Origin of the sequence: Saccharopolyspora spinosa NRRL 18395 (assembly GCF_000194155.1) — a bacterium.
Taxonomy (GTDB): Bacteria; Actinomycetota; Actinomycetes; order Mycobacteriales; family Pseudonocardiaceae; genus Saccharopolyspora; species Saccharopolyspora spinosa.
The window spans coordinates 1433568-1491238 of record NZ_GL877879.1 but is presented as its reverse complement, the minus strand read 5'-3'; the positions used below and the strand labels follow the sequence as shown (position 1 = coordinate 1491238).

54 protein-coding genes (1 of these 54 only partly in view) are annotated in these 57671 nt (G+C 69.8%); 40 read left to right on the top strand and 14 right to left on the bottom strand.

The window, feature by feature from the left end:
• Together SSPN_RS0125955 and SSPN_RS0125950 are read right to left on the bottom strand one after the other, a co-directional pair.
• Positions 1-652, bottom strand: the 5' portion of a protein-coding gene (locus tag SSPN_RS0125955) for an MFS transporter (RefSeq protein ID WP_010310765.1). It extends 506 nt beyond the left edge of the window; 652 of the gene's 1158 nt are visible here — the first part of the coding sequence; the start codon lies at positions 650-652; its stop codon lies off the left edge, out of view.
• Positions 645-1400, bottom strand: a complete 756-nt coding sequence (locus SSPN_RS0125950) for a DeoR/GlpR family DNA-binding transcription regulator (protein ID WP_010310763.1) — start codon at positions 1398-1400, stop codon at positions 645-647. Before SSPN_RS0125950 ends, SSPN_RS0125955 begins: the two co-directional genes overlap by 8 nt.
• Positions 1401-1535: 135 nt before the next feature.
• On the opposite strand from SSPN_RS0125950, the gene SSPN_RS0125945 reads away from it, so the two are divergent.
• The 4 genes from SSPN_RS0125945 (at position 1536) to SSPN_RS0125930 (ending at position 6184) form a co-directional block, all read left to right on the top strand.
• Positions 1536-2558 (top strand): beta/alpha barrel domain-containing protein, encoded by a 1023-nt coding sequence (locus SSPN_RS0125945; protein ID WP_101376982.1) that lies wholly within the window; start codon positions 1536-1538, stop codon positions 2556-2558.
• Positions 2559-2691: 133 nt separating this feature from the next.
• Complete coding sequence (locus SSPN_RS0125940) at positions 2692-3507, top strand: hypothetical protein (RefSeq protein ID WP_143539731.1); 816 nt, start codon at positions 2692-2694, stop codon at positions 3505-3507.
• The gene (locus SSPN_RS0125935) at positions 3504-5012 is read left to right on the top strand and encodes a hypothetical protein (protein WP_010310757.1); all 1509 of its coding nucleotides are present in this window, start codon (positions 3504-3506) and stop codon (positions 5010-5012) included. The genes SSPN_RS0125940 and SSPN_RS0125935 overlap by 4 nt, the downstream gene beginning before the upstream one ends.
• Positions 5013-5104: 92 nt before the next feature.
• Complete coding sequence (locus SSPN_RS0125930; protein ID WP_010310754.1) at positions 5105-6184, top strand: glycoside hydrolase family 172 protein; 1080 nt, start codon at positions 5105-5107, stop codon at positions 6182-6184.
• Between the two features lie 169 nt (positions 6185-6353).
• Here SSPN_RS0125930 and SSPN_RS0125925 read toward each other — a convergent pair whose 3' ends face one another.
• Complete coding sequence (locus SSPN_RS0125925; protein WP_010310750.1) at positions 6354-7292, bottom strand: MBL fold metallo-hydrolase; 939 nt, start codon at positions 7290-7292, stop codon at positions 6354-6356.
• 1636 nt (positions 7293-8928) lie between these two features.
• On the opposite strand from SSPN_RS0125925, the gene uvrC reads away from it, so the two are divergent.
• From uvrC to SSPN_RS0125850, 15 genes are all read left to right on the top strand, one after another.
• Positions 8929-10971, top strand: a complete 2043-nt coding sequence (gene uvrC, locus SSPN_RS0125920) for an excinuclease ABC subunit UvrC (protein ID WP_010310749.1) — start codon at positions 8929-8931, stop codon at positions 10969-10971.
• A complete protein-coding gene (gene rapZ, locus SSPN_RS0125915) occupies positions 10964-11842 on the top strand; it encodes an RNase adapter RapZ (protein ID WP_010310747.1) in 879 nt (292 codons plus the stop codon). The genes uvrC and rapZ overlap by 8 nt, the downstream gene beginning before the upstream one ends.
• Positions 11843-11850: 8 nt before the next feature.
• On the top strand, positions 11851-12807 hold the full coding sequence (locus SSPN_RS0125910) for a gluconeogenesis factor YvcK family protein (RefSeq protein WP_044575623.1): 957 nt from the start codon (positions 11851-11853) through the stop codon (positions 12805-12807).
• Entirely contained in the window at positions 12798-13784 is a 987-nt protein-coding gene (gene whiA / locus SSPN_RS0125905; RefSeq protein ID WP_010310743.1) for a DNA-binding protein WhiA, read from the top strand. Before SSPN_RS0125910 ends, whiA begins: the two co-directional genes overlap by 10 nt.
• Before the next feature lie 269 nt (positions 13785-14053).
• A complete protein-coding gene (gap, locus tag SSPN_RS0125900; protein WP_010310741.1) occupies positions 14054-15064 on the top strand; it encodes a type I glyceraldehyde-3-phosphate dehydrogenase in 1011 nt (336 codons plus the stop codon).
• Between the two features lie 266 nt (positions 15065-15330).
• Positions 15331-16533, top strand: coding sequence for a phosphoglycerate kinase (locus SSPN_RS0125895; protein WP_010310739.1), 1203 nt, complete (start codon positions 15331-15333; stop codon positions 16531-16533).
• Positions 16534-16535: 2 nt separating this feature from the next.
• Entirely contained in the window at positions 16536-17321 is a 786-nt protein-coding gene (gene tpiA / locus SSPN_RS0125890; protein ID WP_010310737.1) for a triose-phosphate isomerase, read from the top strand.
• A gap of 206 nt (positions 17322-17527) precedes the next feature.
• On the top strand, positions 17528-17761 hold the full coding sequence (gene secG, locus SSPN_RS0125885) for a preprotein translocase subunit SecG (RefSeq protein WP_010310736.1): 234 nt from the start codon (positions 17528-17530) through the stop codon (positions 17759-17761).
• Between the two features lie 55 nt (positions 17762-17816).
• Complete coding sequence (locus SSPN_RS0125880) at positions 17817-18161, top strand: RNA polymerase-binding protein RbpA (RefSeq protein WP_010310734.1); 345 nt, start codon at positions 17817-17819, stop codon at positions 18159-18161.
• Positions 18162-18359: 198 nt separating this feature from the next.
• Complete coding sequence (locus tag SSPN_RS0125875; RefSeq protein ID WP_010310733.1) at positions 18360-18782, top strand: YciI family protein; 423 nt, start codon at positions 18360-18362, stop codon at positions 18780-18782.
• A 41-nt stretch (positions 18783-18823) separates the two neighbouring features.
• Positions 18824-20074: an RNA polymerase sigma factor gene (locus SSPN_RS0125870; protein WP_010310732.1), complete on the top strand. Its 1251-nt coding sequence runs from the start codon at positions 18824-18826 to the stop codon at positions 20072-20074.
• A 126-nt stretch (positions 20075-20200) separates the two neighbouring features.
• The gene (gene rraA / locus SSPN_RS0125865; RefSeq protein WP_010310731.1) at positions 20201-20674 is read left to right on the top strand and encodes a ribonuclease E activity regulator RraA; all 474 of its coding nucleotides are present in this window, start codon (positions 20201-20203) and stop codon (positions 20672-20674) included.
• A 484-nt stretch (positions 20675-21158) separates the two neighbouring features.
• The gene (locus SSPN_RS0125860; RefSeq protein WP_010310730.1) at positions 21159-22019 is read left to right on the top strand and encodes an isocitrate lyase/PEP mutase family protein; all 861 of its coding nucleotides are present in this window, start codon (positions 21159-21161) and stop codon (positions 22017-22019) included.
• Positions 22020-22109: 90 nt separating this feature from the next.
• On the top strand, positions 22110-23096 hold the full coding sequence (locus SSPN_RS0125855; RefSeq protein WP_010310728.1) for a bile acid:sodium symporter family protein: 987 nt from the start codon (positions 22110-22112) through the stop codon (positions 23094-23096).
• 39 nt (positions 23097-23135) lie between these two features.
• Positions 23136-23360: a hypothetical protein gene (locus SSPN_RS0125850; protein ID WP_010310726.1), complete on the top strand. Its 225-nt coding sequence runs from the start codon at positions 23136-23138 to the stop codon at positions 23358-23360.
• Positions 23361-23397: 37 nt separating this feature from the next.
• Here the strand turns inward: SSPN_RS0125850 and SSPN_RS0125845 are convergent, their stop codons facing one another.
• The 3 genes from SSPN_RS0125845 to tkt all read right to left on the bottom strand — a co-directional run bounded on the left by SSPN_RS0125845 (position 23398) and on the right by tkt (position 28709).
• Entirely contained in the window at positions 23398-24612 is a 1215-nt protein-coding gene (locus tag SSPN_RS0125845; RefSeq protein ID WP_044574943.1) for a glycoside hydrolase family 10-like protein, read from the bottom strand.
• Between the two features lie 879 nt (positions 24613-25491).
• Positions 25492-26598, bottom strand: coding sequence for a transaldolase (gene tal / locus SSPN_RS0125840; protein WP_010310722.1), 1107 nt, complete (start codon positions 26596-26598; stop codon positions 25492-25494).
• A gap of 14 nt (positions 26599-26612) precedes the next feature.
• Positions 26613-28709: a transketolase gene (gene tkt, locus SSPN_RS0125835; protein WP_010310720.1), complete on the bottom strand. Its 2097-nt coding sequence runs from the start codon at positions 28707-28709 to the stop codon at positions 26613-26615.
• 481 nt (positions 28710-29190) lie between these two features.
• Here tkt and SSPN_RS0125830 point away from each other — a divergent pair, with 481 nt between their 5' ends.
• Complete coding sequence (locus SSPN_RS0125830) at positions 29191-30126, top strand: heme o synthase (RefSeq protein WP_010310718.1); 936 nt, start codon at positions 29191-29193, stop codon at positions 30124-30126.
• Between the two features lie 93 nt (positions 30127-30219).
• Here the strand turns inward: SSPN_RS0125830 and SSPN_RS0125825 are convergent, their stop codons facing one another.
• Positions 30220-31188, bottom strand: coding sequence for a quinone oxidoreductase family protein (locus tag SSPN_RS0125825; protein WP_010310715.1), 969 nt, complete (start codon positions 31186-31188; stop codon positions 30220-30222).
• Positions 31189-31369: 181 nt separating this feature from the next.
• Here SSPN_RS0125825 and SSPN_RS0125820 point away from each other — a divergent pair, with 181 nt between their 5' ends.
• The 6 genes from SSPN_RS0125820 to SSPN_RS0125795 all read left to right on the top strand — a co-directional run bounded on the left by SSPN_RS0125820 (position 31370) and on the right by SSPN_RS0125795 (position 35911).
• The gene (locus SSPN_RS0125820; RefSeq protein WP_010310712.1) at positions 31370-31690 is read left to right on the top strand and encodes a hypothetical protein; all 321 of its coding nucleotides are present in this window, start codon (positions 31370-31372) and stop codon (positions 31688-31690) included.
• 112 nt (positions 31691-31802) lie between these two features.
• The gene (locus SSPN_RS0125815) at positions 31803-32297 is read left to right on the top strand and encodes a GbsR/MarR family transcriptional regulator (RefSeq protein WP_010310708.1); all 495 of its coding nucleotides are present in this window, start codon (positions 31803-31805) and stop codon (positions 32295-32297) included.
• A gap of 95 nt (positions 32298-32392) precedes the next feature.
• Positions 32393-33256, top strand: a complete 864-nt coding sequence (locus SSPN_RS0125810) for an ABC transporter ATP-binding protein (RefSeq protein ID WP_010310707.1) — start codon at positions 32393-32395, stop codon at positions 33254-33256.
• Between the two features lie 18 nt (positions 33257-33274).
• Positions 33275-34018, top strand: a complete 744-nt coding sequence (locus tag SSPN_RS0125805) for an ABC transporter permease (protein ID WP_010310705.1) — start codon at positions 33275-33277, stop codon at positions 34016-34018.
• A 32-nt stretch (positions 34019-34050) separates the two neighbouring features.
• On the top strand, positions 34051-35286 hold the full coding sequence (locus tag SSPN_RS0125800) for a sensor histidine kinase (protein ID WP_010310703.1): 1236 nt from the start codon (positions 34051-34053) through the stop codon (positions 35284-35286).
• The gene (locus tag SSPN_RS0125795; protein WP_029535721.1) at positions 35279-35911 is read left to right on the top strand and encodes a response regulator; all 633 of its coding nucleotides are present in this window, start codon (positions 35279-35281) and stop codon (positions 35909-35911) included. Before SSPN_RS0125800 ends, SSPN_RS0125795 begins: the two co-directional genes overlap by 8 nt.
• Before the next feature lie 12 nt (positions 35912-35923).
• Here the strand turns inward: SSPN_RS0125795 and SSPN_RS0125790 are convergent, their stop codons facing one another.
• From SSPN_RS0125790 to mptB, 4 genes are all read right to left on the bottom strand, one after another.
• Positions 35924-36886 carry a COX15/CtaA family protein gene (locus SSPN_RS0125790; RefSeq protein WP_187764683.1) on the bottom strand — a complete coding sequence of 321 codons (963 nt, stop codon included), beginning with the start codon at positions 36884-36886 and terminating at the stop codon, positions 35924-35926.
• A gap of 106 nt (positions 36887-36992) precedes the next feature.
• Positions 36993-37709: an ABC transporter permease gene (locus SSPN_RS0125785; RefSeq protein WP_083822204.1), complete on the bottom strand. Its 717-nt coding sequence runs from the start codon at positions 37707-37709 to the stop codon at positions 36993-36995.
• Positions 37710-37798: 89 nt separating this feature from the next.
• On the bottom strand, positions 37799-38734 hold the full coding sequence (locus SSPN_RS0125780; protein ID WP_010310695.1) for an ABC transporter ATP-binding protein: 936 nt from the start codon (positions 38732-38734) through the stop codon (positions 37799-37801).
• 11 nt (positions 38735-38745) lie between these two features.
• The gene (mptB, locus tag SSPN_RS0125775) at positions 38746-40314 is read right to left on the bottom strand and encodes a polyprenol phosphomannose-dependent alpha 1,6 mannosyltransferase MptB (protein ID WP_010310692.1); all 1569 of its coding nucleotides are present in this window, start codon (positions 40312-40314) and stop codon (positions 38746-38748) included.
• Between the two features lie 85 nt (positions 40315-40399).
• On the opposite strand from mptB, the gene SSPN_RS0125770 reads away from it, so the two are divergent.
• Genes SSPN_RS0125770 through SSPN_RS0125740 form a run of 7 tightly spaced genes read left to right on the top strand, consistent with a single transcriptional unit; the run spans position 40400 to position 46869 of the window.
• Entirely contained in the window at positions 40400-41221 is an 822-nt protein-coding gene (locus SSPN_RS0125770; protein WP_010310690.1) for a helix-turn-helix transcriptional regulator, read from the top strand.
• Positions 41218-42681: a Fe-S cluster assembly protein SufB gene (gene sufB / locus SSPN_RS0125765; RefSeq protein WP_010310688.1), complete on the top strand. Its 1464-nt coding sequence runs from the start codon at positions 41218-41220 to the stop codon at positions 42679-42681. Before SSPN_RS0125770 ends, sufB begins: the two co-directional genes overlap by 4 nt.
• 1 nt (position 42682) lies before the next feature.
• A complete protein-coding gene (sufD, locus tag SSPN_RS0125760; RefSeq protein ID WP_010310686.1) occupies positions 42683-43867 on the top strand; it encodes a Fe-S cluster assembly protein SufD in 1185 nt (394 codons plus the stop codon).
• Between the two features lie 38 nt (positions 43868-43905).
• Positions 43906-44679, top strand: coding sequence for a Fe-S cluster assembly ATPase SufC (gene sufC, locus SSPN_RS0125755; RefSeq protein WP_010310684.1), 774 nt, complete (start codon positions 43906-43908; stop codon positions 44677-44679).
• Positions 44676-45983 (top strand): cysteine desulfurase, encoded by a 1308-nt coding sequence (locus SSPN_RS0125750; RefSeq protein ID WP_010310681.1) that lies wholly within the window; start codon positions 44676-44678, stop codon positions 45981-45983. The genes sufC and SSPN_RS0125750 overlap by 4 nt, the downstream gene beginning before the upstream one ends.
• A gap of 23 nt (positions 45984-46006) precedes the next feature.
• On the top strand, positions 46007-46465 hold the full coding sequence (gene sufU, locus SSPN_RS0125745) for a Fe-S cluster assembly sulfur transfer protein SufU (RefSeq protein WP_010310678.1): 459 nt from the start codon (positions 46007-46009) through the stop codon (positions 46463-46465).
• A complete protein-coding gene (locus SSPN_RS0125740) occupies positions 46462-46869 on the top strand; it encodes a metal-sulfur cluster assembly factor (protein ID WP_010310676.1) in 408 nt (135 codons plus the stop codon). Before sufU ends, SSPN_RS0125740 begins: the two co-directional genes overlap by 4 nt.
• A 90-nt stretch (positions 46870-46959) precedes the next feature.
• Here the strand turns inward: SSPN_RS0125740 and SSPN_RS0125735 are convergent, their stop codons facing one another.
• Together SSPN_RS0125735 and SSPN_RS0125730 are read right to left on the bottom strand one after the other, a co-directional pair.
• Positions 46960-48714 carry a GGDEF domain-containing protein gene (locus SSPN_RS0125735; RefSeq protein WP_010310674.1) on the bottom strand — a complete coding sequence of 585 codons (1755 nt, stop codon included), beginning with the start codon at positions 48712-48714 and terminating at the stop codon, positions 46960-46962.
• A 184-nt stretch (positions 48715-48898) separates the two neighbouring features.
• A complete protein-coding gene (locus SSPN_RS0125730; RefSeq protein WP_029535719.1) occupies positions 48899-50083 on the bottom strand; it encodes a lycopene cyclase family protein in 1185 nt (394 codons plus the stop codon).
• Between the two features lie 207 nt (positions 50084-50290).
• Here SSPN_RS0125730 and SSPN_RS0125725 point away from each other — a divergent pair, with 207 nt between their 5' ends.
• From SSPN_RS0125725 to SSPN_RS0125705, 4 genes are all read left to right on the top strand, one after another.
• Complete coding sequence (locus tag SSPN_RS0125725) at positions 50291-51862, top strand: deoxyguanosinetriphosphate triphosphohydrolase family protein (RefSeq protein WP_010310670.1); 1572 nt, start codon at positions 50291-50293, stop codon at positions 51860-51862.
• 240 nt (positions 51863-52102) lie between these two features.
• On the top strand, positions 52103-53731 hold the full coding sequence (locus tag SSPN_RS0125715) for an ABC-F family ATP-binding cassette domain-containing protein (protein ID WP_010310665.1): 1629 nt from the start codon (positions 52103-52105) through the stop codon (positions 53729-53731).
• A 188-nt stretch (positions 53732-53919) separates the two neighbouring features.
• Positions 53920-54129, top strand: a complete 210-nt coding sequence (locus SSPN_RS0125710; protein ID WP_010310662.1) for a helix-turn-helix domain-containing protein — start codon at positions 53920-53922, stop codon at positions 54127-54129.
• Between the two features lie 65 nt (positions 54130-54194).
• Positions 54195-55016: an enoyl-CoA hydratase/isomerase family protein gene (locus SSPN_RS0125705; RefSeq protein ID WP_010310660.1), complete on the top strand. Its 822-nt coding sequence runs from the start codon at positions 54195-54197 to the stop codon at positions 55014-55016.
• Position 55017: 1 nt separating this feature from the next.
• On the opposite strand, the gene SSPN_RS0125700 is transcribed toward SSPN_RS0125705, so the two are convergent.
• Positions 55018-55752, bottom strand: coding sequence for a sugar isomerase domain-containing protein (locus tag SSPN_RS0125700; RefSeq protein WP_010310657.1), 735 nt, complete (start codon positions 55750-55752; stop codon positions 55018-55020).
• Between the two features lie 154 nt (positions 55753-55906).
• On the opposite strand from SSPN_RS0125700, the gene SSPN_RS0125695 reads away from it, so the two are divergent.
• The 3 genes from SSPN_RS0125695 to SSPN_RS62230 form a co-directional block, all read left to right on the top strand.
• Complete coding sequence (locus tag SSPN_RS0125695) at positions 55907-56533, top strand: TetR/AcrR family transcriptional regulator (RefSeq protein ID WP_010310655.1); 627 nt, start codon at positions 55907-55909, stop codon at positions 56531-56533.
• Positions 56534-56658: 125 nt separating this feature from the next.
• On the top strand, positions 56659-57372 hold the full coding sequence (locus SSPN_RS0125690) for an Imm1 family immunity protein (RefSeq protein ID WP_010310653.1): 714 nt from the start codon (positions 56659-56661) through the stop codon (positions 57370-57372).
• Positions 57373-57375: 3 nt separating this feature from the next.
• The coding region (locus tag SSPN_RS62230; RefSeq protein ID WP_192814551.1) for a benzoate/H(+) symporter BenE family transporter at positions 57376-57671 on the top strand (296 nt) is incomplete at its 3' end.

Here is a 57671-nt window from a genome sequence, read left to right as displayed (position 1 = left end):
ACGCCAGCACGCCCAGGAACACGATCCCCGGCAAAATCCCGCGTTGCCGCACCGAACTGCTGGGAACGCGCTCCTCCGGCGGCAGCAGGCCGCGCCGCGCGATCACCGACACCACGCCCAGCGCGGCCGCGACGAGCGCGAAATGCGCGCCCACACCGATTTCCGCGTGCGCCGCGAGCGCGCCGGCTCCGGCGCCGAGCAGGCCGCCGACGCTGAACATCGCGTGGAAGGTGCTCACGATCGGTCGCCCGTATCGCCGCTGGACCTGCAGCGAGTGGGTGTTCATGGCCACGTCGACGGTCCCGTGCCCGGCGCCGAACACCAGCAGCCCGATCACCAGCACCGGCAGGCTTCCCGCGAAGCCGGGCAGCAGCATGCTCGCCGCCATCGCGATCCCCGCCGGGCCCAGCACCCGCGCGCTGCCGAGGCGGTCGGCCAGGTGCCCGACGATCTGCATCGCCAGCACCGAACCCGCCGCGACCGCGAACAGCGCCAGGGTCACCTGCGCGTCGTCGAGACCCAGGTCCTGCTTGATCGCCGGGATCCGCGCGGTCCAGGTGCCCAGCGACGCTCCGGTGATCACGAAGTAGGCCGTGACGGCCCAGCGGGCCTGCCGTGGGACCGTGACGGTCTCCTCAGTGGCCTCAGACAACGCGCACCTCCACGCCCGCCGCGGCTAGTTCCGCGCGCGCGTCCGCCGGGGCGGACCGGTCGGTGACGACCACGTCGAGATCGGTGATGGGGCAGACGAATCCCAGGCCGGTGCGGGCGAACTTCGCGCCGTGGCAGACCGCGACGACGCGCTGGGCGCCGGATACCGCGGCTTGCTTCACCGGCACCTCTTCGAGGTCGTGCGCGGTCAGGCCGTGCTTCGCGGACAGGCCGCAGACGCCGAGGATCGCGGTGTCCACCCGCAATGCGCGCAGCGAGGCCTCGGCGAGGTGGCCGGTGAACGACAGCTCGCCCGGCTTCGCCCGCCCGCCCGGCATCAGCAGGTCGACCTGCGGCGCGTTGCTCAGCGCGTTCGCCGAGTGCAGGTCGAGCGGGATCGCGGTGATCCGGCGGTGAACGAGCCGTTTGGCGACCTCCAGCGTTGTCGTGCCGGAGTCGATGATCACCGACTCGCAGTCCGCGATCAGCTCCTCGACGGCGGCGGCCAGCCGCTGCTTGAGCTCCGCCTCGTCGCGCTCGCGGACCGGGAACGGCGCGGAGTGCCCGCGCAGGAAGCTCACCGCGCCGCCACGGACCCGGCGCAGAACCCCCTGTTCGGCGAGTTGGTCGAGGTCGCGGCGGATGGTCATCTCTGACGACATGGTCGCCTCGGCCAGCTCCGCGACGGTCACCCGCTCCGCCTGCCGTAGCCGTTCGATGATCATCAACGTGCGTTCCGAACCTTCCACGTGTTTCATCGAACAAGATTCATGTTCAAATGGCAACCCTTCGCGCGTTCTGAACGTGCGAGCCCGGGGCCGTGCACTGCTCCGGGTGAGGGACAATGGACTCGATGGCGTGGAGACGTCGGGTAGGAGGAGATCGTGAGCGTGGCCCAGGAGCGCAACCTTCGGTTGGTGCGAGACGTCCCGTCCGAGCTCGGCGTGCGGCTCGGCGACATCAGACTGCGCAACCGCCTGGTGACCTCGTCCAGCCTGCTCGGCTACGGCGTGGCCAACACCAAGCTGGTGCCCTACGGCATGAGCCCGATCTCGCAGTTCGTGTCGCTGGCCCGGTTCGGCGCGGTCACCACCCGCACGGTCACCGTCGAACCCCGCGAGGGGCACTTCACCACCCGCGACGTGTGGCCGCTGCACGAGCTGCCGTCGCTGATCAAGCGCTACGGGCAGGCGCTGCGGCAGGTCGACGGCGGCTGGCTCAACGCCTTCGGCTGGTGCAACGTCGGCATCGACGCCTACCTGCGCGACTACTACCCGCGCACCCGCGAGCAGAACACCATCATCTCCGTCGGCGGCTTCTCCGCCGAGGAGTTCGTCACGCTGATCGACAAGCTCAACGCCGCGGTGCCGGTGGGCGAGATCGCCGCGGTCGAGTTCAACGTCTCCTGCCACAACGTCAACTTCGACTTCAACCAGATCATCGAATCGGTGCTGGCCGAGGCGGTGCCGCGCAGCAACCACCCGGTGATCCTGAAGCTGTCGCCGGACTACGACTACCTGGGCCACGCCCGGCTGGCCGCCCGGCACGGGGTGTCGGCGCTGACCGCGATCAACACCGTCAAGGGCCTGCGGCTGGACCCGAACACCGGGCAGCCGCTGCTGAAGAACGGCTTCGGCGGGCTTTCCGGCCGCGCGATCAAGCCGATCGGCCTGCGCGTGGTCAAGGAACTGCGCGACGCCGAGGTGACGCTGCCGATCATCGCCACCGGCGGCATCCGCAGCTTCGACGACTGCCGCGAGTACTTCTGGGCCGGCGCCGATGCGGTCAGCCTGGGCAGCGCCAGCTGGTTCGCCAGCTACCCGGGCTACGCCCTGTCCCCGCTGTACGCGGCCCGGATCCGGAACCTGCTGCGCCGCATCGAGAACTACACGCCCCCGGAGCGCTGACCGCCGCGTTGCTCGCATCGGGCGACTTTCGCCGCTGCAGCAACGGTGATCGGACGAATCTAGCCACAGGTGTGCGCGTGCTCGGTACGCTCGGTGATCTCGCAGTTATTGGGCGTAGCCGGGGAGGCGGCGCTTGGTGGAGACGGAATCAGCAGCGGAGCCTGAGTCACCGGCCCCGCCACCGCGACGCAGGTGGTGGCAGCGCCTTCTGCGCGGCCCGGCGTTCGTGGTCGTTGGGCTCGTCGCCGCGCTGACCGGGGTCGCCGCGCCCGCGCTGTGGAACACCGCGCGGGATGCGTCCCGGCCGCCCGTGCTGGTGTGGGCGAGCTCGGACGGCGGCCAACTGGACGATCACAGCTACGCGCTGCCCGAGGTGGTCCCGCGGCAGCAGGCGGCGGAAATCGGGATCCCGGAGCAGTTCCTGTCCGACTCGCCGGCGCTGCGGCGCAGCGTGAAGGTCCGCGTGCACGGCACCACCGTGACCATCGAGGGCGCTCGCTCCCGCGACGTGGTGATCACGAACATGCACGCCAGGATCCTCAGCCGCGAGCCGAACATCGACGGGACTCTGTTCTGCATCCCGCCGCAGGGCGGTCTCCCGGCCGAGAAGATCGGGTTCGACCTGGACGAATTCCGCCCGTTAGCACGGGTTCTCGACGGCGGGAAGCTCGGCGGGCCGTATTTCGCCGACCAGGCCCAGCAGCTCGCGGACGGCGAAACGGTCGTGTTCCAGGTCGAATCGCGCGCCGCCCGGGGCCATTACCGCTGGGTGATCGACGTCGACCTGGTCATCGACGGGAAGCCGCAGACCTACACCGCAAAGCCCGCCGACGGCGAGTTCGAGATGAGCGGCGTCAGCGACCACTACGGGTCGGTGTTCAACTGGAGCGGCCGGGACAGCTGGACCTTCCCGGACCCGGCGCAGAATCCCGCGGGCAACTGCGGATGAACGGCGCGAGGTACGGACTGCGGGTGCTGGCCCTCGTCGGCATCGTCGTGCTCGGCGTGGCGGCGGGGATCTGGTGGAGCTGGCCGAAAGACACCTCACCGCAACGCCATCAGGCACCGGAGCTTTCGTCGCGGCAGCTGGCCGAGTTGTTGCCCGCCGCAGGCGTTGGCCGCTTCCGGTCGCGGGAGGACGCCTTGGACCGGAACAGCTTCCTCGCGGCGGTGCAGGATTGCGCGCCGGTACCGGCCATCCAGCAGTTCCGCACGACGAGCACCGCCGGTTTCGCGAGCTACGTTCTCGACAGGGATACGCCCGTGCAGGTGGCGGTCGTCCGGGTGGACCGGGAGCGCGTGGCGCAGGTGCAGGACGCGCTGAGCTCGGCAGGCAACTGCCACCACCCGGCCGACGGCGGCGAACAGGCCTGGACGAAGATCGCGCGCCCGTGGTTCGGCGATGTGTCGGCGCTGTTCACCACCACCGACGTAACACCGGGCGAGCAGGACGTGTACGCGATCGGCGGTCCAGTGTGGACGTTCACGATGTCGGACGAGTGGTTGGTGGCGGTCGGCGCTTACACGGCCCCGCTGGAGACGGTTGCCGAGATCTACCCGCCGCTGCTGGAGAGGTTCGATCGGGAGGTGGGCACGCACTTCCTGCGGCCGGGCGAGTCGCGCGGCGGTTGCCGGCCTGCGAATCTCGTCATCCACGACCTGCCGCCGGGCGCGCTCAGCGATCAGGCGGTCATGGCGCTGCAAGGCATGCACGACATGGCCTGTCAGGACCGGGCCGACGAGGTGCGGTCGTTGATGTCGACACCGCTGGTCGTCGACGACGGCAGCACCGACGACGGAACGTCGGTGGACATCGGTGATCCCGGCGAGATCGCGCGAATCCTGGAGACCCGCGGGGTCTACCGCAACGGCGCGGTGCAGTACCGGCTCGGCGACTCCGCGCTGGTGTTCTCGACGTTGTCCTCCCCAGGCGCCAAGTTCCTCACCTGGGACGCCTACGTGCGCGACTGCGCAACGGCGATGCCTTCCGCGGCGCGGATGTGCGGCCCGGATCCCTACGGTCCACTCGGCGGGGCTGACTGGCGGCAGGTGCTGGCCGAACGGGGCTGCGACCCGGACCCCGGACTGCCCAAGCCGGTCCAGCACGCCCAGTTCCAGGACTTTACCGGCGACGGCCGTCCCGACGCGGTGCTCGTGGTCAGCTGCTCCCTGACCGGCGATGCCCAGTTGAACGCGGTGCAGGTCTACGACGGCGGCTCCCCGCCGGAATCGCCGCGCCTGATCCAGGAACTGCTGGGCGGCGATCCCGGTCCGGAGGGACGGGGCCTGCTCCCGGTGGCCGTGATGCTGGGCGGCGACGATCTCACCGCCGAATCATGGAGCTGGCGGGAATCCGACGACTACTATCGCCCGAGCCTCTTCGTCATCGACCAATTCCGCTGGCAGGGAGGCACTTTCGCGCCGATGTCACGGGAAGTCCAAGAGGTGCCGTGAATCCGCGAGCGTATCGGTGAAAACGCCCGTCCTGCCGCCACTCCGTGATAGAACGTGATCAGAACCATATTCGCTAACACTGGGGAGGAAACGTGTCCGGATACGGGGAATTCGGCAGCAGCCTGCGGGATCTGCCCAGGCTGCGGCAAACTCGGCGCGGCCGGGTGTCCAGCTGGGACCGCACCGGCGGCAACACCGACAACATGCGCGTCGAGCCGGGCGAGTGCAGGGAGCTGGCCGACATCGCCGGGCCGGGCGTGATCACCCACATCTGGTGCACCGTCGCCGTCGACCACGTGGGCAAACCGGCCGAGCTGGAAGGCGACTACCTGCGCCGACTCGTCCTGAAGATCACCTGGGACGACTCGCGGCACCCGGCCGTGCTGGTGCCGCTGGGGGACTTCTTCGGCATGGGGCACGGCCGCAGCGGCAACTTCGCGTCCGCGCCGCTGCAGATGAGCCCGCAGGACGGCAAGGGCTTCAACTGCTGGTTCGCGATGCCCTTCGCCGGGCGCGCCAGGTTCGAGCTGATCAGCGAGATGAGCGTCAAACCGGTGACGTTCTACTACTACATCGACTACGAGACCTACGGCGAGGCCGACCCGGAGCTGGGCTACTTCCATGCGCAGTGGCGGCGGCAGAACCCCACTGACGGCGTCGAGCAAGGCAACCAGAGCAACGAGGAATTCCTCTTCGGCGGCACCAACACCGACGGCGCGGGCAACTACGTGCTGCTGGAGGCCGAGGGGCGCGGGCACTATGTCGGAACGGTCCTCAACGTGCACAACCTCCGCCAGACCACCGACTGGAACTGGTACGGCGAGGGCGACGACATGTTCTTCATCGACGGCGAACCCTGGCCGCCGCGCCTGCACGGCACCGGCACCGAGGACTACTTCAACACCGCGTGGTGCCCGACCCAGCAATACCAGGCGCCCTACCACGGGCTGACCATCCCGGGCGGGCCGAACTGGAGCGGGCAGGTGTCCTACTACCGCTTCCACGTCGAAGACCCGGTGGTGTTCGGGAAGTCCATCAAGGTGACCATCGAGCACGGGCACGCCAACAAGCGCTCCGACGACGTCTCGTCGGTCGCCTACTGGTACCAGACGCTCCCGGCGCTACCGGTGACCCTCGCGCCAGTCGGTGACCGCCTCGTCCGCCCCTTGTAGAGACGGTTTCCGGACTCGTTCTGCGTGGCGGTGCGTGGCGGAACCGTAGAAGCGGTCTGGTCTGCGGGATCCCCGATTCGTGCCTGTCCAATGCGCGGCTTCGGCCAGGGGTGAAGGGCATCTTCGGCGACTCGGTTGCTCGAAGATGCCGTTCACCCCGAAAAGCTCGCTACACCGCGCAGCGGAGGGGGCCGCCGTTGTAGGCGATCGTGTCGGCGAACGCCGCCGCCATGTCGAGATCGGTGTCGTCGGCGTCGGCGTAGGCACGGTGCAGGTTGAGGACGATGCGTTCGCGGTCCGGCCACGCCGCGAACTCGCCGAGGTCGCAGCGCCGGGCCGCCTCCAGCGGCGAGAGGCCGTCGGTGCGGGCCTGGCGGGCCGTGTCCAGGACGAACCGGTAGTAGCGGGCGTGGTCCTCCAGCACCCGCGGGAACGACGGGCCGGGCACGATCGAGCCGTGGCCCGGCACCACCTTCGCCGCCGCGAACCCGGCCAGCCAGTCCAGCGACTTCAGCGCGCCCTCGACCGACCCCATGAACACCAGCGGCGTGACGCCGTGGAAGATCAGGTCGCCGGTGAACAGCACCGCGGCATCCGGCACCCACGCCACCACGTCGCCGGCTGTGTGCGCGGCGTACCCGGGGTGGTGCAGCTCGATCCGGCGGTCGCCGCTGTGCAAGGTCAGCGAATCCTCCAGCACCACCGTCGGCGCGCGGTGCTCGGCGATGCCCCACTCCGGCACCGGTTCCCACACCGGCGGCAGATCCGTGAGCAGCGTGTCCGACAGGATGCCCGCGCGGGTCGCGGAGTGTCCGATGAGGACAGTCGAATCGGGTAGCAGGGCGTTGCCGTGCGTGTGGTCGCCGTGCAGGTGGGTGTTCACCGCGAACCGGATCGGCGCGTCCCCGCCTGCGGCGCGCACCGCGTCCAGGAACCGGCGGGTGCGCTGCGCGGTCGCGCAGGTGTCGACCAGCACGATGCTGTCGTCGCCGAGCACCGCCCCGGCGTTGTTGATCCACCACGAGCCGTCTGGCTGGACCCACGCGTGCACACCAGGGCTGACCTCGGACAGCATCGCGCGGTCGGGGTGGGCGTTCTCGTCGTTCACGGCTGACCTCCCGGCAAGGTGCGGATCCCGGCTTAGAGCGATCATCGAAAGCCCCACCTAGTGTGCCCTGCCGGGCGCCCGCGGTGAACGGCGCACCGAGATCCGGGCAGTCGGCTGGGTTACGAGATCCTGTACGTATCGGGGCGTCCAGACTCCCGCCGGGCACCCACCTGCCGCACTTCTTCCTTGGCTTCTTTACCTGCTGTATCTGGTGGCTGGTTTGGCCGATTCTAGCGATCCTGGCGGACCAAGAAAACCAGGCTTACCTTAAGTGGTACTCGGAAGCTAGGTATCGATACCAGGTCGCCTTGGTTGACTGGCAACGACGGAACGGGATTATCCCTTAATGTAAGCTGTCGCTGTTCTGGGACAGCGCCAAGCATCACCGGTACATTCGAACTGTCAGCGAACAAAAGAACCCCCACCCAGCTTCGGCTGGAGGGGTCTTTTTTGTTTCAGGGTCACATCATTCCGACGACCACGGCCTTAGCAACGTCCTTCGCTGCCTTGTCGATCTCTGCTCCCCATTCGGCAGGTGTCTCGGCTCGTGATCCAGCTGACTGCACCATTCGAGCATCTTCGCCAGCACAGGTCCGGAATCCACCGGGAACGGCGCGCCGCCCCTCAGCAGGGTCATAGCCCGCTGTTCATCCTCGCGAGGGGTTCCTTGTTCAGGCACCAGGCACCTGGCCACGTCAAGGACTGACATGTAGGCATGCAGCCAGTTCTTAGGTAGGTGAGGTCCGACCTGCATGGTGCTAACCGAGTCAACCAGGTTCGCCAATACGGGTGACGCGTCTGCCGGGAGCCTCGCTCCGGTGCGCAAAGCCCTGATTGCGCGGTCTGTGTCATCACCAGCGGGCACGACAGAACCCCCATCTCGTAGTCTCTTCAGATGACCTCGCCTAGATGCGAGCCTAGTACGCTGTGCCCCCTGCGCACTCGCCGCCACCCGGTACCTGCGCATCCGCGCTCGAATTCGTTCAGCTAACTGATGATCTACCGTTGACCACCGGCGAACGTATAAATTCCGTAGTCGATCCTCTGCCGGGAATCGATCGTCCGGATATGGAGCGACGAGAGAGCCATCAGGCCACCTCATCGTATCCATACCGTTCCTTAGGAAGATTGTTTCAAGACGTGCACGTGGGGAAGCTGAACCACTCAATCTCAGTGGCTTTCCTCATCTTGGCCTTCTTGCCGCAAATCGATATCGCGCTCTTATCGCCGTCCCATCGACGTCCGTCGAAAGCGTGCCGTGTTCCGCCGTAGCGCTCTTTGGGGTTTGCGATTGGCAGCCAGTAGCGCCGCTCCGTTATGGCTGTTGCCATGTCGCAAGCTCCGCACCAATCGGACAGGTTCGGATTACGTACAGCCGACGGTCCTCGTCTAGACAGTGGACGTTGCTGCACCTGGATGAACCGAGCGCGACGTTCGTCTATCTCGAAGGTCTAACGAGTGCTGACTACCTTGACAAACCGGGCGTTCTCGTCGTTCACGGCTGACCTCCCGGCAAGGTGCGGATCCCGGCTAAGTGCGATCATCGACAGACCCACCCAGTGTGCCCTGCCGGGCCGCCCGAAGTGAGCGGCGCACCGAGATCCGGGCAGCCGGCCCGCGCACGTAGGGTGGAGGCGTGGCCGATCCGTCCACCTACCGACCAGCACCAGGCACGATCCCGGACGCCCCCGGCGTGTACCGGTTCCACGATGCCGACGGCCGAGTGATCTACGTCGGCAAGGCGAAAAGCCTGCGCGGCAGGCTCTCGTCGTACTTCGCCGACCTCGCTGGGCTGCACCCTAGGACCCGGCAGATGGTCACCACGGCCACCGGCGTGCGGTGGACCGTCGTCGGCACCGAGGTCGAGGCGTTGCAACTGGAGTACTCCTGGATCAAGGAGTACGACCCGAGGTTCAACGTCCGCTACCGCGACGACAAGTCGTATCCGGTGCTGGCTGTGACCCTGCACGAGGAGTTCCCGCGGCTGCACGTCTACCGCGGCCCGCGCCGCAAGGGCGTCCGCTACTTCGGCCCATACGCGCACGCGTGGGCGATCCGCGAGACGCTCGACCTGCTGCTGCGGGTGTTCCCAGCGCGCACCTGCTCCGGCGGGGTGTTCAAGCGGCACTCGCAGATCGGCCGCCCCTGCCTGCTCGGCTACATCGGCAAGTGCTCGGCGCCGTGCGTCGGCCGGGTTTCCGCCGACGAGCACCGGTCAATCGTCGGGGACTTCTGCGACTTCCTTGCCGGGCACACCGACCAGCTGATGCGCAAGCTGGACAAGGAGATGCAGGCGGCGTCCGCGGAGCTGGAGTTCGAGCGCGCCGCCCGGCTGCGCGACGACCTGGAGGCCCTGCGGCGTGCGATGGAGAAGCAGGCGGTGGTCCTCGGCGACGGCACCGACGCCGACGTGGTGGCCTTCGCCGAGGACGAGCTCGCCGCCGCCGTGCAGGTCTTCCACATCCGCGGGGGCCGGGTGCGCGGCCAGCGCGGCTGGGTCATCGACAAGGTCGCCAACGCTGATGGCACGGAGACCGACACCTCAGAACTCACCTCGCAGTTCCTCACTCAGTTCTACGGCGAACAGGCATCGCTGGCCGACCAGGCCGACGCCGGGGGCAGCCCGGTGCCGCGCGAGGTGCTGGTGCCGCAGCTGCCCGACGACGCGGACGCGATCGCCGGTTGGCTCAGCGAGCTGCGCGGCAGCCGCGTCAGCCTCCGGGTGCCGCAGCGCGGTGACAAGCGGGCGTTGATGGAGACCGTCGAGCGCAACGCCAAGGAGGCGTTCCTGCAGTACAAGCTGCGCCGCGCCGGCGACCTGACCGCCCGCTCGGCGGCGCTGCAGGAGCTCCAGGAGGCGCTGGCGCTGGACACCGCGCCGCTGCGGATCGAGTGCATCGACGTCAGCCACGTGCAGGGCAGCGATGTGGTGGCGTCGCTGGTGGTGTTCGAGGACGGCGTCCCGCGCAAGTCCGAGTACCGCCGCTTCGAGGTCCGGGAGGGTGCCGAGGGCGGCGACGTCGGCTCCATCGACGAGGTGGTGCGCCGCCGCTTCCACCGCTACCTCAGCGAAACGGCCAAGGCCGAGACCCCGGCTGAGCAGACCGGATCGGGGCCTGTCGGCGCGGCGATCGACCCGGATACCGGCCGCCCGCGCAAGTTCGCCTACCCGCCGAACCTGCTGGTGATCGACGGCGGCGCGCCGCAGGCCAACGCCGCCGCCGACGCGCTGACGGAGCTGGGCATTACCGACGTCGCGGTCATCGGGCTGGCCAAGCGGCTGGAGGAGGTCTGGCTGCCCGCCGACCCTGACCCGGTGATCCTGCCCCGCACCAGCGAGGCGCTCTACCTGCTGCAACGGGTCCGCGACGAGGCGCACCGCTTCGCCATCAGCTACCACCGCAAGAAGCGCGCCAAGCGCATGACAAGCTCCACATTGGACGCGATTCCGGGACTGGGCGAAACCCGCCGCACGGCGCTGCTCAAGCACTTCGGTTCGGTGCGCAAACTGCGCCAGGCCGAGGTCGAGGAGATCGCCGTGGTCCCGGGGATCGGCCGCCGCACCGCCGAGACCGTGCACTCGGCGCTGGCGGCCGACGCGGAAACCGGGCGACGCCCGGTGCCGGACGACCGGGCAGCGCCCGGCGCCGACAACGCTGAAGGGGAGAGCAGTGACTGAGGAGCAGTCGGGCATCGAGGTCGCCGTCGTCAGCGGCCTTTCTGGTGCGGGGCGCAGCACCGCGGCCAAATGCCTGGAGGACCTGGGCTGGTTCGTGGTGGACAACCTGCCGCCGGAACTGATCGCGACGATGGTGGAGCTTGGGGCGCGCTCCAGCGGCGCGGTCACCCGCGTCGCGGTCGTGATGGACGTGCGCAGCCGGGCGTTCACCGAGGACCTGGGGGCGGTGATCAAAGACTTGGACGCCCGCGGCTACAAGCCGAAGGTGCTGTTCCTGGAGGCCACCGACGAGGTGCTGATCCGCCGGTTCGAGCAGGTGCGGCGCGGCCACCCGCTGCAGGGCGAGGGCCGGCTGGCCGACGGGATCGCCGCGGAGCGGTCGCTGCTGTCCAAGTTGCGCTCCGAGGCGGACCTGGTGCTGGACACCACGAGCCTGTCGGTGCACCAGCTGCGGTCCAAGATCGAGGACGCCTTCGGCACCGAGGCCAGCACCCGCACCCGGCTGACCGTGCTGTCCTTCGGCTACAAGTACGGGCTGCCGATGGACGCCGACCTGGTGATGGACTGCCGGTTCCTGCCGAACCCGTTCTGGATCCCGGAGCTGCGCGAGTTCAACGGCCTCGACGACGAGGTCCGCAACTACGTGCTCGGCCAGGAGGGCGCGGAGGAGTTCCTGCAGAGCTACCAGCAGCTGCTGCGGCTGGTCGGGGCCGGCTACCACCGGGAGGGCAAGCGGTACCTGACCTTGGCGCTTGGTTGCACCGGCGGCAAGCACCGCAGCGTGGCGCTGGCCGAGGAACTGGCCCGCCGCTTGGCCGAGGACGACGGGATGATGGTCAAGACGGTGCACCGGGACCTGGGGCGCGAGTGAGCGCCCCGCTGCGCGCGGTCGCGCTGGGCGGCGGGCATGGCCTGCAGGCGACGCTGTCGGCGCTGAGCCGCATCACCTCCGACGTGACGGCCGTGGTGACGGTCGCCGACGACGGCGGGTCGTCCGGCCGGCTGCGCCGCGAGCTGGGCATGCTGCCGCCCGGCGACCTGCGCAAGGCGCTCGCCGCGCTCGCCGACACCGACGCCGACGGGCAGCTGTGGTCGACGGTGTTCGAGCACCGCTTCGGCGGCAGCGGGGCCCTCGCCGGGCACGCGGTCGGCAACCTGGTGCTGGCCGGGCTGCTGGAAGTGCTCGGCGATCCGGTCGAGGTGCTCGACCACGCCGGCCGGCTGCTCGGCGTGCGGGGCCGGGTGCTGCCGATGTCGACGGTGCCGCTGGACATGGCCGCCGACGTCGTCGGGCTGGACTCGGACCCGGAAGCGGTACGCACGATCCGGGGGCAGGTAGCGATCGCCAGTACGCCCGGACGGGTGAAACAGGTCCGATTGCACGCGAACGGCAACGAGGAACCGGCGGCCTGCCCGCAGGCCGTTCGGGCGGTGCTGGAAGCCGATCTGGTGCTGCTTGGCCCCGGCTCCTGGTTCACCAGCGTGCTGCCGCACCTGCTGGTCCCGGAGTTGCACGAGGCGTTGGTGACCACTCCCGCGCGCCGCGTGGTGGTGCTCAACCTCGTCCCACAACCGGGGGAGACGGCGGGCTTCTCACCCGAACAACACCTCGACGTACTCTCGCACCACGCACCCCGGCTGCGGGTCGACGCGGTGTTGGCAGACGCAGACTCGGCGCCAACCCCGGATCGTCTCCGCGCTGCGGCGGCCGGAATGGGTGCGCAGACTCTGCTGGACAAGATCGCCGCGCCCGCCGTGCCGGGACGGCACGACCCGGGGGCGCTCGCGGCCAGCCTGCGCGCCGCACTTGAGAGGAGGACGGACCGGTGGCGATGACCGCAGCGGTCAAGGACGAGTTGAGCCGGTTGTCGGTGACGAAGACGTGCTGCCGACGGGCTGAGGTTTCCTCGTTGCTGCGCTTCGCCGGCGGGCTGCACATCGTCGCCGGCCGGGTGGTGATCGAGGCCGAGCTGGACAGCGGCTCCACGGCGCGCCGGCTCCGCAAGGAGGTCCACGAGCTGTTCGGGCACACCTCCGACGTGCACGTGATCACCTCCGGCGGGCTGCGCAAGGGCACCCGGTACGTGGTGCGGGTGGTCAAGGACGGGGAGGGCCTGGCCCGGCAGACCGGTCTGCTCGACCCGCGCGGACGCCCGGTGCGGGGCCTGCCCGCGCACGTCGTCTCCGGCGGCGCCTGCGACTCCGAAGCGGCGTGGCGCGGCGCCTTCCTCGCGCACGGCTCGCTGACCGAGCCGGGCCGGTCCTCGTCGATGGAGGTCACCTGCCCCGGGCCGGAGGCGGCGCTGGCGCTGGTCGGTGCCGCGCGGCGGATCGGCGTGGCGGCGAAGTCGCGCGAGGTGCGCGGCGCGGACCGGGTGGTGGTCCGCGACGGCGACGCGATCGGCGCGATGCTGACCCGGCTCGGTGCGCACTCCTGCGTGCTGGCGTGGGAGGAGCGCCGGATGCGCCGTGAGGTGCGGGCGACGGCCAACCGGCTGGCGAACTTCGACGACGCCAACCTGCGCCGCTCGGCGCGCGCCGCGGTCGCCGCGGCCGCGCGGGTCGAGCGGGCGCTGGAGCTGCTGGGCCCGACGGCTCCGGACCACCTGACGGTTGCGGGCCGGCTGCGGCTGGCGCACCGGCAGGCATCGCTGGAGGAGCTCGGCCAGCTGGCGGACCCGCCGATGACCAAGGACGCGGTGGCCGGCCGGATCCGCCGGCTGCTGGCGATGGCCGACAAGCGCGCCCGGGAACTGGGTGTTCCGGACACCGAATCCGCGGTGACGGCCGAGATGCTGGAGGCGGAGGCCTGACCTCCGCGATTTCAATGGAAATCGGACCTTCGGCGACGGTCACAAGATCGAAGATCTGGCCGGTCCGCGGCGCGTTCACCTGCACTGATGTGGATGTTGTCGCCGTTCGTTGAGGGCCTGCTGCGGCTGCTGGGAGGCATCGCGGTTCCGGAGGGTCAGGTCGCTCGCCCGCCCGCGTGCGACGGCCCCGCTGGCAGATAGGGTGATGTCGAGACCATCAACCTCACCCGCCGCGTCGCCGGCCGGGTCAGTCACGAGGAGAGATCGGCGTGACCGTTCGCGTAGGTATCAACGGCTTCGGTCGGATCGGGCGGAATTTCTGGCGGGCCGCGACCGCCAGTGAGCACGACATCGAGATCGTGGCCGCCAACGACCTGGGCGATGTCGCGACTATGGCCCACCTGCTCAAGTACGACAGCATCCTCGGCCGCCTCGACCAGGAGGTGAAGGTCACCGGTGAGGGCATCGAGGTGGGCGGCAAGCTCATCAAGATCCTCGCCGAGCGCGACCCGGGCAAGCTGCCGTGGGGCGACCTGGGCGTCGACGTCGTCGTGGAGTCCACCGGCTTCTTCACCAACGCCGCGGACGCCCGCAAGCACGTGGACGAGGGTGGCGCGAAGAAGGTCATCATCTCCGCCCCGGCCAAGGGCGAGGACCTGACCGTGGTGCTGGGCGTCAACGACGAGAAGTACGACGGCTCGCAGACCATCATCTCCAACGCCTCCTGCACCACCAACTGCCTCGCCCCGATGGTGAAGGTGCTCAACGACACCTTCGGTATCGAGCAGGGTCTGATGACCACGGTTCACGCCTACACCGCGGACCAGAACCTGCAGGACGGACCGCACAAGGACCTGCGCCGCGCCCGCGCCGCCGCGGTCAACGTGGTGCCGACCAGCACCGGTGCGGCCAAGGCCATCGGCCTGGTGCTGCCGGAGCTCAACGGCAAGCTGGACGGCTACGCGATGCGCGTGCCGGTGCCGACCGGTTCGGTCACCGACCTGACCGCGACCGTGCAGAAGGACGTCTCGGTCGACTCGGTCAACGAGGCGTTCAAGACGGCTGCCGCCGACGGCAAGCTCAAGGGCATCCTCAAGTACAACGAGGACCCGATCGTCTCCAGCGACATCGTCACCGACCCGCACTCGACGATCTTCGACGCGCCGCTGACCAAGGTCATCGGCAACCAGGTCAAGATCGTCGGCTGGTACGACAACGAGTGGGGCTACTCCAACCGCCTCGCCGACCTCGTCGCCCTGGTCGCCAAGAAGCTCTCCTGAGAGTTTCCTGCTCGTTTTGCGTAGCGGTGCAGGTAGCGGAACCTCAAGAGCTTTCCCGGCTCCGGGATCCCCGACACACGTATGACCAATACGTCGCGTCGGGGCTGTCCTCGTGACAAAGCTTCTGAGAACCCGCGGCGGTGCCAGTTGCGTAGGTGGGCTAAGCGGCTTCGCCGCTTGCAAGGGCCAGTCTCTGAAGGCCCGCACGAGCCGTTCGACAGACCCCGGCTGGTGCGGGCCTTTCCCATAACTGCGTAGGAGCAGACGTGAAGAACCTTGACGATCTGCTGTCCGAGGGCGTTCGGGGTCGGCGTGTTCTGGTGCGCGCCGACCTGAACGTGCCGCTGGACGGCGAGAAGATCACCGACGACGGCCGGGTGCGCGCCTCCCTGCCGACCGTCCGGAAGTTGACCGAGGCCGGTGCCCAGGTCGTGCTCACCGCGCACCTCGGGCGCCCGAAGGGCGAACCGGACCCCAAGTTCTCCCTGGCTCCGGTCGCGCGGCGGCTCGGCGAGCTGCTAGGTGCCGGCGTCGCGCTGGCCACCGACCTGGTGGGCGACTCGGCGCAGTCCGTGGTCGCGGGCCTGACCGACGGATCGGTCGCACTGCTGGAGAACGTCCGCTTCGACGCCCGCGAGACCAGCAAGGACGACGCCGAGCGCGGCGCGCTGGCCGATGAGCTGGCCGCGCTGGTCGGCCCGAACGCCGCCTTCGTCTCCGACGGCTTCGGCGTGGTGCACCGCAAGCAGGCGTCGGTCTACGACGTCGCCAAGCGGCTGCCCGCCTACGCCGGTGGCCTGGTGCTCGCCGAGGTCGAGGTGCTGCGCACCCTGACCGGCGAGCCCAAGCGCCCGTACGTCGTGGTGCTCGGCGGCTCGAAGGTCTCCGACAAGCTCGGTGTCATCAAGGCGCTGCTGCCGAAGGTCGACAAGCTGCTCATCGGCGGCGGCATGGCGTACACGTTCCTGGCCGCGCAGGGCCACAACGTCGGCAACTCGCTGCTGCAGGGGGACCAGATCGAGTCCACCAAGCAGCTGCTCGCCGACCACGGCGACAAGCTGGTGCTGCCGCTGGACGTGGTGGCCGCCGACCGCTTCGCCGCGGACGCGGAGAAGCAGGTCGTGGCCGCCGACGCGATCCCGGCCGACTGGATGGGCCTGGACATCGGGCCGCGCAGCGTCGAGCTGTTCGCCGGGATCCTCCGCGACTCCGCCACGGTGTTCTGGAACGGCCCGGCCGGGGTGTTCGAGTTCCCGGCGTTCGCCGACGGCACCCGAGGTGTCGCGCAGGCCATCGTGGACTCCGACGCGTTCAGCGTCGTCGGCGGCGGCGACTCGGCCGCCGCGGTGCGAACCCTCGGACTGCCCGAGGACGGCTTCTCGCACATCTCCACCGGCGGCGGTGCGTCGCTGGAATACCTGGAAGGCAAGGAACTGCCCGGAGTGGCCGTCCTGGAAGGTGAGCGCTGAACATGGCCAGGCAGCCACTGATCGCCGGCAACTGGAAGATGAACCTGAACCACCTGGAGGCGATCGCCCTGGTGCAGAAGGTCGCCTTCGCGTTGCCGGAGAAGTACTTCGCCAAGGTCGAGGTGGCGGTGCTCCCGCCGTTCACCGACATCCGCAGCGTGCAGACCCTCATCGACGGCGACAAGCTGCTGCTCAAGCACGGCGCGCAGGACATCTCCGAACACGAGTCCGGGGCCTACACCGGTGACGTGTCCGGGCCGATGCTGGCCAAGCTGGGTTGCAGCTACGTGGTGGTCGGCCACTCGGAGCGCCGCGAGTACCACGGCGAGACCGACGAACTGGTCGGCAAGAAGGTGCGCGCCACCCTCAAACACGGCATGTCGCCGATCCTGTGTGTCGGCGAGCAGCTGGACGTGCGCGAGTCCGGCGGCCACGTCGAGCACTGCGCCACGCAGCTGATCAACGCGCTCAAGGGCCTCAAAGCCGAGCAGGTAAGCCGGGTCGTGGTGGCCTATGAGCCGGTGTGGGCGATCGGCACCGGCAAGGTCGCCACCGCCGCGGACGCGCAGGAGGTCTGCGGATCGCTGCGGGCGGCGTTGGCGGAGAAGTACGGCAAGGAGATCGCCGACGAGGTTCGGGTGCTCTACGGTGGCTCGGTGAAGTCGAGCAACATCGGCGACCTGATCGGCCAGGCGGACGTGGACGGCGCACTGGTCGGTGGCGCGAGCCTCAACGGCGACGAGTTCGCCAAGCTCTCCGCGATGGCGGCCGGCGGCCCGCTGCCGTGACGTTCTGGGCGTGGGGTCCCCTCGGCCAGGCGAGTTGGTGGAGGGCGACCCGCACGCCTCGCCCGATCGGCGTGGTGTTCACCCCCTGGGATCCGCCGGGCGGAGCAGTGTGAGACGGTCCTGGAAGCAAACGGGTGGACGGTGGTCAACTCGCTGTTGGTGGCCCGGTACGCTTGGTTGCGGACCGCTGTGCGAACGAGGACGTGATGACTCTTTTCCTGCAGATCATGTTGATCGTGACGAGTGTGCTGCTGGTACTGCTGGTGCTGCTGCACCGGGCCAAGGGCGGCGGTCTCTCCTCGCTGTTCGGCGGCGGTATGCAGTCCAACCTGGCCGGTTCCAGTGTGGCGGAGAAGAACCTCGACCGGATGACGTTGTTCGTCATGGCGCTGTGGGTCATCTCCATCATCGGGGTCGGCCTGTTGATCAAGATCGGTTGATCGACCCGGCTCCCAGCCGGTCGACGACCTCGGGCCGCTTGGTGGGTGAGGATGGATGACTGGTGGTAACGCCATTCGCGGCACTCGTGTGGGCTCGGGCCCCACGGTAGGCGAGTCGGAGCGGGGGGAAGCCGCGCCGCGCAAACGGGTCGACTATTGGTGCGCCAACGCGCACCACAGCCGGCCGTCGTTCGCGATGGACGCCGAGGTGCCGGAGGAATGGGACTGCCCGCGCTGCGGACTGCCGGCGGGCTTGGACCAGGAGAAACCGCCCGAGGCGCGGCGAAACGAGCCGTACAAGAGCCACCTGGCGTACGTGAAGGAGCGGCGCAGCGATGCCGACGGGATGGCCATCCTGGAGGAAGCGCTGACCAAGCTCCGCGAACGCAAGGGCCGCTGAATCAACTGACCGGGCCGGGTGGGCGAGAAATCGCCCGCCCGGCCCGGTTGCTGTCCGGGGTCAGTCGACGTCGATCTCGTCGACCGCGCGGATTCGCAGAAGAAAATTCGCCGGACGTGTCGATTTCCGGGGTGCTCGTTCGATGCGTTGGTGAGCGGCCGGAGAGACCGGGCGCCACCGACGAGGGAGTGACCCGCGATGCGATTCCTGATGATCGTCAAGGCCAACGAGGACAGCGAAGCCGGCGTGATGCCCGACCAGGAGATCATCAAGGCGATGACCGACTACAACGAGGAGCTGGTCAAGGCCGGCGTGCTGCTGGCGGCCGAGGGGCTGCACCCCAGCGCGAAGGGGTTCCGCACCCAGATCGCCACCGGCGGCGGCCGGACCGTCGTGGACGGTCCGTTCGCCGAGACCAAGGAGCTGATCGCCGGGTTCTGGCTGCTCCAGGTCCGGTCCCGGGACGAAATGCTGGAGTGGGCCAAGCGCTGCCCGGCGCCGGTCGAGGTGCGGCAGGTCTACGCCGCCGAGGACTTCGCGGCGGACGTGCTGACGCCCGAGGAGGCCGAGCGCGAGCGCCAGCTGCGCGAGGAGGCGCGCAGGCAGGGCGGCATCGGCTGACGCACTTGCTCTCCTGGGGGTCGGCAAGCTGAGATGGCGCGGTGACAGGTTCCGAAGCGCACCGCGCCATCGAGGCAGTCTGGCGGATCGAGGCGGCCCGGCTCATCGCGGGTCTTGCGCGGCTCGTGCAGGACGTCGGCCTGGCCGAAGAACTCGCGCAGGACGCGCTGGTCATCGCCCTGGAGAAATGGCCGGACACCGGTGTTCCGCCGAATCCGGGAGCTTGGCTGATGTCCACCGCCAAGCACCGCGCCATCGACCAGCTGCGCCGCAACCAGCGCCTGGAGCGCAAGCAGGGCGAACTCGGCCGCGAGCTCGAACACGCCCGGCCCGTCGAGATCGACGTTGACACCGGTCCGGACTTCGGCGACGACCTGCTGCGCCTGGTGTTCACGGCGTGCCATCCGGTGCTGTCCACCGAGGCGCGCGTGGCGTTGGCGCTGCGCGTGCTGTGCGGGTTGACGACCAAAGAGATCGCCCGCGCGTTCCTGGTGCCGGAGGCGACCATCGCCCAGCGCATCGTGCGGGCCAAGAAAACCTTGGCGAAAAAGAAGATTCCGTTCGAAGCACCGAGCGGCGACGAACTGGCGGCCCGCCTCCCGTCGGTGCTGGAGGTCGTCTACCTCGTCTTCAACGAGGGCTATACCGTGACCGCGGGCGACGACTGGATGCGGACCGAGCTGTGCGAGGACGCGCTGCGGCTAGGGCGCATCGTGGCCGGGCTCGTGCCGGACGAACCTGAGGTGCACGGACTGGTGGCGCTGCTGGAAATCCAGGCGTCCCGCGCCGCGGCGCGCGTCGGGCCGTCGGGCGAGCCGGTGCTGCTGCTGGAACAGGACCGCTCCCGGTGGGACCGGCTGCTGATCAGGCGTGGGCTGGCGTCGCTCGCCCGGGTCGACGAACTGGGCGGCGCGCCCGGTCCGTACGCGTTGCAGGCCGCGATCGCCGCTTGCCACGCGCGGGCGCGGACTCCGGGGGAGACCGATTGGGCGCGCATCGCGGCGCTCTACGAGGCGTTGTCCGAGGTGTCGCCGTCGCCGGTGGTGGAACTGAACCGGGCGGTGGCGGTGTCGATGGCGTTCGGTCCCGAGCACGGCCTGCACCTGGTCGACCAGCTGGCCGCCGAAGGATCGCTGCAGGGCTACCACCTGCTGCCCAGCGTCCGCGGCGATCTGCTCGCCAAGCTCGGTCGGCGGGACGAGGCCCGCGTCGAGTTCGAACGAGCCGCAGACCTCGCCACCAACTCCCGCGAACGAACGCTGCTCCTCGAACGCGCCCGATCTCGCGCTTGATGCGCAGTTTCAATTGAAACTGCGCATCAAGCGCGCGGCGGGGTGTGGCATTCATCGCGGCGCTGGGCGAGGCCCGGCTACTGGTGGGTACGCTCGCCGTCCACGTAGCGGTGACCGGGAGGACTCATGGCTCAGGCGACGGCTGATCTGGCGGACCGGGAAGGCCCAGAGGTGCGCAGCTGCGACGTGCAGTTCCGCAACTTCGGCGGGCGCGCGGCGTTCGAAGGCCGGGTCCGTACGGTTACCTGCTTCCAGGACAACGCGCTGCTCAAGAAGGTCCTGTCCGAGCCGGGCGACGGCCAGGTGCTGGTGATCGACGGCCGCGGCTCGTTGCACACCGCGCTGATCGGCGACGTGATCGCCGAGATCGGCCGATCCAGCGGTTGGAGCGGGGTCATCATCAACGGCGCGGTGCGGGACTCGGCGGTGCTGGCCGGGATGGACTTCGGCGTCAAGGCGTTGGGCACCAATCCGCGCAAGAGCACCAAGACCGGTGAGGGCACCGTCGACGAGGTGGTCGAGCTCGGCGGAATCCGGTTCGTCCCCGGCGAATACGTGGTGTCCGATCAGGACGGTGTCGTGGTGATCACCGAGCCGTAGCGCCTGCCGGGACGCGAGTCGTGGCCGGCCGGGGCGGCTGGGCGCGAAGTCCGCTCCGACCGGTTGATGACGGTGTGTCACGAGATGCCCGATTGGGTTGGTTGGCGCAAATCGGCGCCGCGTCGCGGGCTACCAGGTCTGCGCGGCCGGTGTCTCCAGGCGCGCGGCGCCCTCGTCAGGTTCACCCGTCGATTTATCGCATCGTTATTTCGGCGAGGTTCGCGCGTTACGATCATTCCCGAAATTTGTTCCGGAAATCGATCCGACATCGGGTGCCTGCTCCTATTGAGCTAATGTCCGGTTGCACCCATTTGTGATTTGTTTTCTACCGTCCCGTTCTAATAATCTCCGTGGCGAGATGGCGGGGGCGCTGAGCTGGGACGGAGGAAGCAATACGTCACCGAACGCGGGTCGTTCGACCCGTTCTTCCGGCTGCTCCCGTCGTCCGCCGCAGAATGCTCCAGTGATACGAACGGGAGAAAAGTTGAACTACGGAACCGCGCTTCGCGGGGAAATCCTGTCCGACCAGATCACCCCGCTAATCGGTGTCTACGACATGTTCTCGGCCTCGATTTCCGCCAAGCACTATTCCGGGATGTTCATTTCCGGTTTCGGCTTTGCCGCCTCTCATTACGGATTGCCCGACATCGGATTCATCGCGTGGCCGGACATCGTCGGTTTCGTGCAGCGCCTGCGGCTCGCCTTCCCGCAGCAGCACCTCCTGGTGGACATCGACGACGGTTACGTCGACCCCGAGGTGGCCTGCCACGTGATCGAGCAGCTGGAACTGATCGGTGCCTCCGGCGTGATCCTGGAGGACCAGAAGCGGCCCCGCCGGTGCGGCCACGTCGACGGCAAGCAGGTGCTCCCGCTGGAGGAGTACCTCGACAAGCTCGAACTCGTCCTCGCCACCAGGCGCGACCTCGTGGTGGTCGCCCGCACGGACGCCACCGAGGAGAAGGAGATCCTGCGGCGCGCCGAGGCCCTCTCCGAGACCGACGCGGACGTGCTGCTGGTGGACGGGGTGCGCAGCATCGAGTGGATCGAGAAGGTACGCAAGGTCATCGGCGACAAGCCGTTGCTGTTCAACCAGATCGCGGGCGGGAAGTCGCCGCGCGTGTCGCTACCGGAACTGCAGGACCTCGGGGTCGACGTCGCGATCTACAGCACCCCGTGCCTGTTCGCCGCGCAGCAGGCGATCGACGAGGCGCTCAGCGAACTGCGCCGGCAGGACGGGCGGTTGCCAGAGGTGCGGGACGGCCGGGGCGGCATCGCGGCCGCGCAGGGCCTGTTGGAGCAGAACATCAGCAGGCACCACTCGAAGCGCGTCCCGCTGGGCGTGTGATCGGGAGGTGGACATCCGCATCCGTCGGCCGGCCGTGGCTTCCGGCGCGGCCGGCCGGTGGTCGCTCAAGACGGGGGAGTTGAACTCTCGATGACCAGGATTCTCGCCCGAGCGCGCCCGGATCCGTACGTGGTCGCGCTGCTGCTGGTGGCGGTGACGGCCGTGCTGGTGCCCGTTCGCGGCGAGCCGGCCCTCGTCCTGGGCCAGGCGGTCAAGGTGGCGATCGGGTTCCTGTTCTTCCTCTACGGGGCCCGGTTGTCGACCGCCGCGGCCTGGGACGGGCTGCGGAACTGGAAGCTCCACGGGGCCACCCTGATGACCACGTTCGTCCTCTTCCCGCTGCTTGGCATGGCTTGTTCGGTGCTGGTGCCGGCGGTGCTGCCGCAGTCGCTGTACCTCGGGGTGCTGTTCCTGTGCCTGCTGCCGTCGACGGTGCAGTCCGCGATCACCTTCACCTCGTTGGCAGGCGGGAACGTGGCCGCGGCGATCTGCGGATCGTCGTTCTCCAACCTGCTCGGCGTGCTGTTCACCCCGTTGCTGGTGGGGCTGCTGATGACCAGCAGCACCGGGGGTTTCACCGTGCTGGCGGTGCGCGACATCGTCCTGCTCCTGCTCGTGCCCTTCTGCATCGGACAGTTGCTGCGGCCCATGATCGGGGAGTGGATCCGCCGCCGCGCCAGGGTGCTCGGGTTCCTGGACCGCGGCGTCATCCTGGCCGTGGTGTACCTGGCGTTCAGCGAGGGAACGGTTTCCGGTGTCTGGCAGCAGCTCAGCCCGGCGGGATTCGGCGTGCTCATCGTCGTCGGCGGCGCGCTGCTCGTCGCGGCGCTCGTCGGGACCGCGCTGCTCGCGCGGTGGTTCGGCTTCTCCCGGGGCGACCGCATCGTGCTGGTCTTCTGTGGGTCCAACAAGAGCCTGGCCAGTGGGCTGCCGATGGCCTCGGTGCTGTTCGGGAGCGCGGAGCTGGGGTTGATGGTGCTGCCGCTGATGGTCTACCACCAGATACAGCTGATCGGGTGCGCCTGGCTGGCCCGCCGCTTCGCCAAGCAGGCGGCCGAACCCGTCGGCGTCGGCTGACGCCTCGACCGAGTTCATCAATCGGAAAGGAGTTCTACAATGCGGGTTTTCGGCCGTTCGGCGGGTCTCGCGACGATGTCCGGGGTCCTGCTGGCCACCGCTGCCGGGACGGCGCACGCCGGGCCCAGTAGCGACGGGCACAGTGACACGAGGGGCGTCGCGCTCGTCCAGTTCAGCAACAACGGCGACAGCCTGATCGAGGTCGACCGGACGCTCAACTTCAACTCCGGCGATGGCAGCGCCGGATCCGACAACGACAACTGACCGACCGTCCACACCGGACTCGCGCCGGTGTGGACCGCTACTGATCCGCGTAGTGCTCGCGAACCACCCGGGCCATGCCTTCGGCGGCGTTGGTGGCCAGAGACCTGGCGCTGAAGTAGATGTCGCCCTTGACGCCGCGGTGCTTGCTGTTGAGGCTCAGGTGAGCGGAAAGCTCCCCGGGATCGGTCCACCCCTCGCTGCCGACCCGGTACGCCGCCTGGCCGATGTAGAGGTCCACGCCGGTGCCCGAGACGGTCTTGGACCACCACGGGATCAGGGCGGCGTAGTCGGCGGCCGGGTGGCCGATCTGCCAGTAGACCTGCGGGGCGATGTAGTCGACCCAGCCCTCCCGCACCCACTTGCGGGTGTCGGCGTAGATCGCCGAGTACGACTCCAGGCCCTTGGTGTCCGAGCCGGCCGGCTCGCTGGCTGCGTTGCGCCAGATCCCGAACGGGCTGACGCCGAACGCCGTGCCCGGCTTCGCCTGGTGCACCCGGGCGTCCAGGCCGGACACCAACTGGTCGACGTTGTGCCGCCGCCAGTCCGCGATGTCGGCGAAGTCCTTGCCGTGCTCGGCGAAGGTCTTCTCGTCCGGGATCTGCTGGCCCTTGACCGGGTACGGGTAGAAGTAGTCGTCGAGGTGCACGCCGTCGACGTCGTAGTTCTCGACCGCGTTCATGATCGCGTCGGTCACGAACGCCCGGGCCTGCGGCACACCGGGGTCGTAGTACAGCTTGCCGCCGTAGGCGAACGTCCACTCCGGGTGCTTGCGCGCCGGGTGTTCCGGGACGAGGGCCTGCGGATCGTCCGTCATGCTGATCCGGTACGGGTTGAACCAGGCGTGGAACTGCAGGCCCCGCTGGTGCGTCTCGTCGATCATGAACCGCAGCGGGTCGTAACCCGGGTTCTGGCCCTGCCGGCCGGTCAACCAGTGCGACCACGGCTCGAGCGGCGACGGCCAGAACGCGTCGGCCGTCGGTCGCACCTGGACGAACACGGCGTTGAGCTTGTTCGCGACGGCCTGGTCGAGCCGCTTGCGGTACTCGTCCTGCTGCTGGGCGGCGGAAAGCCCCGGCTTGCTCGGCCAGTCGATGTTCGCGACGCTGGCGATCCACATCCCGCGCATCGCGGTGCTCGGCGCCTTCGCCGCGGCCCCGGTGGTGCCGAGGACCCCGAGGAGGATCGCCACCAATCCCAGCGCCAAGCCCAACACGTCCGCCCGGAGGCGACGCAATCCCTGAGTGCGGGTCATCCCAGCTCGCCTTCGCCGTTGATCGACAACTGCGCGCCAAAGGGTACGACCAACGCCCTTCCCGCGCTGCAGCGGCGAGGCATTACCACGTCACCTGATCTGGTGGTCCTGGCCGGACGCGGTCCGAACCCCGCCGGAACCGACGGCTTCGCGGCACGTCAGTAAGCGCCGAAGGCGAAGGGCAGCCGCAGCGGAACATGCCGTCGTGGGTTGGGTGACGTTCATGCGTGACCCTTTGCCGGTGTTCTTGGGGAACCAGTCAACCGGGGAGGACGCAGTTCGTGGAGCACGGCTACGTGGGAGGTGCGAACCGGAAGTCCGGCCATCGCGATGGCGGTCATCGGGCGTCCGCCTTTCTTCGCAGTCGCGCGAGTTTCGCTGGGCAGGACGAGCACGGCGTTGGCGCGGGACGCTGCGGGTTTTGTGGGAACAAGCTGGTGAGGGGAACACCGCACAGGGCGCGGGTCGCTCCGCTCTGGATGGTGTGGGCGATGTTGTTGGCGCTCGACCAGCGGTCGGGCCTCGGCCGCTAGCGCCACATCGGAAATGTCGACAGAAGTTTCGGATGCCATCAGTGATATGTAGCGAGGGGACCATCGGCGTTCGCCGACGGGGGATGGCTTATTCGTCCCCGCGCTACTCCTCCTCTCAAGATCCGGTAGATTCGGTTTCTTCCATTGGGAGGCGGGCAGGGCTTGTCCGGATCTCAACCGTCGGGTTGAGAGTGAAGCCACATCCGCTTCATAGCGGTAGGGCGGAGTCACTTAGTTCCGTCAGCGCTCGCTCGATAGGAATTGAATTTCGACCACAGTGTCGCCGATCCGGGCCGGTGCGGCAGGTGCGCACCGGCCCGGATTTCCCGGAAACTTCGGCGGTTGTTTACTTCGCCTGGTCCAGCTGTTGGCCCACGGTCTCCAGCAGTTCGGTCCAGGACTTCTCGAACTTCTCGACGCCCTCGCTCTCCAGCACCGCGAACACGTCGTCGAGGTCGATGCCGATCTTGGCGAGGTCGTCGAAAACCTGCTTGGAGGCGGCGGCCGTGCCGGTGACCGTGTCGCCGCGCACGTCGGCGTGGTCGGCGGTGGCCTTCAGGGTCGCCTCCGGCATGGTGTTCACCGTGTTCGGCGCGACCAGCTCGTCCACGTAGCGCGTGTCGGAGTAGGCCGGGTCCTTCACTCCGGTGGACGCCCACAGCGGACGCTGTGCCTTCGCCCCGGCGGCCTCTAGCGCCTTCCAGCGCTCGGTGCCGAAGGCCTCCTCGTAGGCCGCGTAGGCCAGCCGCGCGTTGGCGATCGCGGCCTTGCCGCGCAGCTCCTCACCACCGGCGAACTTCTCCAGCCGCTTGTCGATTTCGGTGTCCACCCGGGACACGAAGAACGACGCGACCGAGGAGATCTGGGCGATGTCGTGACCGCCTGCCTTGGCCTGCTCCAAGCCGGCCAGGAAGGCTTCCATCACGTCGCGGTAGCGCTGCACCGAGAAGATCAGCGTGACGTTGACGCTTATGCCCTCCGCGAGCACGCGCGTGATCGCGGGCAGGCCCTCCACGGTGGCCGGGATCTTGACCATCAGGTTCGGCCGGTCCACGGCCTTCCACAGGTCCACGGCCTCGGCCACGGTGCGCTCGGTGTCGTGCGCCAGCCGCGGGTCGACCTCCAGCGAGACCCGGCCGTCGACGCCGCCGGTGGACTCGTAGGCGTTGCGGAAGATGTCCGCCGCGTCCCGGACGTCCGCGGTGGTCAGCTCGCGCACCGTGTCGTCGACGCTCGCGCCGCGGGCCGCCAGCTCGCGCACCTTCTCGGTGTAGTCGGCGGCGTTGGACAGCGCGTTGGCGAAGATCGTCGGGTTGCTCGTGACGCCGACGACCGCCTGGTCGGTGATCAGCTTGGCGAGGTTGCCCGAGGAGATCCGCTGCCGGGACAGGTCGTCCAGCCAGATCGAAACCCCGGCCTCGCTGAGCGCCTTGAGGTTCGGGTTGGTGGTCAAGGAAATTCCTCCGCTCACGCCTGCTGGGCGTTGCTCAGGCTGCGCCGGGCCGCCGCGACAACGGCGTCGGCGGTGATGCCGAACTCGTTGTAAAGGGTCTTGTAGTCGGCCGAGGCGCCGAAGTGCTCGATGGACACCGACTCACCGGCGTCCTTGACGAACCGGTACCAGGGCATGGCGATGCCGGCCTCCACCGAGACGCGGGCCTTGACCGCACCCGGCAGCACCGACTCGCGATAGGCCTCGTCCTGCGCGTCGAACCACTCGACGCAAGGCATCGACACCACGCGGGTGGCAACGCCGTCGGCCTCCAGGATCTTCCTGGCCTCGACGGCCAACTGGACCTCGGAACCGGTGCCGATCAGCACGAGCTCGGGCTTGCCGTTGCCGGCCTCGGTCAGCACGTAGCCGCCCTTGGCGACGCCGTCGGCGTCCACGCCCTCCAGCGTCGGCACGCCCTGGCGGGTCAGCGCCAGGCCGGCGGGGCCGCTCGGGTCCTCCAGGATCGCCTTCCACGAGGCCACGGTCTCGTTGGCGTCCGCCGGGCGGACCAGCGAGAAGCCGGGGATCGCGCGCAGCGAGGCGACGTGCTCGATCGGCTGGTGCGTCGGGCCGTCCTCGCCCAGGCCGATCGAGTCGTGCGTCCACACGAAGATGACCGGGGTCTTCATCAGCGCGGCCAGCCGGACGGCCGGGCGCATGTAGTCGCTGAACACGAGGAAGGTGCCGCCGTAGGGGCGGGTGCCGCCGTGCAGCGCGATGCCGTTGAGGATCGCGCCCATCGCGTGCTCGCGGATGCCGAAGTGCAGCGTCCGGCCGTACGGGTTGGCGTTCCAGGTGCTGGTGGAGATCGACTCCGGGCCGAACGAGTCGGCGCCCTTCATCGTGGTGTTGTTGCTCTCCGCCAGGTCGGCCGAGCCGCCCCACAGTTCGGGCAGCACGTCGGCCAGCGCGTTGAGGACCTCACCGGAGGCCTTGCGGGTGGCGACGCCCTTGCCGTCGGCCTCCCAGGTCGGCAGCTTCTCCTGCCAGCCGGCGGGCAGCTCGCGGGTGGTCAGCCGGTCCAGCAGCGCCTTGCGCTCCGGGTTGGCCGCCGCCCACTCGTCGAAGGCGACCTGCCACTCGGCGCGCGCGGCCTTGCCCCGGGCGCCGGCCTCGCGGGCGTGGGCCAGCACGTCGGCGTCCACCTGGAAGGACTGCTCCGGGTCGAAGCCCAGCGCTTGCTTGACCCCGGCGACCTCGTCGGCACCCAGCGCGGCGCCGTGCGCCTTGCCGGTGTTCATCTTGGTCGGGGCCGGGTAGCCGATCACCGTGCGCAGCACGATCAGGGTCGGGCGGGAGGTCTCGGCCTTGGCCGACTCGATGGCCTCCAGCAGGCCCTTGACGTCCTCGCCGCCGTGCACCACGAGGACCTGCCAGCCGTAGGACTCGTACCGCTTGGCGGTGTCCTCGGACAGCGCGATGCGGGTGTCGTCCTCGATGGAGATCTCGTTCGCGTCGTAGATCACCGTGAGGTTGCCCAGCTGCTGGGTCCCGGCCAGCGACGACGCCTCGGAGGTGATGCCCTCCTCGATGTCGCCATCGGAGGCGATCACGTAGATGTGGTGGTCGAACGGGCTTTCACCCGCGGCGGCCGCCGGGTCGTACAGGCCGCGCTCGCGGCGGGCGGCCATCGCCATCCCGACCGCGGTGGCCAGGCCCTGGCCCAGCGGGCCGGTGGTGGTCTCGACGCCGTCGGTGTGCCCGTACTCGGGGTGGCCCGGCGTCTTCGAGCCCCACTTGCGCAGCGACTTCAGATCGTCGATCTCCAGGCCGTAGCCGGCCAGGAACAGCTGCACGTACAGCGTCAGGCTCGAGTGCCCGGCCGACAGCACGAACCGGTCGCGGCCGATCCAGTCCGGGTCGCTGGGGTCGTGCCGCATGACGCGCTGGAACAGCGCGTAGGCGGCGGGCGCCAGGCTCATCGCGGTGCCTGGGTGACCGCTACCGCAGTTCTCCACTGCGTCGGCGGCCAGCACGCGGGCGGTGTCCACCGCGCGCTGGTCCAGTTCGGTCCAGCCTTCGGGCAGGTGCTTGGTGGTCAAGCGGGCAAGGTCGTCGGTGACGGACACGGACGCAGCTCCAGTTTTCCCTCGGCGCGGTCAATGCGGTCGCTGCTGGACCGATTCGAACCGCGGTTATCCCTCGTCCGACGGGCAGCCTAGTCGTGTCCGATCAGCCACGTGCCGACCCGTCTGCATTGGTGTTTCCCCGCCCACCGGGAGCGGGCAGCGGCGGCGCCCGCACTGCGCCTGGGAGACCACGGTTACGCCGTCCGGGTGACGCCGGAGACTCGGCTGCTGCCTGCCCGTGCCCTGCGATTTCGCGCTGAAAGGCAACCGTTCCCGGTCCGGCGGGAACCCGATCAGGATAGCGGGAACGGGGCGTGACCAGGGCCACCGGGCCCGGCGCGAGGCCCCGGCGATGACCCGCGCGAGGCCGCGTTCAGTAGCGCGCCTACTATTCATGGTCGGTCCAATTCGGCTCGGTCCGGGTTGTGCCAGGTCGTCCGAAACGCCTTAGGAGTGCCATGCCGTCGGTGAGCGCAGCGTCGTGACCACCGTCGTCGACGCCCCCCGGACACGGCACGCTCGGCGGCCCGCTGAGCTGCTGAAAGCCTATGCGGGGCTGATCAAACCGCGAGTCATCGAGCTGCTGTTGGTGACCACCATCCCGGCGATGCTGCTGGCCGCGCGGGGCATACCGTCGCCGTGGCTGGTGCTCGCCACGCTGATCGGCGGCACCGCGGCGGCGGGCAGCGCGAACGCGCTGAACTGTGTCGCGGACGCCGACATCGACCAGGTGATGAAACGCACCCGGGCCCGCCCGCTGGTGCGGCACACGGTGTCCACCCGGCACGCCCTGGTCTTCGGCATCGTGCTCGGCGCCGGGTCCTTCGGCTGGCTGTGGGCGACGACGAACCTGCTGGCCGCTTCGCTGGCCGTCGGCACGATCCTGTTCTACGTCTTCGTCTACACACTGGTGCTCAAGCGGCGCACCGCGCAGAACATCGTCTGGGGTGGCGCCGCGGGCTGCATGCCGGTGGTGATCGGCTGGGCCGGGGTGACCGGCCGGGTGGACTGGCCGGCGCTGGTGATGTTCGGCGTGATCTTCTTCTGGACGCCGCCGCACACCTGGTCGCTGGCGATGAAGTACAAGGACGACTACGAGCGCGCCGGCGTCCCGATGCTGCCGGTGGTGGCGCAGCCGACGTACGTGTCGCGGCAGATCGTGGTGTTCACCTGGCTGATGGTGGCGTGGACGCTGCTGCTGGTCCCGGCGACCGGGTGGCTCTACGCGGCGTTCGCGGTCCTCTCCGGGGCGTGGTTCCTGTTCCTCGCGCACCGGCTGCATGCCGCTACCAAGCGCGGCGAGAAGACCAAGCCGATGAAGCTGTTCCACATGTCCAACACGTACTTGATGATCGTGTGCGTGGCCCTCGCGGTGGACTCCGCGCTGAGCCTGCCCGTGCTGGGCTGGCCGTTCTGATCGCGTTTCCGCGCTCGTCCGGTTGCGGGTGTCCGCAATTTCAATGGAAATCAGACCTTCGATTTCCATTGAAATTGCGAACGTGCGCGGTGGTCACGGCAGGAGGAGGAGCTTTCCGGTGGTGCGGCGGCCTTCCAGATCCTCGTGCGCGCGGTGGGCGTCCGGCAGCGGGTAGGTGCCGCCGATGCGGATCTTGAGGGTGCCGCTGGCGATCCAGCCGAACAGCTCGTTGGCCCGCGAGTCCAGCTCGTCGCGGGTCAGGATGTGGTGCGCGAGGCTCGGGCGGGTCAGGAACACCGATCCCGCCGCGTTCAGCCGCTGCGGGTCGACTGGCGGCACCGGGCCGCTGGACGCGCCGAACAGCGCGAGCATGCCGCGCGGCCGCAGGCTGGCCAGGCTCGCGTCGAAGGTGGTCTTGCCGACGCCGTCGTAGACCACGTCCACGCCGCGCCCGTCGGTGAGGTCCTTGACCTCCTCGACCACGTCCGCCTCGGTGTAGCGGATGATCTCGTCGGCGCCAGCCTCCCGGGCCAGCTCCTCCTTCTCCGGCGTGGAAACCGTGCCGATCACGTTCGCGCCGCGCGACTTGATCAGCTGGGTCAGCAGCATGCCCATGCCGCCGGCCGCGGCGTGCACCAGGGCGGTCTCGCCGGTGCGCACCGGGTAGGTCGAGGTGATCAGGTAGTGCGCGGTCAGTCCCTGCAGGAACGCGGCCGCCGCCGTCTGGTCGTCCACCCCGTCCGGCACCCGCACCGCCTTGTCGGCGGGCACCAGCGCCCGCTCGGCGTAGCTGCCCGGGACCATCGCCCAGGCGATGCGGTCGCCGACGCCGAAGCCGGTCACGTCGGGGCCGACCGCGACGACCTTGCCCGCGCCCTCCGAGCCGGGCGTGAACGGCAGCGTCATCGAGTAGACCCCGCTGCGCTGGTAGGTATCGATGAAGTTGACCCCGGCCGCGGCGACCTCGACCAGCAGCTGGCCGGGCCCCGGGTCGGGCAGCTCGGCTTCGCTGTACTCCAGGACCTCGGGTCCGCCGTTCGCCGCCACGCGAATCGCGCGCATGCTCTCTCCTCCGCCTGTCGTCGTTCGACGGGTGCAACTCCGCACCTCGGTCCGATCTTCCCCCGCGAGCACCCGACAGCCGAAATGATGCCCGTCGGACGAGGTGCCGCCCGTTGATCGCGCGGGTGTCGTGCGCAACGGAGCTGCCGCCCGGTGGTGAGTCGTGTTTAGGATTCCGGACATGACGGCTGCCGAGAAGCACACCGAAGAGACCACCGCACCGTCGCCGAAGGCGATCGCCGTGGCGACGGCGTTCGTCGCCGCGCACGGCGGGTCTGCGCGCGCGGTGGTGGAGAACCTGGGGCGGACGGGTGCCCGGATCGTGCTGATCGGCGAGGACGGCCTGATGGGCGACGTGCTGGTGCCCGACGTGGCTGCGGGGGAGGCCCTCGTCGAGGCCGTCGATGGGCTGTCGCCGCACGAGTGGGACGGCGAGACGGTCGCGGCGCTGAAGATCGGGCCCGCGCACCGGCGGAAGATGGCCGGTCCCCGGGCGCGGTGACGTCGCGCGTCTCGCGCTGGATGTTCGACACGCCGTTGATCGCTGCTTGGTCGAATCCTTCGCTGTGGTCTATGTTTTCAGCGGAGACTAAACTCGATCACTTGGAGCCGTCGTGTCAGACTACTTGCAGCGCACCGACCGGCCCGCCATGTCGGAGTGGATCGAGCAGATGGCGGCGCACTTCGAGGCCAGCGAGGCCATGCCGTTGATCGCCGGTCGGATCCTGGCGTTCCTGCTGGTCTGCGACCCGCCGGAGCGCACCGCCGCGGAGCTGTCCCACGCGCTGGCCGCGAGCACCGGATCGATCAGCACGAACGTGCGGCTGCTGATGCGGCTCGGGGTGATCTCCAAGACGACCCGGCAGGGTCGCGAGGCGGCGCTGTACCAGGTGGAGGAGGACCGCTGGCCGGCGCTGGTGCGCCAGCGCATGGAGCGGGTCACCGCGCTGGAAGAGCTCACCGCGCACGGCCTGCGGATGTTCAGCGGCCAGGGCGAACGGGCCCGCCGCCTGCGCACGGTGAACGAGTTCTACCAGTGGCTGTCCGGCGAGATGCCGGAGCTGTGGCGCCGCTGGGAACGCGAAGGCAAACCCAAGCTGCGTTTCTGACCGGCCGGCGGATGGCGGCATCGGCCGATCGGTTGATGCCGGTTCGAGCGAGCCGGCCGATGTCCCGCGGCGCGGCCTCCCGCGAGACTCGCTGCATGGCGATCATCGAAGTCGACGGGCTGCGCAAGTCCTACGCCGGAACACCCGTCGTGGACGGTGTGGGCTTCACCGTCGAAGAGGGCGAGATCTTCGGGATCCTCGGCCCCAACGGTGCGGGCAAGACCACCACCGTCGAATGCATCGAAGGCCTGCGGACACCCGACGCGGGGACGGTGCGCGTCGCCGGGCTCGACCCGGCAGCCGACCGCGACGAGCTCACCCGGATTCTGGGTGCGCAGCTGCAGGAATCCCAGCTGCAACCCAAGATCACCGTGCGTGAGGCGCTGGAGCTCTACGCCGCTTTCTACCGGCGACCCGCGGACTGGCGGGTTCTCGCGGAGCGGCTCGGGCTGGCCGGGGATCTGGGGACCCGGTTCGGCAGGCTCTCCGGGGGCCGGCAGCAGCGGCTGTTCATCGCGCTGGCGCTGATCGGCAATCCCGAGGTGGTGGTGCTCGACGAGCTCACCACGGGCCTGGACCCGAGGGCCCGGCGGGACACCTGGCGGCTGATCGAGGACGTGCGCGCGGGCGGCGGGAGCGTCGTGCTGGCGGAGGCCCAGCGGCTGTGCGACCGGGTCGCGGTGTTCGACTGCGGCCGGGTGGTGGCGATCGACTCCCCGGCCGCGCTCATCGGCCGCGCCGACGCGCCCACCGTCATCTCCTTCGTACCCTCGGGACCGGTCGACGAGGACGAGCTGGCGATGGTGCCGGACGTGGCATCGGTCCGGCACGAGGGCGCCCGGCTGGTCATCAGCGGAACGGACACCACGGTCAGCGCGGTGCTCGCGCTGCTGGCCAGGCGGGGGATCACCGCGCACGAGCTGCGCGTCACCGACACGACGCAGCCTTCCTCGACCTGACTGGAAAGGACGCCTGACGTGGCCGCATCAACATCAATCGCCGTCTTCCGGACGGAGGCCAGGCTGTTCGCCCGCGAGCCGGGGAACCTGTTCTGGATGTCGGTCGCGCCCACCGCGCTGCTGACGATCCTCGGCCTCATCCCGGCTTTCCGGGAGGCCAACCCGAACTACGGCGGCCTGCGGGTCATCGATCTCTACGTCCCGGTGGCGCTGCTCATGGCCATGATCATGGCCGGTGTCCAGGCCATGCCGCCGGTGCTGGCCGGTTACCGGGAGCGCGGCATCCTCCGCCGCATGTCGACCACCCCGCTGCGGCCCACCGCCCTGCTGGCCGCGCAGATCGGGCTGCACGGCATCGCCATGCTGGGCTCGGCGGTGCTGGCGATCGGCGTTGGTCGCCTCGCGTTCGACGTCGCCTTGCCCGACCAGTTCGCCGGGTACGCCCTGATCATGGTCCTCACCGCGCTCAGCGTGCTCGCGCTGGGTGCCGCGCTGTCCGCGGTGGCGCGGAACGCGAAGGCCGCGGGCGCGATCGGCTCGGTGGCGTTCATCATGATGATGTTCAGTGCGGGGGTGTGGATCCCGGTGCAGGCGATGCCGGACCTCCTGCAGCGCATCGTCTCGTTGACGCCCCTGGGGGCGGCGTCGCTGGCGCTGGGTGAGGCGGCCGGAGGAGGCTGGCCGAGCTGGTCGCACCTGGCGGTCGTGGTGGTTTGGACCGCCGTTCTGGCCGGGGCGGTGCGCTGGTTCCGGTGGGAGTAGTCGAGCGTGAGCGGGCGGACCGGTGAGGGGGCGTGACGGTGGCCGAGCGGAGGGATTGGCTGGACCGGTGGGCGCCGTACGCGCTGCTGGGCACCGGAGCGCTCGTTTCGGCCATCACTGCGGACGCGTTGATGACGGGCGGGGAAGCGCGGGCTTCGGCCGCGTTGGTCCTGGCGGCGTTCGCCTTGCAGCTGTGGTGGGAGAAGGTGCGACCGGCCGAGCCCGCGAAGGGTGTGCTCGGCCGGGTCTACTTCACGGTGCGGTGGGTGCTCGCGTTCGCGCTCACCTGGCTCAACCCGTTCTTCGCGATCTACGCGGTGGTCGGCTACTTCGACGCCGGGCGGCTGCTGTCGCCGCGCGTGGGGATCGCCGGGATGCTGGCCACCGCGTTGATCATGGCGGGCTCCCAGTCGGGTGGGCTCCCGCCGGCCAGTGCGGTGAGCTGGTTCGCGCTGCCGGTGCTGTTCGCGCTTAACGGCGGCCTCGTGCTGTTCTTCCGGCGTCTGGAGATGCAGCGGACCGAGAACGCCAGGATCGAGGCGGCGATGATCGACGAGCTCCAGCAGACCAACGCCCAGCTGCGGCGGGCTCACGAGGAGAACGCGGCGCTGCACGCGCAACTGCTGGTGCAGGCGCGGGAAGCGGGGATCAACGACGAACGCCGGCGGCTGGCCGCCGAGATCCACGACACGATCGCGCAGAGCCTGGCCGGGATCGTCACGCAGTTGCAGGCGTCGGTGGACAGCGGTGATCCGGCGGTGGCCCGCAGCCATGTGGAGCGGGCGGCGGACCTGGCGCGCCACGGTCTCGGTGAAGCGCGCCGGTCCGTGCAAAACCTGTCGCCCAGCGCGCTGGAGCACGACGAGCTGCCCACGGCGCTGCAGAAGATCGTCGAGCAGTGGTCGGCCGCCGCCGGGGTGCGGGCCGATTTCACCGTGACCGGCGTGGTCGAGGCCCTGCACGGGGAGATCGAGGCGACGCTGCTGCGCATCGCGCAGGAGGCGCTGGTAAACGCCGAGCGGCACGCCGGTGCGACCAGGGTTGGGGTGACTTTGTCCTTCATGGACGACGAGGTGAGCGTCGACGTGCGCGACGACGGTTGCGGTTTCGACCCGCATCGCGTGACTGTCCGGGAACGCGCCGGGGGTTTCGGGCTGGGGGGCATGCGCGCCCGCGCGGAGCGGGTGGCGGGCACCTTCGAGATCGAGTCCGAAACCGGGCGGGGGACCGCGGTTTCGGCGCGCGTACCGTTGGTGCGCCATGTCTGACCGCGTCATTACGTTGCTGATCGTCGACGACCATCCCGTCGTGCGCGACGGCTTGCGTGGGATGTTCGGTTCGGTGCCCGGCATCGAGGTCTTGGGGGAGGCCGCCGACGGGCCGTCGGCGGTCGCGCTGGCTGCGGAGCTGGATCCCGACGTGGTCCTGATGGACCTGCGGATGCCCGGCGGTGGCGGGGTGGCGGCGATCGCCGAGCTGGTTCGGCGAGGTTGCCGGTGCAAGGTGCTGGTGCTCACCACCTACGACACGGATTCCGACACCCTCGCCGCGATCGAGGCGGGTGCCACCGGCTACCTGCTCAAGGACGCGCTGCGCGATGAGTTGTTCGCCGGGGTGTGGGCGGCCGCGGCGGGTCGGACGGTGCTCTCACCGGCGGTGGCCTCGCGCCTGGTGTCTCGCGTGCGAACGCCCGGTGAGCAGCCGTTGAGCGGGCGGGAGCGCGAGGTCGTGGGGTTGGTGGCCAAGGGCAGGTCCAATCGCGAGATCGCCGCGGCCCTGTTCGTCAGCGAGGCGACGGTCAAGACCCACCTGACCCACCTCTACGACAAGTTGGGGGTCAACGACCGGGCCGCGGCGGTCGCGGCCGCCTACGAGCGCGGCATCCTCGGCTGAGGTCCGGCGGGTTCAGGCGGCGACGGATTCCTTGGCCGTGGCTTCGGGCGTCGGCTCCGGCAGCGGCCCGCGGTAGCGGGATTCACACCAGAGCATCGCGGTCACGATGATCACCAGCGTTGCCGCCAGCACGTGCAGGACCACCATCGTCTCGGGGACGCCGAGGTAGTACTGCACGGAGCCGATCCCGCCCTGCACCAGCACGAGCACACACGCCGCGCCGTAGGTCTTCAGCAGCGCCTTGGTCGGGCGGGCGCTGCGCAGCCACACGCCGAACACCGCGAGCAGCAGTACGTACGCCATCACCAGCAGGCCGTGGGCCTGCACCATCGTCGGTACCGGGAGGTCCAGCCGCGGGGTGTCCGGGTCGCCGGCGTGCGGGCCGGAGGCGGTGACCAGGGTGCCGAGGACCAGCACGGCCGCGGTGACCACGACCAGGGCGGCCAGCAGCTTGCGCATCGGCGGCGGCACCACGCCGACCGGTTCGCGGTCGCCCTCGGTGGTCGCCTTGACCAGGATCGTGGCCAGCCAGATGAGCACCGCCGAGGCCGTGAAGTGCATCGACACGCTCCACCAGGCCAGGTTGACGCGCACCGTCATGCCGCCGATGATCGCCTGCGCGATCACGCCCAGCGGCATGATCAGCGCCAGCCGGATCAGCCGCTTCCGGTAGGGCAGGCACCGCCATGCGGCCAGTAGGCAGGCCAGCGCGATGAACCCGATCACGCCGGTCAGCAGCCGGTTGCCGAACTCGATCACCTGGTGGAGGGTCGCTACCTCGGGGTGCTCGACGGGCACCATGCTGCCTGGGAAGCACTGTGGCCAGGTGGGGCAGCCGAGCCCGGAACCGGTCACCCGGACGATCACGCCGGTCACCGAGATCAGCGCCTGCGTCACCAGCACCGCGATTGCCAGACCGCGCACAAGGCGCGGCGACGGGTGGGAGATCCGGGAAGTCATCGAGGCCGTGGGCACGGACTCGATGGTAGGACGCCGCCGAAAACCGTCCACCCGCAGGGGCTTGACAACGCGGTGCCGGTGAGAGTGGCTTGCGTTCCGGCGCTTTGTCCGCAGTCCCGGGTCAGGTCAGCCGGGTGGTCCGGATCGCCACCGCGCCGCACACCGCGCCCCATGCCACGAGCACCGCGACCGGCTGCACGCCGGGCAGGGTGCCGTTGACCAGCACCGCGTCCAATGCCTCCGCGAGGGCACCGGACGGCAGGAAGCCGGCGACCGCAGCGACCGGGCCGGGCAGCTCGCTCGCAGGCAGCGCCAACCCACCGGCGAGCAGCAGCACGAACCAGATCGCGTTGGCCAGCGCGAGCACGATCTCGGCCCGCAACGAGCCACCGACCAGCACCCCGGCCGCGCCGAAGGCGAGCGTGCCCAGCACCAGCAGCGGGATGGCGGGCAGCAGCCCGGCGAGCGCGGGCGACCAGCCCAGCGGCGCCGCGGCGACGCCCAGCACGACCGCCTGCAGAGCGACGACCAGCAGCGTCGCCAGGACTCGACCGGACACCAGCGTCCAGCGCGGCAGCGCCGTCGCGGACAGCCGCTTGAGCACGCCGTAGCGGCGGTCGAAGCCGAGCGCGATGGCCTGCCCGGTGAACGCCGTGGACATCACCGCCAACGCCAGGATGCGCGGCATCACCGAGTTCACCCGCGGCTCCGGCAGGGTGCCGATGTGCAGCGTGCTCAGCCCGATCAGCAGCGCCAGCGGGATGATCAGCGTCAGCAGCGCCTGCTCGCCGTGCCGGATGATCAGCAGCGCCTCAACCTTGGTCTGCGCGGCCAGCATCCGGCCCGCGCCGCCGCGGCCGGGCTTCGGCGCGAACGTGCCCGGCGGGAACTGGGCGCCGAGCTGGGCGGGAGCGTTGGTCTCGGCGTTCACGATCGCAGCTCCCGTCCGGTCAATTCCAGGAACACGTCCTCCAGGCTGCGGCGGCTGACCCGGAGTTCCTGCGCGAGCACGCCGTGCTGGGCGCACCAGGCGGTCACGGTCGACACCACCTGCGGGTCGACCACGCCGCGCACCACGTAGTCGCCGGGGCGCAACTCGGTGGCCTCGCAGCCCTCCGGCAGCGCGGCCAGCAGCAGCTTCAGGTCCAGCCCGGGCTGGGAGCGGAACCGGAGTTCCTGCCTGCCGTCCTCGGGTTCGGTGAGCTCCGCCGCGGTGCCCTCGGCGACCGCTCGGCCGTGGTCGACGATCACCACCCGGTCGGCCAGCGCCTCGGCCTCGTCCATCAGGTGGGTCGTCAGCAGCACGCTCACCCCGTCGCGGCGCAGCGCGCCGACCAGGTCCCAGACCAGCCGCCGCGCCTGCGGGTCCAGTCCTGCGGTGGGCTCGTCGAGGAACACCAGCTCGGGGCGGCCGATCAGGGCGCAGGCCAGCGACAGGCGCTGCTGCTGGCCGCCGGAGAGCCGCTTGTAGGGGGTGCGGCGGGCGCCCTCCAAGCCGAGCACGTCCAGCAGCCACGCAGGGTCCAGCGGGTCGGCGGCGCAGGAGGCGATCAGGTTCAGCATCTCGTCGGCGCGCACGCCTGGGTAGGCGCCGCCGCCCTGCGGCATGACGCCGATCCGGGGCCGTAACGCCTCGGACTGGGTGCGTGGGTCCAGCCCGAGCACGCGCACTTCGCCGTCGTCCGGGCGTTGGAAGCCCTCGCAGATCTCGACGGTGGTGGTCTTGCCCGCGCCGTTGGGCCCGAGCAGCGCCAGGACGCTGCCGCGCGGCAGGCACAGGTCGAGTCCGGCAACGGCGACGGTGTCGCCGAAGCGCTTCTTCAGCCCCCGCAACCGGACGGCCGGGTTGTCGGCGTTGCTCACGACATCCAAGCCTATTGCGTGACCGGCCGAACACCGCCGCGGGTCGGCAGCAGGCCCGGGACCTTGCCGCGCACCAGCCAGAGCGTGATCGCGAAGGCGATCGCGGCGGCGATCACCGCGAACGGGATCTGGTAGGCGCGCAGCACGAAACCCGCCCCGGTCGGCGGCACCAGCAGCGACACCGCGGCGCAGATCGCGGTCGCGGTGATGCGGAACCGGTTGCTGTTGGTGGACAGCGCCAGCGGCACCACCGACCACAGCAGGTACCAGGGCCACAGCACCGGCACGGCCAGCGCGAGCGTGAGGAACGTGATGCCCATCGCGGCCAGCGGTTCGATGCGGCCGCGGAAGGACAGCCACAGCATCCGCAGGCAGCCGGCGGCGACGATCAGGTATCCGATGATCTTGGTGATGACCAGCATCGCGTCGGTCTGGTTGCCCAGCCCCAGCAGGGTGCTCAGGCCGCCGCCGGTCATGCCGAACGCGGTCAGAGGCGCCATGAACGTCTTGACCCGGTTGGGCACGTCGAAGGTGTCGATCCAGCCGAGCCCCCAGCCGCTGGCCACCGTGATGACCGTCATGGTGGCCAGGAACACCGCCGCCAGCAGCGCCGCGACCCGCACCAAGTCGCGGAACCGGCCGCCGCGTCGCAGCACCAGGTAGATCCCGAAGAAGCCGAGCGCGATCCAGCCGGGCGGCTTGATCGCCCCGGCGATGGTCAGCAGCACGCCGGCGGCGATGGTGCCCGGCACGGTCTGGTAGCGCAGCCCCAGCTCGATGGCGGCCAGCATGATGCCGACCATCAGCGCCTCGTTGTGCATGCCGCTGACCACGTGGAACAGCACGATCGGGTTGGCCGCGCCGAGCCACAGCGCCGCTGCCGGGTGCACCCCGCAGCGGCGCGCCAGCCGGGGGATCGCCCAGATCGCCAGCGCCAGCCCGCACAGCATCACCGCGCGCCACACCAGCACCCCGAACACCACGTTGTCGCCGACGATCCGGGAGATCACCTGGCCGAACATCAGGAACAGCGGCCCGTACGGCGACGGGGTGTCGCGCCAGATGTTCGGCACGTTGGCGGTGAACGGGTGGTCGACGCCCAGCGCGGCGGCCGAGCCCAGCACGTACGGGTTGAAGCCGCGGGCGGCCACCTCGCTCTGCGCGAGGTAGCTGTACATGTCGGTGCTGAACAGCGGCGGGGCCAGGGCCAGCGGCAGCGCCCACATCGCCAGCGTGCGGGCCAGCTGGGTGACCGACAGCATCCGGCCGCGGCCCGGCCAGCAGAGCTTTCCCAGCCACAGCCAGGCGATGACGATCATCAGCATGCCCAGCCAGCAGCTGGCCATCGCGACGGTCGGGATCCGGACGGGCAGACCTATCAGGCGGGCCCCGGACAGCGGGTTGTCCACCGGGGCGGCCCCGGCGCCGATCGCGCCCACCGCGAGCACCAGCGAGCCGGTGGTGCCGAACCGGCGGACGACGTCGAGCTGCCGCCGCTCGGTGCGGTCCAGGGGCTTCGGTTCCGCAGGACCAGGGTCGGGACCTGCGGGTGCTGGGTCTTTCGATTCGACTGCCGCCACGACGACGAAGGGTAATCGCGTGAGTCAGCTCACGCGGCCGCCCCGCGCTCTGGTGCCGCGGGACGAAATAGGTAACATTCGTGTTGTGAAAAACGTCGGGACGCCTCCGCCTGTCGACGTGGCTGGCACCGAGGGCCACGTGGCCCAGCAGGGTGCTGCCTCGCACGGCGACGGACGCACCCGGCACGCGGTTGCGCGGTTGCTGCTGGAACGGGGGCCGATCACCGCTGCGGCGGTGGCCGACGAACTCGGGCTGAGCCCCACCGCGGTGCGCCGGCACCTCGATGTGCTGGTCGCCGAGGGCGAGGCCTACACCCGGGAAGCCTCCGCGCGGGGCCGTCGCGGTCGTGGCCGACCCGCGAAGCTGTTCCTGCTCACGGAAGTGGGCCGGGCGCGGTTCGGGCACGCCTACGACGACCTGGCGGTGGCGGCGCTGCGGTTCATCGCCGAGCACGAAGGGGAGCAGGCGGTCCGCGAGTTCGCTGACCGGCGGATGGCCGCACTGGTGGCCAACCACCGGGAGGTGCTGGCGGCCGCGACCGACCCGGCGAAGCGCGCGGAGGTCCTCGCCGACGCGCTCACCAGGGAGGGCTACGCTGCCTCGACACGAAGCGTCGGCAGCGGCGAGCAGCTCTGCCAACACCACTGCCCGGTGGCGCACGTCGCTGCGGACTTCCCGCAGCTGTGCGAGGCCGAGACGGCGGCGTTCGCCGAAGTCCTCGGCACCCATGTGCAGCGGCTGGCCACCATCGCGAATGGTGATGCGGCCTGCACCACGCACGTACCAACCGCGCGGTTCGCGGATCCGGGTGGCGACACCTCGGACACCGTGCAGACCCCTGCTGCCCCGGTCCCGAAGGGTCAGCAGAACACCGCCCCGATTCCTTATGGAGGGGAGTCCGTATGACTGCCGCTGCGGAGCAGCGCACACCCACCACAGCGTCCAACGGCAACGGCCAGCTCAGCCAGGACGAAATCCTGGCCAGCGTGGGCAGCTACGAGTACGGCTGGGCCGACTCGGACGTTGCGGGTGCCAGCGCACGTCGTGGGCTCGACGAGAACGTCGTCCGCGACATCTCGGCCAAGAAGGACGAGCCCGAGTGGATGCTGGAGACCCGGCTGAAGGCGCTGCGGCTGTTCGACCGCAAGCCGATGCCGAACTGGGGCGCCGACCTGTCGGGGATCGACTTCGACAACATCAAGTATTTCGTCCGCTCCACCGAGCAGCAGGCCCAGACCTGGGACGACCTGCCCGAGGACATCAAGAACACCTACGACAAGCTGGGCATCCCGGAGGCCGAGAAGCAGCGCCTCGTCGCGGGTGTGGCCGCCCAGTACGAGTCCGAGGTCGTCTACCACAAGATCCGCGAGGACCTTGAGGAGCAGGGCGTCATCTTCCTGGACACCGACACCGGCCTCAAGGAACACCCGGAGCTGTTCAAGGAGTACTTCGGTTCGGTCATCCCGGCCGGCGACAACAAGTTCTCCGCGCTGAACACTTCGGTGTGGTCGGGCGGCTCGTTCATCTACGTGCCGCCGGGCGTGCACGTGGACATCCCGCTGCAGGCCTACTTCCGGATCAACACCGAGAACATGGGCCAGTTCGAGCGGACCCTGATCATCGTCGACGAGGGTGCTTACGTGCACTACGTCGAGGGCTGCACGGCGCCGATCTACTCCAGCGACTCGCTGCACTCCGCGGTCGTGGAGATCATCGTCAAGAAGGGCGGCCGCTGCCGTTACACGACGATCCAGAACTGGTCGACCAACGTCTACAACCTGGTCACCAAGCGCGCCAAGGCCGAAGAGGGCGCCACTATGGAGTGGGTCGACGGCAACCTCGGCTCCAAGGTGACCATGAAGTACCCGTCGGTGTTCCTGATGGGCGAACACGCCAAGGGCGAGGTGCTCTCGGTGGCGTTCGCCGGCGAGGGCCAGCACCAGGACGCGGGCGCGAAGATGGAGCACCTGGCGCCGCACACCTCCTCGACGATCGTGTCCAAGTCGATCGCCCGGGGCGGCGGCCGCACCTCCTACCGTGGCCTGGTCAAGGTCGCGAAGCGGGCGCACCACTCGTCGTCCAACGTCAAGTGCGACGCGCTGCTGGTGGACACCATCAGCCGCTCCGACACCTACCCGTACGTGGACGTCCGCGTCGACGACGTGTCGATGGGCCACGAGGCGACCGTGTCCAAGGTCAGTGACGACCAGCTGTTCTACCTGATGCAGCGGGGCCTGACCGAGGACGAGGCGATGGCGATGATCATTCGCGGTTTCGTCGAGCCGATCGCCCGCGAGCTGCCGATGGAGTACGCACTGGAACTGAACCGCCTGATCGAGCTGCAGATGGAAGGGGCCGTCGGCTGAGATGAGCACCACCAAGACCGACGCCCAGCACGGCCTCTCCGAGCATTCGCACGGGGGCGGCACGGGCATCCCGCAGTCCTCCCGCGGGGCGCGCTTCACGTCCTACGACGTCGAGGCCTTCGAGGTGCCCGGCGGCCGCGAGGAGGACTGGCGCTTCACGCCGATGAAGCGGCTCAAGGGCCTGCACGACGGCACCGCCTCCGCCACCGGCAACATCAAGGTCGAGGTCGCTGGCGACGGCGCGACCGTGGAGACCGTGGGGCGCGACGACGCGCGGATCGGCAACGGGGGCATCCCGTCCGACCGCGTCGCCGCGCAGGCCTGGAGCTCCTTCACCGAGGCCACCGTCGTCACGGTCCCGAAGGACACCAAGCCCGAGGACCCGATCACCATCACGGTGCACGGCCCGGGCGAGGGCCAGGTGGCCTTCGGACACCTGCAGGTCCGCGCCGAGCAGTTCGCCGAGGCCGTCGTGGTGATCGACTACCGCGGTTCCGGCACGCTGGGCGACAACGTCGAGTTCGTCGCCGGTGACGGCGCGCAGCTGCGCGTCGTGTCCGTGCACGACTGGGCCGACGACGCCACGCAGGTCAGTTCCGAGCACGCCTGCCTGGGCCGCGACGCGGTGTTCCGGCACCTTGCCGTCACCCTCGGCGGCGACCTGGTGCGGGTCAACACCACCATCACTTACGGCGACAAGGGCGGCGACGCCGAGCTGCTCGGCCTGTACTTCGCCGACGCCGGCCAGCACCTGGAGCACCGGATGCTGGTGGACCACGCGGTGCCGAACTGCCGCAGCAACGTGCTCTACAAGGGCGCGCTGCAGGGCGACTCGGCGCACTCGGTGTGGATCGGCGACGTGCTGATCCGGGCCGCGGCAGAGGGCACCGACACCTACGAGCTCAACCGCAACCTGGTGCTGACCGAGGGCGCGCGGGCCGACTCGGTGCCGAACCTGGAGATTGAGACCGGCGAGATCGAAGGCGCCGGGCACGCCAGCGCCACCGGCCGGTTCGACGACGAGCAGCTGTTCTACCTGCAGGCCCGGGGCATCCCGCAGGACCAGGCCCGGCGCCTGGTGGTGCGCGGGTTCTTCGGCGAGCTGCTGCAGAAGATCACCGTGCCCGAGGTCCGGGTGCGGCTGGAAGCCGCGATCGAGGACGAACTCGCCGTCGTCGGCGCCTGACCTAAGAGCTTTCGCACACACCAGGAGAACGAAGAAGAATGGCCACCCTGGAGATCAAGGACCTGCACGGCTCGGTCCTCACCGAGGAAGGCGCCAAGCCGATCCTCAACGGCGTCAACCTGACCGTCGGCTCGGGCGAGATCCACGCCATCATGGGCCCCAACGGCTCCGGCAAGTCGACGCTGGCCTACGCAATCGCCGGGCACCCGAAGTACCGGATCGACTCCGGTTCGGTGCTGCTGGACGGCGAGGACGTGCTGGCGATGAGCGTCGACGAGCGGGCCCGCGCCGGTCTGTTCCTCGCCATGCAGTACCCGGTGGAGGTGCCGGGCGTGTCGATGTCGAACTTCCTGCGCACCGCGGCGACCGCGGTCCGCGGCGAGGCCCCGCAGATCCGCAAGTGGGTCAAGGAAGTCAAGCAGGCCATGTCGGACCTCGACATCGACCCGTCGTTCGCCGAGCGCAGCGTCAACGAGGGCTTCTCCGGTGGTGAGAAGAAGCGGCACGAGATCCTGCAGCTGGACCTGCTGGACCCGAAGTTCGCGATCCTCGACGAGACCGACTCCGGCCTCGACGTCGATGCGCTGCGGGTGGTTTCCGAAGGCGTCAACTCCTACCACGCCAAGGGCGGCAAGGGTGTCCTGCTGATCACCCACTACACCCGGATCCTCAAGCACATCACCCCCGACTACGTGCACGTCTTCGCCGACGGCAAGGTCGTCGAGTCCGGCGGTGCCGAGCTCGCCGACGAGCTGGAGGAGAAGGGCTACGTGCGCTTCACCGGCAAGAAGGAGGCAGCCGTCCAGTCATGACCGTTCAGCCTCCTCGCACCGAGGGTGCGAGCATCCCGAGCACGCCCCTGGACGTGGCGGCGATCCGGGCGGACTTCCCGATCCTGGGTCGCACCATCCGCGACGGCCGCCGCCTGGTCTACCTGGACTCCGGGGCTACCTCGCAACGCCCGCGCCAGGTGCTCGACGCGGAGCGCTCCTTCCTGGAGAACTCCAACGCGGCCGTGCACCGCGGCGCGCACCAGCTCGCAGAGGAGGCCACGGACGCGTACGAGGGCGCGCGGGACCGAATCGCCCGCTTCGTCGGGGTCGACGCCGACGAGGTGGTGTTCACCAAGAACGCCACCGAGGGCATCAACCTGGTCGCCTACGCCATGAGCAACGCCGCCACGTCCGGGGCGGAGGCCGAGCGCTTCCGCCTCGGGCCGGGCGACGAGGTCGTGGTGACCGAGATGGAGCACCACGCGAACCTGGTCCCGTGGCAGCAGTTGTGCGAACGCACCGGCGCCACCCTGCGCTGGTTCGGGGTCCTCGACGAGGGCCGCCTCGATCTGTCCGATGTGGACGCTTTGATCAACGAGCGGACCAAGGTGGTGGCCTTCACCCACCAGTCCAACGTGCTGGGCACCGTGAACCCGACGGAGCAGCTGGTCTCCCGGGCGCACCAGGTCGGTGCGCTGGTGGTGCTGGACGCCTGCCAGTCGGTGCCGCACGCTCCGGTGGACTTCAAGGCGCTGGGTGTGGACTTCGCGGTGTTCTCCGGGCACAAGATGCTCGGCCCCTCCGGGGTAGGCGTGCTCTACGGGCGCCGCGAACTGCTGGCCGCGATGCCGCCGTTCATCAGCGGCGGCTCGATGATCGAACTCGTGCACATGGAACGCTCCACGTTCGCCGCGCCGCCGCAGCGGTTCGAGGCGGGCGTGCCGATGACGTCGCAGGCCGTGGGCCTGGGCGCGGCGGTCGGCTACCTGACGGCGGTCGGCATGGACCGCGTCGCCGAGCACGAGCGGCAGCTCACCGAGCACGCGCTCCGGGAGCTGTCGACGATCGACGGGGTGCGCATCATCGGGCCAACCAACACCGAGCACCGCGGCGGCGCAGTGTCGTTCGTGATCGACGGCGTGCACCCGCACGACGCCGGTCAGGTGCTGGACGACCAGGGCGTCGAGGTCCGCGTCGGACACCACTGCGCATGGCCGCTGCACCGCCGGATGGGAATTCCGGCGACAGTGCGGGCGTCGTTCTACTTGTACAACGAACTGGACGAGGTCAAGGCGTTGGTGGACGCGGTGCGCGAGGCGCAGCGCTTCTTCGGGGTGGCTTGATCGGGACTGCCGGAGAACTCTTCATGCAGCTTGAGCAGATGTACCAGGAGATCATCCTGGACCACTACCGCAAACCGCACCGCCACGGCCTGCGGGAACCCTTCGACGCCGAGTCGTTCCAGGTGAACCCCACCTGCGGCGACGAGGTCACCCTGCGGGTGCGGTTGGCGGGCACGGACGCCGACGCGATCGTCGACGACGTCTCCTACGCGGGGCAGGGCTGTTCGATCAGCCAGGCGTCCGTGTCGGTGCTCACCGACCTGGTCGTCGGCAAGCCGCTGCGGGAGGCGCTGACCACCGAGGCAGCGTTCAGCGAGCTGATGCACGGCCGTGGCAAGGTCGAACCGGACGAGGACGTGCTGGAGGACGGCGTCGCGTTCGCGGGAGTGGCGAAGTACCCGATGCGCGTGAAGTGCGCGCTGCTGGGTTGGATGGCTTTCAAGGACGCGGTGTCGCGCGTAGTTGTCGAGGAGGCGTCATGAGCGACGAAGCCCCGGTTCAGGAAATTGACGTGGCCCGCAGCGCCGAGGCGCTGCCCGAGCAAGCCGCGCCGGCCGCCGAGGTGGCGGCGCTCGAGGACGTCGAGGAAGCCCTCCGCGACGTCGTCGACCCCGAGCTGGGGATCAACGTCGTCGACCTCGGGCTGGTCTACGACATCCGGGTCGAGCAGGACAACACCGCCACCGTGGACATGACCTTGACCTCGGCGGCTTGCCCGTTGACCGACGTCATCGAGGACCAGGCACGGGCCGCGTTGACGACCGGGCCCGGTGGTGGGTTGGTCAACGACTTCCGGATCAACTGGGTGTGGATGCCGCCTTGGGGCCCGGAGAAGATCACCGAGGAAGGACGCGAGCAGCTGCGGGCTCTCGGGTTCACCGTTTGAGGCTTGGTTTTTCGGGGAGGGACACCCGGGTTTCCGGGTGTCCCTTTCTTTTTGGGGTTTTGAGGTTTCGCCGGCGTATCGAATCCGGATTTACCAGGCCGGGCCCGGCAGTTCCGGGTCGTGCGTCGGGAAACCCGGGGGCACCGCCGGCTGCTCGCCGCGGAGCACCTCGATGCGGTCCGAGCCCGGCCGCGACATTACCCAGCTCGAACCGGTCAGCGACTTGGCGCGCTGCTTCAGCGGCGCGAGCTTGGTGGAGACCTCGTCGTAGGAGTCGACCGTCGTCGGCGTGCACACCAGCGTTGCCAGCGACAGGCTCACGGCGAGGTGCTCCGCCGAACGCGGCGGGTCGAGCACCAGCTCGGCCAGCGGCACCAGATCGTCGAGGGCGGCCACCAGCAGGAAGTCGTCGCCGCCGACGTGGCCGACCTGCACCGAGCTCAGCGCCGTCGCCGCGTCTGTGAGGCTGCGTCCGATCACGCGGATCAGGTCGTCGCCGGCGGAGAACCCGGCAGTGTCGTTGACCTTCTTGAAGCTGTCGATGTCCAGCCAGCTCACCGCGAAGATCTCGCCGGCGGCGATCCGGCGGGCCACGTCGCGGGCTATCGCGTCGCTGCCTGGCAGGCGGGTCAACGGGTTCAGCGCCGCCGCCTCCTCCACCTTCAGCTCGGCCATGCCGCGGATCAGGTCGCCGGCTCGCACCGCGCCCAGGCAGCGGCCGGACTCGTCCACCACGATCGCGTCGTCGTACATCCGGTACTGGTCCGAGCGGGTCACCAGGCTCAGCGCTTCCATCGCCGTCGTCGCCGTGTTGACCACCCGCGGCTTATCGGCCAGCCGCGAAGCGGGGCGCTTGGCGTGCAGCGCGTGCCCGTACGGGCCGGTCACCGCCAGCAGGAACCGATTGCGGTCGATGGTCCACACCGGCCGGTTCTCGTCGTCGACCAGCACCACGCCGCTGATCTCCGGGTGATCGGCCAGCACGCTGCGCACCTTGTCCGCCGTCGCGTCGATCGGCAGCATCGTCGCCGGGGAAAGGAACTCCGTCACCCGGGGGCCCGTGGCGAGCGTGTTGATCGACGGGCCGTGCGGGTCGGTCACCTCAGCCGCCACACCCGGCACGCTGCTCGCCGTCGGCGGCCGGCGGGCCGCCGGGGCGAGCAGGTTCCCTTGCACCAGGCGGATTCCGTTGCGGCGCAGTGCGGTCAGCTGGCGCTCGTTCTCCACGCCCTCGGCGACCAGTTGGCTCTCGGTCGACTCGCACAGGTGGCGGACCGCCTCCACCACCGCGACCCGGGCCGTGCTGTCCGGCAGCCCGGCGATCACGGCGCGGTCCAGCTTGACCATCGCGGGCCCGATGTCGGCGATCAGGGTCAGCGGCACATCACCTTCGCCCACGCCGTCCAGGGCGACCTGGAAACCGTCGCCGCGCAGCTTGTCCACCCCGGCGAGCAGCTGACCGGGGTTCAGCCTTGCGAACGGCGGGCCGATCTCCAGCGTCACCTCCTGCTCGCGGCGGCCGATCTCGCGGAGCTTCTCGCGCACCGCGTCGAGCCGGGGGAGGTCGTGGATGACCGTGCCGCCGAGGATGTTCAGGTGCAGGGGGAGCAGCGACTCGTGCTCCGCCATCGAGGTCAGCGCGGCGGTCGCCAGCGACACATCCAGCTCGGTCAGCCGCCGCTGCCGGGCCGCCTCCCGGAACAGGTCCTGGACGTGCGAGCCTGCCGGCCGGGCCAACGCCTCGACCGCCACGATGGCACCAGTCTTGATGTTGATCAACGGCTGGAACGCGAAGCGCACTTCGTCAACCAACGCAAGCACGGAGTCGATGTTGCCCGGCCTCATGCCGCTCCATCGACGGTGTTCACGACCTGTTCACCGACATCTCAGTTCCTCATCCTCGGCGGCGGGCCGCCAACCTAGCTCGACCGACCGGGGCGGGACATCGTGCCGTCGGCGGTCCTGTGTCCAGTGACACAGCGAAACGGAAGCGTTCCGTTACGGTCTGCAGGGTTTGCCGGTTCTGGTGTCAGTCGCCGCCGAGGCCGTGCCGGGCCGGCGGGTGCCCCACCGAGAGACCGCCGAGAACCAGCCGCCGCCGGATCCGCCACGGCGCGTTGCGGAACAGCGCGGACATCGCGGCCGCCGTCCCGGCCGGGCTGCCTTCCGGGGCCAGGAACGCCGTCCGGTGCGGCTCGTCCAGCCGGAAGAACGCCTCGAAGAACCCCGGCACCAGGTCCGGGGGCAGCGACAGCAGGGCGTGCAGCGCCCGGTGCCGCAGCATGTGCGCGGCCACCGCGCTCGGCGGCCACTGGATCGACCAGCTCGCCCTGGCCGCGGTCGCCGGACCGGACGGGAGCGCGGCGCTGATCGCCGCCGCCAGCCACGGCGCGCGTTGCAGGGACGCCGCCACGCTGAAACCGGTCGCCGGGTGCACGAAGCCCGCCGCCGCGCCGAAGGGGATCACCCGACCAGGCCGGGGCAACGGGTCGTCCACCGGGAACCGCACCCGCTCCTCGTCGATCCGCCCGTGCGCATCCACCCCGGCCGCGGCGAACCGGCCGGCCAGCCTGCGGCGCAGCAACGCCAGCGGCAGCCCCGGGCGGCGCGCCAGCGAGGTCTCCTCGAGCAGTACCCGGTTCGGGCCGAGGTGGATCGCGTAGAGGAACGTGGGCCAGCCGCCGCGGGTTTGCGGGGCCGGCCGCCAGTCCATGAACACACCCGCATCCGGGTCGCAGAAAGGCTCCGCCGTTGCGGCGTCGACCACCCAGCCCACCGCGGACTGCTGGGCCGCGGTGTGCGGCGGGCGACCGCCGGAGAGGGCCCGTACGGCGCCGGTCGCGTCGACCACGACGGCCGCCGCGATTCGCCGACCGTCCTTCAGCACGACGGTCGAACCCGTCGGCCCGTGTTCGGCGGCCGTCACGCGCCCCGTCACCTCGACGATGTCGGCGCGCCAGAAGTGCTTCCACAACGCCGTGTTGTCCAGCACCGCGTACGGCCGCTGCCATTCGTGCCGGTGTGTGCCGTGCACCGCCATGCGCGGCATCACCGACGCCAGTGCCGCCGACGGCACCGACGGGGGCAGCTCGTCGCACCAGGTCCCGTAGGTGTGCGGCCAGACGCGGCGCGGGGCCGGGTCGACCAGCGTCACCCGCAGGCCCGTATCGCTGCAGGCGGCCGCCGCCGCACGACCCGCCGGTCCGCCGCCCACGACAACGACATCCACTGCAGCATCAGATCACGTCGGACGCGGGGTCCGCTGCCAGGGCGGCTAACGTCTCTTCATCTCGCGAGGACGGCCCCGACGTGGTGAATTGGCATTCATGATGTCGGGGATCCCGCGGCGAGGCGGCGTCTGAGGTTCCGCTACCCCGCGCCGCTACGCGAGCCAGCTGCGTACACCCATTAACGTGAGGCCATGCAGGATGTGCAGCCAACCCGGACCGGGCGGCGCAGCGGACGCTCCGGAGTTCGCAACGGCCCTGGTGATCTCGCCGCGAGCCCGTTCCGCGCGGACCGCGACCGGGTGTCCAGCTCCGCGTTCTTCGCCCGCCTCGGCGGCGTGACGCAGGTCGTCAGCCCCAGCGGCTCCGGGCTGCTGCTGCACAACCGGCTGACCCACAGCCTCAAGGTCGCGCAGGTCGCGCGGGCGATCGCCGAGCGGCTGGTGGCCAACCCGGACGACGTGGCGCGGCTGGACCGCCTCGGCGGCTGCGACCTGGACGTGGTCGAGGCCGCCGGGCTCGGCCACGACCTCGGTCACCCGCCGTTCGGGCACCTCGGCGAGAGCGTGCTGGACCGGCTGGCCCGGCAGCGGTTCTTGCTGCCGGACGGGTTCGAGGGCAACGCCCAGACCTACCGCGTCGTCACCCGCATCGACGTGCGCGGCGTCGGAGGCGATGGTCTGGACCTGACCGCGGCGGTGCGGGCCGCGCTGCTGAAGTACCCGTGGACGCGGCTGTCCCGCCCGCAGCCGCACCCCCGGCACCTGGACTCGCCACCGCGCGGCGCGTCCGAACCGGAGGACCAGCCGGGCACCGGGTCGGCCAAGTTCTCCTGCTACAGCACCGAACTCGCCGACATGATCGATGCCCGCGCGGCGTTCCGCGGACGGCTCGAGGACTGGCAGCAGACCGTCGAGGCGTCGATCATGGACACCGCCGACGACATCGCCTACGCGATCCACGACTTGGAAGATTTCCACCGCGTCGGGATCCTGCAGCACACCAGCGTCTCGCACGAGCTGACCGAGTGGCTCGGGCACGCAGTGGAATTCGCCGGCCGCTCCGACGCCGAGCTCGCCGGCGACGGCATGCGCCCCGGCTGCTCGCTGGAGCGGCTGCGGCGCCGGCTGCACGCCAAGGACGGCTGGATCGCCGACGACGAGGCGTTCGTCAGCGCGGTCAAGAAGGTCGTCGCGAACCTCGTCAACAAGCTGCTGGAGGTGCCCTTCGACCGCTCCCAGCTCGCCGAGCAGTCCATCGCGGCCTTCTCGGGGGAGTGGACCCAGCGCCTGGTGGAGGGCATCCGGGTCGAGGAGCACCCGAACACGCGTTCCGGGCACGTCGCGCTGGCGGTCGAGCAGTGGCACGAGGTGCAGGTGTTGAAGTTCGTGCACCGCCGGTTCGTGTTGCAGCGCCCCGACCTCGCGCTGCACCAGCGCGGCCAGGACCGGCTGCTGAGCAAGCTCGTCGAGGCGCTGGACAACTGGCTGATCGACCGCAGCGAGGCTGCTCGGCTGCCGCACCGGCTGCGCGACCTGTTCGACCGGGCCCGCGCCGAGTTCGCGCAGTTGCTCAGCGACGACCCGGAGCTGCTGGTGGTGCCGGGCGCTCCGGAGCCGGTCGACGCCGAGCGCCTGGAGGGGATGGCGCGCGGCCGGGCCGTGATCGACTTCGTCGCCTCGCTGACCGATGACCAGTCGGCCGCGCTGCTGGAGGCCCTGTCGGGCCGGACCACCCAGTTGTGGAGCGACACGTTCGTGCTGTGACGCGGGCTGTTCGGGTGTGACCGATGTGATGCGGTCTGCGATCAAATCGGTGGACACCGCCCGATACAATGTGTTCGTGGTTAGCAAGCGTTTCGTGGTTCGCGTTCCCCGCGCCACCCCATCGCTGGTCCGCCCGGTCGTCGTCTAGCGACCGCGCCGCTCAGCAGTGCCCACGCCCACCCGGCCCGACCGGTGGGCGCGTTCGTGGAACCGCTTGACCACTATCCTTCGGAGCTTCCTTTGATTTCTGCCACCGGCCTGGAGCTGCGCGCCGGCTCCCGCATCCTGCTCTCCGACGCGACCCTGCGCGTCCAGCCCGGCGACCGGATCGGACTGGTCGGCCGCAACGGCGCGGGCAAGACCACCACGCTGCGCGTGCTCGCCGGCGAGGGCCAGCCCTACGCCGGCGACGTGGTCCGCCGCAGCGAGCTCGGCTACCTCCCGCAGGACCCGCGCGAGGGCGACCTCACCGTGACCGCCAAGGACCGGGTGCTGTCCGCGCGGGGCCTGGACCAGCTGATCCGCGACATGGAGAAGGCCCAGACCGCGATGGCCGAGCTGGTCGACGAGCGGGAGCGGGACAAGGCGATCGCCCGCTACGGCAGGCTCGAAGAGCGCTTCGCCGCGCGCGGCGGTTACGCCGCCGAGAGCGAGGCCGGGCGGATCTGCAGCAACCTCGGGCTGCCCGACAGGGTGCTCAACCAGCCGCTGAGCACGCTCTCCGGTGGTCAGCGCCGCCGCGTCGAGCTCGCCCGGATCCTGTTCGCCGCGTCCGAGTCCGGGCCCGGCGGCGGGTCGGCCAGCACTCTGCTGCTCGACGAGCCGACGAACCACCTCGACGCCGACTCGATCAACTGGCTGCGCGACTTCCTCAAGAACCACGACGGCGGCCTGGTGGTCATCAGCCACGACGTGGATCTGCTGGCCGCCGTGGTCAACAAGGTGTGGTTCCTCGACGCCATCCGCGGCGAGGCGGATGTGTACAACATGGACTGGGACCGCTACCAGGACGCCCGCGCCGCCGACGAGAAGCGCCGCCGCCGCGAGCGCGCCAATGCCGAGAAGAAGGCGTCGGCCCTGATGGCGCAGGCCGACAAGATGCGGGCCAAGGCGACCAAGGCGGTCGCCGCCCAGAACATGGCCCGCCGGGCCGAGAAGCTGCTGGCCGAGGCGGAGACCGAGCAGGCCCAGGAGAGGGTCGCCAAGATCCGCTTCCCGGAACCGGCCGCGTGCGGGCGCACCCCGCTGACCGCCGAAGGCCTGTCGAAGTCCTACGGCTCGCTGGAGATCTTCACCGGCGTGGACCTCGCCGTCGACCGCGGCGCCAAGGTCGTCGTGCTCGGCCTCAACGGTGCGGGCAAGACCACGCTGCTGCGGCTGCTGGGAGGCATGGAGGAATCCGACGCGGGCGGAGTCGTGCCTGGTCATGGCCTGCGCATCGGGTACTTCGCGCAGGAGCACGAAACGCTGGACCACGACGCCACGGTGTGGGAGAACATCCGCAGCGCAGCACCGGACACCCCCGAGCAGCAGCTGCGCACCCTGCTCGGCGCGTTCCTGTTCCAGGGCGAGCAGTTGCAGCAGACCGCCGGCACCCTCTCCGGCGGTGAGAAGACCCGGCTCGCGCTGGCGGGACTGGTTTCCAGCGCGGCGAACGTGCTGCTGCTGGACGAGCCGACCAACAACCTCGACCCGGCCAGTCGCGAGCAGGTGCTCGACGCACTGCGCAGCTTCACCGGGGCAGTGGTGCTGGTCACGCACGATCCCGGCGCGGTGCAGGCCCTCGAACCGGAACGGGTCATCCTGCTGCCCGATGGGACGGAAGACCACTGGTCGGACGACTACTTGGACCTCGTCCAGTTGGCGTAACGACGGTTGCGGTCGCAGCGTGCACTACTACGGATGGATTAGTGCGTTCCGGTGATCGCCGGGCGCACATCTCGACCATTGGCCGATCTTTTTTCCATGATCGCCTGGCGTTCCCGCGTTTCCTGTTCGATCATTGCGCTGACAGGGGTCGCGAGGCCCGACCTGCTCAGAGGGAAGGCGGGGACACCGTGGCTGAGCTGAAGAAAGGCGCGCGCATCACGGGTAGTGCGCGGGACAAGCTTGCCAGTGACCTGAGAAAGAAATACGAGAAGGGGGCGAGCATCCGCGCTCTGGCCGAGGCAACCGGCCGGTCGTACGGGTTCGTGCACCGCGTCCTGAGCGAATCAGGCGTGCAGTTGCGGGGCCGCGGGGGCGCGACGCGCTCGAAGAAGAAGTGAGCACGGCGACCAGCGGTCGCCGGATTTCGACATAACATGACTCCAGCGATCTGCTCAGATCTGCAATGGAGGTCCGCTTGGCGGAGTCGATAGTGGACGCCGGCCTGTTGGATCGTGGCGGTGTGGGGCTCACGATCCACGGGCGGCGTGCCACGATCACCTTGAACCGCCCGGACAAGCTCAACGCGCAGACACCGCACACCTGGCAGGCGCTGCGGGAGATCGGGCGGTGCCTCAACGCGGAGATCCGGGTCGTTGTGGTGCGCGGCGCGGGCCGGTCGTTCTCGGTCGGCCTTGATCGTCGGCTGTTCGGATTCGCCGACGTCGACGGGGCGCCCGGGCTGGCCGCGCTGGCCCAGCGCCCCACCGAACAGGCCGATGCCGAGGTCGCCGGTTTCCAACAGGGGTTCAGCTGGCTGCGCGAACCCGACCGGGTAACCATCGCGGCCGTGCAGGGGCACGCGATCGGCGCCGGTTTTCAGCTGGCCCTGGCGTGCGACCTGCGCGTGCTCGCCACCGATGCGCGGCTGCGCATGGCGGAGACCGGGCTGGGGCTCGTGCCGGATCTTGGCGGTACGTTGCCCCTGGTCAGGACCGTCGGTTACGCAAAGGCAGTGGAGATCTGCCTGACCGGGCGGGAAATTCATGCGGAAGAGGCCGTGCGGCTTGGTCTGGCGAACTCGGTTGTCGAGCCAGATCTGCTCGACGACGCGGTGGACCGGCTCGCCGAAGCCGTCACGCAACCGCCGGCCGGCGCGGTCCGCGAGACGCTGGCGCTGCTGGTCCAGGCCGACGAGGCCGTCGACCCGGAGCAGCAGCTCGCGGCCGAGCGCGCCGCCGAGCTGCGCCGCATCGCGGAGCTGGCCGAGCACTTCGGCTCGGAGTAGATCAGCGCAGGCCCGGCACCCGTTCCCCGTAGTGCGCGAGGTTCGCCGCGTTCGCCTCGTCTCCGCCGACCGTGTTGGAGCTGCGCCAGACCGGCAGGTCGACGCCTGCCGCCGCGGCGAGGTCGTACATCTGCACCAGCAGCATGTTCCACAGGAACGCGTTGGCCATCGAGGACAGCGGCGCCGTCACCGGTGCCGCCGCCGGGTAGCTCGCATCGCCCCCGCGCACCAGCGTGTCCAGCACGATCCCGGCTTCTTCGGCCAGCGTCGTGCCCGCGCGCTTCGGGGCTTCGGCGCTCGCCGCCGGCGAGGTGATCGCGACGACTGTCGAGCCGGCCGCGCGGGCGAGCTTGGCCAACTCCACCGGGTACGGGTTCACCCCGGAGTTGGAGAACACCACCAGCGCGTCCGTGCCACCTCGGAAGCCGGCCCCGGTGAGCACCTCGTCGGCCAGGCCGCTGCGGCGTTCGGTCTTGGTGCTGGCCACCGCGCTATGCAGGGGCAGCAGGTCCGGGTGGTACAGCGGCCGGACCGCGGCCAGCCCGCCGGCCCGGTAGAAGGACTCCATCACCCCGGCCAGCGAGTGGCCCGCGCCGGCGGTGAACACCAGGCCGTCCGCCTGGATGGCGGCGAAGAGCCGGTCGGCTGCGGCTCGCAGGGGTTCGGCGTTGTGCGCGCCGATCTTTCGCAGGTGTTCCAGCGTCTGCTCGGCGTGGACCAGGCCGGTTTCCGACATGTTTGCGCTCCCGTGGCGAGACGATCGCGGACATGAGGTCTATACCAATCGCGGGGGCATCGGTCAAGACGCGCGGCATGCCCCTGCCCACCACTGGTGTGGTGCGCGGGATACGCTGTTGATCAGCAAGCAAGATCGGACCGCCAGGGGATGCATGCCACAACGAGGCAACCGCCGGGAACTGCTCGCCGACGCCGCCATCGAGGTGCTGGCGCGCGAGGGAGGCCGCGGGCTCACGCACCGTGCCATCGACCGCGAGGCCGCGGTTCCAGAGGGCACCACCAAGAACTACTATCCGACGCGCAGCGCGGTGTTCCTGGCTGTCGCGCGTTATCTCGCCGCCCAGCACACTGCTGCGCTGCGTGACCTGCGCAGCCAGATTCCCACGGACGTCACCGGTGCGGAAATCGTCGCGCTGTACGCAGCGATGCTGCGGCGGATGTCCACGAGCGCGAGGTCGCAATTCCTGGCGCTGTTCGAGCTGCACCTGGAAGCAGTGCGCAACCCCGAGGTGCGGGAGGCGCTCGGCGACATCACCGAGGCCAATGTGGACACTGCGGTGCAGTTGCACGCCGCGGTGGGGCGCCAGATGAGCCGCCGCGGCGCGGGATTGCTGGACGCGGGCATGCTCGGCGTGGCGCTGTCGATGCTCAGCCTGCCCGACGACCTGGTCGAGGAGCTCGGGCTCGACGACGCGGACGGACTGGCGCGGGCGTTATTGTCGTTGGGCTCGGGTCGGGACGAACCGACGCTCGGGGTGCTGCGGGACTGCGCTGGCTGAGCGGGGCTGCTGGCCTCCCGGTGGCGCTGCGATACCGGTGGATGACGCACGGTAGCCTTTGCGGGGCAACGGGATCTGGGCAGGGCGCCCTGGGGTCGCCCATGATCGAAGTGGATGCGGGGAGCATGTCGAATCCAGCGCAAGACGAGCCCGGCCCGCTCGAACCGCCTGCGGTCGTGTTCGCCCGCCTCACCGACGTCCCGGTGGGCGCCCTGGACAAGCTGATCGAGGCGACGCACGAGGTCTACGACGACCTCAACAAGGTGCTCGGCCACCCCTACTGGGGAGACCTGGTGTTCCACCAGGGCGCGGCGATCAAGGCGCTGAAGGAGGCGCGGATCTGCCTGGAAGGACTGCGCGCCGAGGCGGTCGGGGCTCGCAACACCGAACTGGGAATCACGGTTGCGACGGCGGTGGCCGACGGCGAGCGGTACTACGCGCAGACCGAGGACGACAAGGCCGAGTTGGTGGACAAGGTGCTGCGGCCGCAGCAGCCCGGCGCCAGCCACCTATATGTGTGGGACCGCCCGCACGAGGATCCCGAGGCGGCCGGGCCGTACCAGCAGATCCGGATCGTCACCGACGTGGCGGCCGAGGTCGGCGTCCTGAACTTCACCGAGGAGTCCGAGGACGGCGAACTCCGCTCCTGGCACACGCTCAACCCGGCGCCGTCGGCGGAGGCGCCGGCGCTGCCGTTCGACGCGGGCAGCACGCTGAAGTTCCCGCGCGACGCGGTCCTGCCGTTCCGGGACCTCCGCGCCGCACTGGACGAATTCACCCGAACCGGTCAGCGGCCGGAGGCCGTGCACTGGCAGACCGCGCGCTGGGGAGACCTGTAGAGGTTGTTGGTTTTGTCTTTGAAGCGGCGTAGCCGCTTAGCCCACCCTCGCAGCTTGCGCGGCCGCGGGTTCTCAGACGTCGCCTGGCGAGGACAGCCCCTGCGCCGCGTATTGGTCATACATGAGCCGAGGATCCCGGAGTCCAGGCGGCGGCTGAGGTTCCGCCACTTGCGCCGCTACGCACTCGCTGGGATCGGCTTGCTGGACACCATCGGCGGCTCGCTGGCCAAGGCCACCGAAGACCCGGGCAGCCGCACCGCCGCGCTGATCGCGTTTCTGGTCACGGCCTCGGGCCTGAC

Coding starts and splice junctions, on each gene's coding strand:
- sufB (WP_010310688.1), top strand. CDS start 41,218: ATGACTGCCGCTGCGGAGCAGCGCACACCCACCACAGCGTCCAACGGC.
- secG (WP_010310736.1), top strand. CDS start 17,528: ATGACTCTTTTCCTGCAGATCATGTTGATCGTGACGAGTGTGCTGCTG.
- SSPN_RS0125725 (WP_010310670.1), top strand. CDS start 50,291: ATGCAGGATGTGCAGCCAACCCGGACCGGGCGGCGCAGCGGACGCTCC.
- SSPN_RS0125735 (WP_010310674.1), bottom strand. CDS start 48,714: ATGAGGCCGGGCAACATCGACTCCGTGCTTGCGTTGGTTGACGAAGTG.
- SSPN_RS0125740 (WP_010310676.1), top strand. CDS start 46,462: ATGAGCGACGAAGCCCCGGTTCAGGAAATTGACGTGGCCCGCAGCGCC.
- SSPN_RS0125875 (WP_010310733.1), top strand. CDS start 18,360: ATGCGATTCCTGATGATCGTCAAGGCCAACGAGGACAGCGAAGCCGGC.
- SSPN_RS0125845 (WP_044574943.1), bottom strand. CDS start 24,612: ATGACCCGCACTCAGGGATTGCGTCGCCTCCGGGCGGACGTGTTGGGC.
- rraA (WP_010310731.1), top strand. CDS start 20,201: ATGGCTCAGGCGACGGCTGATCTGGCGGACCGGGAAGGCCCAGAGGTG.
- SSPN_RS0125690 (WP_010310653.1), top strand. CDS start 56,659: ATGTCGAATCCAGCGCAAGACGAGCCCGGCCCGCTCGAACCGCCTGCG.
- SSPN_RS0125810 (WP_010310707.1), top strand. CDS start 32,393: ATGGCGATCATCGAAGTCGACGGGCTGCGCAAGTCCTACGCCGGAACA.
- SSPN_RS0125750 (WP_010310681.1), top strand. CDS start 44,676: ATGACCGTTCAGCCTCCTCGCACCGAGGGTGCGAGCATCCCGAGCACG.
- SSPN_RS0125705 (WP_010310660.1), top strand. CDS start 54,195: ATGGAGGTCCGCTTGGCGGAGTCGATAGTGGACGCCGGCCTGTTGGAT.
- SSPN_RS0125825 (WP_010310715.1), bottom strand. CDS start 31,188: ATGCGCGCGATTCGCGTGGCGGCGAACGGCGGACCCGAGGTCCTGGAG.
- SSPN_RS0125700 (WP_010310657.1), bottom strand. CDS start 55,752: ATGTCGGAAACCGGCCTGGTCCACGCCGAGCAGACGCTGGAACACCTG.
- SSPN_RS0125820 (WP_010310712.1), top strand. CDS start 31,370: ATGACGGCTGCCGAGAAGCACACCGAAGAGACCACCGCACCGTCGCCG.
- SSPN_RS0125880 (WP_010310734.1), top strand. CDS start 17,817: ATGACTGGTGGTAACGCCATTCGCGGCACTCGTGTGGGCTCGGGCCCC.
- SSPN_RS0125935 (WP_010310757.1), top strand. CDS start 3,504: ATGAACGGCGCGAGGTACGGACTGCGGGTGCTGGCCCTCGTCGGCATC.
- SSPN_RS0125695 (WP_010310655.1), top strand. CDS start 55,907: ATGCCACAACGAGGCAACCGCCGGGAACTGCTCGCCGACGCCGCCATC.
- sufU (WP_010310678.1), top strand. CDS start 46,007: ATGCAGCTTGAGCAGATGTACCAGGAGATCATCCTGGACCACTACCGC.
- SSPN_RS0125785 (WP_083822204.1), bottom strand. CDS start 37,709: ATGCTGGCCGCGCAGACCAAGGTTGAGGCGCTGCTGATCATCCGGCAC.
- SSPN_RS0125850 (WP_010310726.1), top strand. CDS start 23,136: ATGCGGGTTTTCGGCCGTTCGGCGGGTCTCGCGACGATGTCCGGGGTC.
- SSPN_RS0125855 (WP_010310728.1), top strand. CDS start 22,110: ATGACCAGGATTCTCGCCCGAGCGCGCCCGGATCCGTACGTGGTCGCG.
- sufC (WP_010310684.1), top strand. CDS start 43,906: ATGGCCACCCTGGAGATCAAGGACCTGCACGGCTCGGTCCTCACCGAG.
- sufD (WP_010310686.1), top strand. CDS start 42,683: ATGAGCACCACCAAGACCGACGCCCAGCACGGCCTCTCCGAGCATTCG.
- tpiA (WP_010310737.1), top strand. CDS start 16,536: ATGGCCAGGCAGCCACTGATCGCCGGCAACTGGAAGATGAACCTGAAC.
- SSPN_RS0125795 (WP_029535721.1), top strand. CDS start 35,279: ATGTCTGACCGCGTCATTACGTTGCTGATCGTCGACGACCATCCCGTC.